The sequence below is a fragment of the Pseudomonas cedrina subsp. cedrina genome (assembly GCF_001983175.1).
Lineage (GTDB): Bacteria > Pseudomonadota > Gammaproteobacteria > Pseudomonadales > Pseudomonadaceae > Aquipseudomonas > Aquipseudomonas cedrina.
The window spans coordinates 1-56,103 of the sequence record NZ_MNPW01000015.1; the positions used below are offsets into that span (position 1 = coordinate 1).

The 56,103-nt window shown below is 61.8% G+C and carries 53 protein-coding genes and 1 pseudogene; 32 read left to right on the forward strand and 22 right to left on the reverse strand.

The annotated features are described in order from the left end of the window. Window positions 1-472 precede the first annotated feature (472 nt). Together BLL36_RS25910 and BLL36_RS25915 are read right to left on the reverse strand one after the other, a co-directional pair. Window positions 473-1,966 (reverse strand): CoA-acylating methylmalonate-semialdehyde dehydrogenase, encoded by a 1,494-nt coding sequence (locus BLL36_RS25910; protein ID WP_076954450.1) that lies wholly within the window; start codon window positions 1,964-1,966, stop codon window positions 473-475. A 39-nt stretch (window positions 1,967-2,005) separates the two neighbouring features. After that, window positions 2,006-3,355: an aspartate aminotransferase family protein gene (locus BLL36_RS25915; protein ID WP_076954451.1), complete on the reverse strand. Its 1,350-nt coding sequence runs from the start codon at window positions 3,353-3,355 to the stop codon at window positions 2,006-2,008. Window positions 3,356-3,479: 124 nt separating this feature from the next. Between BLL36_RS25915 and BLL36_RS25920 the strand changes: the two genes are divergently transcribed. The 6 genes from BLL36_RS25920 (at window position 3,480) to BLL36_RS25945 (ending at window position 9,531) form a co-directional block, all read left to right on the forward strand. Beyond that, window positions 3,480-4,400: a LysR family transcriptional regulator gene (locus BLL36_RS25920; RefSeq protein ID WP_076954452.1), complete on the forward strand. Its 921-nt coding sequence runs from the start codon at window positions 3,480-3,482 to the stop codon at window positions 4,398-4,400. A gap of 88 nt (window positions 4,401-4,488) precedes the next feature. Next, the gene (locus BLL36_RS25925; RefSeq protein ID WP_076954453.1) at window positions 4,489-5,883 is read left to right on the forward strand and encodes a uracil-xanthine permease family protein; all 1,395 of its coding nucleotides are present in this window, start codon (window positions 4,489-4,491) and stop codon (window positions 5,881-5,883) included. 87 nt (window positions 5,884-5,970) lie between these two features. Continuing rightward, complete coding sequence (locus tag BLL36_RS25930; RefSeq protein ID WP_076954454.1) at window positions 5,971-6,630, forward strand: TetR/AcrR family transcriptional regulator; 660 nt, start codon at window positions 5,971-5,973, stop codon at window positions 6,628-6,630. 12 nt (window positions 6,631-6,642) lie between these two features. Then, window positions 6,643-7,224, forward strand: a complete 582-nt coding sequence (locus tag BLL36_RS25935) for an IMPACT family protein (RefSeq protein WP_076954455.1) — start codon at window positions 6,643-6,645, stop codon at window positions 7,222-7,224. A gap of 48 nt (window positions 7,225-7,272) precedes the next feature. Then, on the forward strand, window positions 7,273-7,959 hold the full coding sequence (locus BLL36_RS25940; RefSeq protein ID WP_076954456.1) for an SDR family oxidoreductase: 687 nt from the start codon (window positions 7,273-7,275) through the stop codon (window positions 7,957-7,959). A gap of 213 nt (window positions 7,960-8,172) precedes the next feature. After that, a complete protein-coding gene (locus tag BLL36_RS25945) occupies window positions 8,173-9,531 on the forward strand; it encodes an 8-oxoguanine deaminase (RefSeq protein ID WP_076954457.1) in 1,359 nt (452 codons plus the stop codon). A gap of 152 nt (window positions 9,532-9,683) precedes the next feature. Here the strand turns inward: BLL36_RS25945 and BLL36_RS25950 are convergent, their stop codons facing one another. Next, window positions 9,684-10,775, reverse strand: a complete 1,092-nt coding sequence (locus tag BLL36_RS25950; RefSeq protein ID WP_076954458.1) for a calcium:proton antiporter — start codon at window positions 10,773-10,775, stop codon at window positions 9,684-9,686. A gap of 194 nt (window positions 10,776-10,969) precedes the next feature. Here BLL36_RS25950 and BLL36_RS25955 point away from each other — a divergent pair, with 194 nt between their 5' ends. Continuing rightward, window positions 10,970-11,923, forward strand: a complete 954-nt coding sequence (locus BLL36_RS25955) for an adenosine deaminase (RefSeq protein WP_076954459.1) — start codon at window positions 10,970-10,972, stop codon at window positions 11,921-11,923. Window positions 11,924-12,162: 239 nt separating this feature from the next. Here BLL36_RS25955 and BLL36_RS25960 read toward each other — a convergent pair whose 3' ends face one another. Then, window positions 12,163-12,852: an ArsR/SmtB family transcription factor gene (locus tag BLL36_RS25960; protein WP_076954460.1), complete on the reverse strand. Its 690-nt coding sequence runs from the start codon at window positions 12,850-12,852 to the stop codon at window positions 12,163-12,165. A 136-nt stretch (window positions 12,853-12,988) separates the two neighbouring features. After that, the gene (locus BLL36_RS25965) at window positions 12,989-13,915 is read right to left on the reverse strand and encodes a LysR family transcriptional regulator (RefSeq protein WP_076954461.1); all 927 of its coding nucleotides are present in this window, start codon (window positions 13,913-13,915) and stop codon (window positions 12,989-12,991) included. A 118-nt stretch (window positions 13,916-14,033) separates the two neighbouring features. Between BLL36_RS25965 and BLL36_RS25970 the strand changes: the two genes are divergently transcribed. The 3 genes from BLL36_RS25970 to BLL36_RS25980 all read left to right on the forward strand — a co-directional run bounded on the left by BLL36_RS25970 (window position 14,034) and on the right by BLL36_RS25980 (window position 15,812). Next, window positions 14,034-14,327 (forward strand): putative quinol monooxygenase, encoded by a 294-nt coding sequence (locus BLL36_RS25970; RefSeq protein ID WP_076954462.1) that lies wholly within the window; start codon window positions 14,034-14,036, stop codon window positions 14,325-14,327. Between the two features lie 142 nt (window positions 14,328-14,469). Continuing rightward, window positions 14,470-15,483, forward strand: coding sequence for a zinc-binding alcohol dehydrogenase family protein (locus BLL36_RS25975; protein WP_076954463.1), 1,014 nt, complete (start codon window positions 14,470-14,472; stop codon window positions 15,481-15,483). A gap of 146 nt (window positions 15,484-15,629) precedes the next feature. Beyond that, window positions 15,630-15,812 (forward strand): hypothetical protein, encoded by a 183-nt coding sequence (locus tag BLL36_RS25980; protein WP_076954464.1) that lies wholly within the window; start codon window positions 15,630-15,632, stop codon window positions 15,810-15,812. Window positions 15,813-15,820: 8 nt separating this feature from the next. Here the strand turns inward: BLL36_RS25980 and BLL36_RS25985 are convergent, their stop codons facing one another. Together BLL36_RS25985 and BLL36_RS25990 are read right to left on the reverse strand one after the other, a co-directional pair. After that, window positions 15,821-17,014 (reverse strand): Bcr/CflA family multidrug efflux MFS transporter, encoded by a 1,194-nt coding sequence (locus BLL36_RS25985; protein WP_076954465.1) that lies wholly within the window; start codon window positions 17,012-17,014, stop codon window positions 15,821-15,823. Between the two features lie 87 nt (window positions 17,015-17,101). Next, a complete protein-coding gene (locus BLL36_RS25990; protein ID WP_076954466.1) occupies window positions 17,102-17,299 on the reverse strand; it encodes a heavy-metal-associated domain-containing protein in 198 nt (65 codons plus the stop codon). Between the two features lie 340 nt (window positions 17,300-17,639). Between BLL36_RS25990 and BLL36_RS25995 the strand changes: the two genes are divergently transcribed. The 3 genes from BLL36_RS25995 to cueR all read left to right on the forward strand — a co-directional run bounded on the left by BLL36_RS25995 (window position 17,640) and on the right by cueR (window position 20,675). Further along, a complete protein-coding gene (locus BLL36_RS25995) occupies window positions 17,640-18,020 on the forward strand; it encodes a hypothetical protein (RefSeq protein WP_076954467.1) in 381 nt (126 codons plus the stop codon). Window positions 18,021-18,084: 64 nt separating this feature from the next. Next, complete coding sequence (locus BLL36_RS26000; RefSeq protein ID WP_076954468.1) at window positions 18,085-20,277, forward strand: heavy metal translocating P-type ATPase; 2,193 nt, start codon at window positions 18,085-18,087, stop codon at window positions 20,275-20,277. Next, on the forward strand, window positions 20,274-20,675 hold the full coding sequence (cueR, locus tag BLL36_RS26005) for a Cu(I)-responsive transcriptional regulator (protein WP_076954469.1): 402 nt from the start codon (window positions 20,274-20,276) through the stop codon (window positions 20,673-20,675). The genes BLL36_RS26000 and cueR overlap by 4 nt, the downstream gene beginning before the upstream one ends. 142 nt (window positions 20,676-20,817) lie before the next feature. Here the strand turns inward: cueR and BLL36_RS26010 are convergent, their stop codons facing one another. Both BLL36_RS26010 and BLL36_RS26015 read right to left on the reverse strand, forming a co-directional pair. Further along, window positions 20,818-21,717, reverse strand: coding sequence for a PA4780 family RIO1-like protein kinase (locus tag BLL36_RS26010; RefSeq protein ID WP_076954470.1), 900 nt, complete (start codon window positions 21,715-21,717; stop codon window positions 20,818-20,820). Window positions 21,718-21,851: 134 nt separating this feature from the next. Then, entirely contained in the window at window positions 21,852-23,129 is a 1,278-nt protein-coding gene (locus BLL36_RS26015) for an acetyl-CoA C-acetyltransferase (protein ID WP_076954471.1), read from the reverse strand. Between the two features lie 115 nt (window positions 23,130-23,244). On the opposite strand from BLL36_RS26015, the gene BLL36_RS26020 reads away from it, so the two are divergent. Together BLL36_RS26020 and BLL36_RS26025 are read left to right on the forward strand one after the other, a co-directional pair. Next, window positions 23,245-24,588, forward strand: a complete 1,344-nt coding sequence (locus BLL36_RS26020; protein ID WP_076954472.1) for a 3-oxoacyl-ACP reductase — start codon at window positions 23,245-23,247, stop codon at window positions 24,586-24,588. A gap of 2 nt (window positions 24,589-24,590) precedes the next feature. Next, a complete protein-coding gene (locus BLL36_RS26025; RefSeq protein ID WP_076954473.1) occupies window positions 24,591-25,442 on the forward strand; it encodes a MaoC family dehydratase in 852 nt (283 codons plus the stop codon). A 156-nt stretch (window positions 25,443-25,598) separates the two neighbouring features. On the opposite strand, the gene BLL36_RS26030 is transcribed toward BLL36_RS26025, so the two are convergent. Further along, a complete protein-coding gene (locus BLL36_RS26030) occupies window positions 25,599-26,003 on the reverse strand; it encodes a response regulator (protein ID WP_076954474.1) in 405 nt (134 codons plus the stop codon). A gap of 58 nt (window positions 26,004-26,061) precedes the next feature. Next, on the reverse strand, window positions 26,062-26,253 hold the full coding sequence (locus BLL36_RS26035) for a Flp family type IVb pilin (protein WP_076954475.1): 192 nt from the start codon (window positions 26,251-26,253) through the stop codon (window positions 26,062-26,064). 334 nt (window positions 26,254-26,587) lie between these two features. On the opposite strand from BLL36_RS26035, the gene cpaB reads away from it, so the two are divergent. Genes cpaB through BLL36_RS26075 form a run of 8 tightly spaced genes read left to right on the forward strand, consistent with a single transcriptional unit; the run spans window position 26,588 to window position 34,010 of the window. After that, window positions 26,588-27,520 carry a Flp pilus assembly protein CpaB gene (gene cpaB, locus BLL36_RS26040; RefSeq protein ID WP_076954476.1) on the forward strand — a complete coding sequence of 311 codons (933 nt, stop codon included), beginning with the start codon at window positions 26,588-26,590 and terminating at the stop codon, window positions 27,518-27,520. Window positions 27,521-27,539: 19 nt separating this feature from the next. Then, a complete protein-coding gene (locus BLL36_RS26045; protein WP_076954477.1) occupies window positions 27,540-28,757 on the forward strand; it encodes a type II and III secretion system protein family protein in 1,218 nt (405 codons plus the stop codon). Continuing rightward, on the forward strand, window positions 28,754-29,947 hold the full coding sequence (locus BLL36_RS26050; protein ID WP_076954478.1) for a pilus assembly protein: 1,194 nt from the start codon (window positions 28,754-28,756) through the stop codon (window positions 29,945-29,947). Before BLL36_RS26045 ends, BLL36_RS26050 begins: the two co-directional genes overlap by 4 nt. Then, window positions 29,944-31,212 (forward strand): CpaF family protein, encoded by a 1,269-nt coding sequence (locus tag BLL36_RS26055; RefSeq protein WP_076954479.1) that lies wholly within the window; start codon window positions 29,944-29,946, stop codon window positions 31,210-31,212. The genes BLL36_RS26050 and BLL36_RS26055 overlap by 4 nt, the downstream gene beginning before the upstream one ends. A gap of 10 nt (window positions 31,213-31,222) precedes the next feature. Beyond that, window positions 31,223-32,104, forward strand: a complete 882-nt coding sequence (locus tag BLL36_RS26060) for a type II secretion system F family protein (protein ID WP_076954480.1) — start codon at window positions 31,223-31,225, stop codon at window positions 32,102-32,104. Between the two features lies 1 nt (window position 32,105). After that, a complete protein-coding gene (locus BLL36_RS26065) occupies window positions 32,106-32,993 on the forward strand; it encodes a type II secretion system F family protein (RefSeq protein ID WP_076954481.1) in 888 nt (295 codons plus the stop codon). A gap of 22 nt (window positions 32,994-33,015) precedes the next feature. Continuing rightward, complete coding sequence (locus BLL36_RS26070) at window positions 33,016-33,738, forward strand: tetratricopeptide repeat protein (protein WP_076954482.1); 723 nt, start codon at window positions 33,016-33,018, stop codon at window positions 33,736-33,738. After that, entirely contained in the window at window positions 33,738-34,010 is a 273-nt protein-coding gene (locus BLL36_RS26075) for a DUF3613 domain-containing protein (protein WP_076954483.1), read from the forward strand. Before BLL36_RS26070 ends, BLL36_RS26075 begins: the two co-directional genes overlap by 1 nt. Here the strand turns inward: BLL36_RS26075 and BLL36_RS26080 are convergent. Both BLL36_RS26080 and BLL36_RS26085 read right to left on the reverse strand, forming a co-directional pair. After that, a complete protein-coding gene (locus tag BLL36_RS26080) occupies window positions 34,007-34,795 on the reverse strand; it encodes a response regulator transcription factor (protein ID WP_076954484.1) in 789 nt (262 codons plus the stop codon). The genes BLL36_RS26075 and BLL36_RS26080 overlap by 4 nt on opposite strands. Before the next feature lie 126 nt (window positions 34,796-34,921). Next, window positions 34,922-35,371 carry a prepilin peptidase gene (locus BLL36_RS26085; RefSeq protein ID WP_076954485.1) on the reverse strand — a complete coding sequence of 150 codons (450 nt, stop codon included), beginning with the start codon at window positions 35,369-35,371 and terminating at the stop codon, window positions 34,922-34,924. A 72-nt stretch (window positions 35,372-35,443) separates the two neighbouring features. On the opposite strand from BLL36_RS26085, the gene BLL36_RS26090 reads away from it, so the two are divergent. Together BLL36_RS26090 and BLL36_RS26095 are read left to right on the forward strand one after the other, a co-directional pair. Beyond that, the gene (locus BLL36_RS26090; protein ID WP_076954486.1) at window positions 35,444-35,887 is read left to right on the forward strand and encodes a TadE/TadG family type IV pilus assembly protein; all 444 of its coding nucleotides are present in this window, start codon (window positions 35,444-35,446) and stop codon (window positions 35,885-35,887) included. Next, complete coding sequence (locus tag BLL36_RS26095) at window positions 35,884-38,610, forward strand: PAS domain-containing sensor histidine kinase (protein WP_076954487.1); 2,727 nt, start codon at window positions 35,884-35,886, stop codon at window positions 38,608-38,610. The genes BLL36_RS26090 and BLL36_RS26095 overlap by 4 nt, the downstream gene beginning before the upstream one ends. Here BLL36_RS26095 and BLL36_RS26100 read toward each other — a convergent pair. From BLL36_RS26100 to BLL36_RS26120, 5 genes are all read right to left on the reverse strand, one after another. Continuing rightward, window positions 38,607-40,553 (reverse strand): pilus assembly protein TadG-related protein, encoded by a 1,947-nt coding sequence (locus BLL36_RS26100; protein ID WP_076954488.1) that lies wholly within the window; start codon window positions 40,551-40,553, stop codon window positions 38,607-38,609. The two genes, BLL36_RS26095 and BLL36_RS26100, sit on opposite strands and share 4 nt — an antisense overlap. A gap of 279 nt (window positions 40,554-40,832) precedes the next feature. Beyond that, complete coding sequence (locus BLL36_RS26105; RefSeq protein WP_076954489.1) at window positions 40,833-41,390, reverse strand: DUF4136 domain-containing protein; 558 nt, start codon at window positions 41,388-41,390, stop codon at window positions 40,833-40,835. Window positions 41,391-41,435: 45 nt separating this feature from the next. Next, a complete protein-coding gene (locus tag BLL36_RS26110; RefSeq protein WP_076954490.1) occupies window positions 41,436-42,038 on the reverse strand; it encodes a DUF4136 domain-containing protein in 603 nt (200 codons plus the stop codon). 24 nt (window positions 42,039-42,062) lie between these two features. Next, window positions 42,063-42,812, reverse strand: coding sequence for a methyltransferase (locus tag BLL36_RS26115; protein ID WP_076954491.1), 750 nt, complete (start codon window positions 42,810-42,812; stop codon window positions 42,063-42,065). Next, a complete protein-coding gene (locus BLL36_RS26120; protein WP_076954492.1) occupies window positions 42,805-43,113 on the reverse strand; it encodes a MazG-like family protein in 309 nt (102 codons plus the stop codon). The genes BLL36_RS26115 and BLL36_RS26120 overlap by 8 nt, the downstream gene beginning before the upstream one ends. A 204-nt stretch (window positions 43,114-43,317) precedes the next feature. On the opposite strand from BLL36_RS26120, the gene BLL36_RS26125 reads away from it, so the two are divergent. After that, window positions 43,318-43,611 carry a hypothetical protein gene (locus tag BLL36_RS26125; protein WP_076954493.1) on the forward strand — a complete coding sequence of 98 codons (294 nt, stop codon included), beginning with the start codon at window positions 43,318-43,320 and terminating at the stop codon, window positions 43,609-43,611. 70 nt (window positions 43,612-43,681) lie between these two features. Then, a complete protein-coding gene (locus BLL36_RS26130) occupies window positions 43,682-45,025 on the forward strand; it encodes an MATE family efflux transporter (protein WP_076954494.1) in 1,344 nt (447 codons plus the stop codon). Between the two features lie 125 nt (window positions 45,026-45,150). Here the strand turns inward: BLL36_RS26130 and speA are convergent, their stop codons facing one another. From speA to BLL36_RS26150, 4 genes are all read right to left on the reverse strand, one after another. Beyond that, a complete protein-coding gene (gene speA, locus BLL36_RS26135) occupies window positions 45,151-47,064 on the reverse strand; it encodes an arginine decarboxylase (RefSeq protein ID WP_076954495.1) in 1,914 nt (637 codons plus the stop codon). 143 nt (window positions 47,065-47,207) lie between these two features. Then, window positions 47,208-47,579 carry a translation initiation factor Sui1 gene (locus BLL36_RS26140; RefSeq protein WP_043049484.1) on the reverse strand — a complete coding sequence of 124 codons (372 nt, stop codon included), beginning with the start codon at window positions 47,577-47,579 and terminating at the stop codon, window positions 47,208-47,210. A gap of 89 nt (window positions 47,580-47,668) precedes the next feature. Next, window positions 47,669-48,205, reverse strand: a complete 537-nt coding sequence (locus tag BLL36_RS26145; protein WP_076954496.1) for an NUDIX hydrolase — start codon at window positions 48,203-48,205, stop codon at window positions 47,669-47,671. A gap of 2 nt (window positions 48,206-48,207) precedes the next feature. Next, window positions 48,208-49,275, reverse strand: coding sequence for a DUF2333 family protein (locus tag BLL36_RS26150; protein ID WP_076954497.1), 1,068 nt, complete (start codon window positions 49,273-49,275; stop codon window positions 48,208-48,210). Window positions 49,276-49,574: 299 nt separating this feature from the next. On the opposite strand from BLL36_RS26150, the gene BLL36_RS26155 reads away from it, so the two are divergent. From BLL36_RS26155 to accC, 5 genes and pseudogenes are all read left to right on the forward strand, one after another. Then, a complete protein-coding gene (locus BLL36_RS26155; RefSeq protein ID WP_076954498.1) occupies window positions 49,575-51,245 on the forward strand; it encodes a response regulator in 1,671 nt (556 codons plus the stop codon). Window positions 51,246-52,744: 1,499 nt separating this feature from the next. After that, window positions 52,745-53,260, forward strand: a pseudogene (locus BLL36_RS31800) (methyl-accepting chemotaxis protein); the annotation flags it as partial. A 420-nt stretch (window positions 53,261-53,680) separates the two neighbouring features. After that, window positions 53,681-54,136: a type II 3-dehydroquinate dehydratase gene (gene aroQ / locus BLL36_RS26165; RefSeq protein ID WP_076954500.1), complete on the forward strand. Its 456-nt coding sequence runs from the start codon at window positions 53,681-53,683 to the stop codon at window positions 54,134-54,136. A 24-nt stretch (window positions 54,137-54,160) separates the two neighbouring features. Continuing rightward, window positions 54,161-54,622 (forward strand): acetyl-CoA carboxylase biotin carboxyl carrier protein, encoded by a 462-nt coding sequence (gene accB, locus BLL36_RS26170; protein ID WP_076954501.1) that lies wholly within the window; start codon window positions 54,161-54,163, stop codon window positions 54,620-54,622. A gap of 17 nt (window positions 54,623-54,639) precedes the next feature. After that, complete coding sequence (gene accC, locus BLL36_RS26175; protein ID WP_076954502.1) at window positions 54,640-56,001, forward strand: acetyl-CoA carboxylase biotin carboxylase subunit; 1,362 nt, start codon at window positions 54,640-54,642, stop codon at window positions 55,999-56,001. The last annotated feature ends 102 nt before the right edge of the window (window positions 56,002-56,103 follow it).

Sequence of the window (56,103 nt, forward strand, 5' to 3'; positions counted from 1 at the left end):
TAAAGAGCGGTTGGTTAAGATCTTTCGTCTCAACCGAGGCGCGCATTCTACAGCAGCCTCATTTGCTGTCAAGTGATTATTTTCAGAAGTTTTCGAAGAATTCTTCAACAACTTCAACCACTTGCGCCTCCGATCTCTCGTTAGCGGGAGGCGAATTCTACAGCGTTACACGCTGCTGTCAACACCTCTTTTTCTCCGCTTTCGACCGAGAAGATCGAAACGTTAATAGAGCCAGACAACACCGCTCTACCAACTCCTTCTGGGCTTCGATGAACTGAAGCAGGTCGCTGTCGAATCCTGCATAACTCTTTGTTTACCAAGGAGTTTTCCGTTTCGACTGCGCCGGAAGTGGGGCGAATTATAGACTCCCAGAATCTGCCGTCAACAGCTTTTTTCACAATTCTGTCATATCGGTCAAAAAATCCCTGAAAACGCGAAAGCCGGCCCCAAGGGGCCGGCATCCTGGCAAACGTTAAAGACTGGGAAAAGCAAATTGCGACGCTTCATGACTGGCCCGTTGCGGCCAGCGCTGGGTAATCGCCTTGCGACGGGTATAGAAACGCACCCCATCCGGCCCATAGGCATGCAGGTCGCCAAACAGCGAACGTTTCCAGCCACCAAAGCTGTGATACGCCACCGGCACCGGCAGTGGAACGTTCACGCCCACCATGCCCACTTCGATCTCATCACAGAACAGACGCGCCGCTTCACCGTCACGGGTGAAGATGCAGGTACCGTTACCGTATTCATGATCATTGATCAGCTGCATCGCCGCTTCCAGGCTATCGACCCTGACCACGCACAATACCGGCCCGAAGATCTCTTCCTTATAGATGCGCATCTGCGGCGTCACACGATCAAACAGGCTGCCACCGAGGAAGAAACCCTGTTCATGCCCGGCGACACTCAAGCCGCGCCCATCGACGACCAACTCCGCGCCCGCCGCCACACCGTCTTCTATATAGCCACTGACCTTGTCACGCGCCTGGCCAGTCACCAACGGCCCCATATCCAGGCCGCAAGACGTGCCCGCGCCGATCTTCAGCGCCTTGACCTGCGGCACCAGCTTGGCAATCAACGCATCTGCCACCTGGTCGCCCACGCACACCGCAACCGAAATCGCCATGCAACGCTCACCACAGGAACCGTACGCCGCACCCATCAATGCGCTCACGGCGTTATCCAGATCCGCATCCGGCATCAGCACCGCGTGGTTCTTCGCCCCACCCAGCGCCTGCACGCGTTTGCCGCGCTTGGTCGCTTCGGAATAAATGTATTCGGCAATCGGCGTCGAGCCCACGAAACTCAGCGCTTTTACTTCCGGCGCTTCGATCAATGCATCCACCGCGCCCTTGTCACCATGGACCACGCTCAACACACCTTTGGGCAAACCCGCTTCCTGCAGCAACTGTGCAATCAGCAGCGTCGAACTTGGATCGCGCTCCGAGGGTTTCAGGATGAAACAGTTACCGCAGACAATCGCCAACGGGTACATCCACAGGGGCACCATCGCAGGGAAGTTGAACGGCGTGATACCCGCCACTACACCCAGCGGCTGGAAATCCGACCAGGCATCAATGTTCGGTCCTACGTTACGGCTGTACTCGCCCTTCAGAATCTCCGGCGCAGAGCACGCGTACTCCACGTTTTCGATGCCGCGCTTCAACTCACCGGCGGCATCTTCCAGGGTCTTGCCGTGCTCTTCGCTGATCAACTGCGAAATACGCGCTTCATTCTGCTCCAGCAATTGCTTGAAACGGAACATCACTTGGGCGCGCTTGGCCGCCGGCGTATTGCGCCAGGCAGGGAAAGCGGCCTTGGCCGAATCGATCGCTTGTTGAATGGTTTCACGACTGGCCAATGGCACCTGGTGAATCACCTGGCCGGTGGACGGGTTGTACACGTCGGCGCTGCGACCGCTGTCGTTGACCAACTCACCGTTGATCAAATGCTGGATAAGGCTCATGCAGGGCTCCTGAAAAGTTGTTCTATATAGAAGGAGAAATCAGTCGATCTTGTTCAGCACTTCGCCGACCGCATCGAACAGGCGATCCAGGTCCTGCGGCTTGCTGTTGAAGGTTGGCCCGAACTGCAGGGTGTCACCGCCAAAGCGTACGTAGAAACCGGCTTTCCACAAGGCCATGCCGGCCTCGAATGGACGCACGATCGCATCACCGTCACGCGGTGTAATCTGGATCGCGCCGGCCAGCCCGTAGTTGCGAATGTCGATCACGTTTTTGCTGCCTTTCAAACCGTGCAGCGCATTCTCAAAGTGCGGCGCGACTTCGGCCACGCTCTGCACCAGGTTTTCCTTCTGCAACAGGTCCAGTGCCGCCAGCCCAGCGGCACAAGCTACCGGGTGCGCCGAGTAGGTGTAACCGTGGGGGAATTCCACCGCGTACTCAGGCGTCGCCTGGTTCATGAAGGTTTGATAGATCTCGCTGCTGGCGATCACCGCGCCCATCGGGATCGCGCCGTTGGTGACTTGCTTGGCGATGCACATCAGGTCAGGGGTCACGCCGAAGCTGTCGGCACCGAACATCGAGCCGGTGCGGCCGAAGCCGGTGATCACTTCGTCGAACACCAGCAGGATGTTGTGCTGATCGCAGATTTCACGCAGACGCTTGAGATAACCCTGCGGCGGCACCAGCACGCCAGCGGAGCCGGCCATCGGCTCGACAAACACCGCGGCAATGTTCGATGCATCGTGCAGCTCGATCAGCTTGAGCAGTTCATCGGCCAGTGCGATACCGCCCTGCTCCGGCATCCCGCGGGAGAAGGCATTGCTCGCCAGCAGCGTGTGCGGCAGATGGTCGACGTCCATCATCGCCTGACCAAACATCTTACGGTTGCCGTTGACGCCGCCCAGACTGGTACCGGCGATATTCACACCATGGTAGCCACGGGCGCGACCGATCATCTTGGTCTTGGTGGCCTGGCCTTTCAGGCGCCAGTACGCACGCACCATTTTCACCGCGGTATCGGCGCACTCGGAGCCGGAGTCGGTGAAGAACACATGGTTCAGGCTGCCAGGGGTCAGGTCGGTGATCTTTTCCGCCAACTGGAAGGACAGCGGATGACCGTATTGGAAGCCAGGCGAGTAGTCCAACGTTCCCAGTTGCTTGGCGACCGCCTCCTGGATTTCCTTGCGCGTATGCCCGGCGCCGCATGTCCACAGGCCTGATAACGAGTCATAGACCTTGCGCCCCTTATCGTCCGTCAACCAGCTACCTTCTGCGGCCACGATAAGGCGCGGGTCACGCTGGAAGTTACGGTTGGCGGTGTACGGCATCCAGTGCGCGTCCAGCTTCAATTGGCTGGCCAGGGACGATGGGGCGTTTTCGGGCATGTTCATCAGCAAAACCTCGCAAGGCAACAGGCAGCGTCGGGATTGAAAGCGTTGTTGCAGCTAAATTGCCACGGCGATAAAGTCGGTGAAATTCAACTCTTCTAACCTTCAGTCAGGCCTTCACTAAACTATGAGCAGCCGTCGACCCGATCCCCTGGCCCAAGTCAGCGACTTCGATATCCGCTTGCTGCGCATCTTTCGCAGTGTGGTGGAATGCGGCGGCTTTTCAGCGGCAGAAACCGTCCTGGGCATAGGCCGTTCGGCCATCAGCCAGCAAATGAGTGATCTCGAACAACGCCTCGGACTAAGGCTGTGCCAACGCGGCCGCGCCGGTTTTTCCCTGACCGAGGAGGGCCGCGAGGTCTACCAGTCGGCCCTGCAACTCTTGAGTGCCCTGGAAAGTTTCCGCACCGAGGTCAACGGCCTGCACCAGCATTTGCGCGGCGAATTGATCATCGGCCTCACCGACAACCTCGTCACCCTGCCCCACATGCGCATCACCCATGCGCTTGCGCAGTTGAAGGAGCGCGGCCCGGACGTGCAGATCCAGATCCGCATGATCGCCCCCAACGAAGTCGAGCAAGGCGTACTCGACGGCCGTCTGCATGTTGGCGTGGTGCCCCAGGCCAGTGCCCTGTCGGGGTTGGAATACCAGCCGCTGTACAGCGAGCGTTCGCTGCTCTACTGCGCCGTCGGCCACCCGCTGTTCTACGCCGACGACAAGCAGCTGGATGACGCGCGCATCGATGATCAGGACGCCATCGCCCCGACGTTCCGGTTGCCCGCCGAAATCCAGGCCCATTACCAAGCACTCAATTGCACGGCCAGCGCTTCGGACCGAGAAGGCATGGCATTCCTGATCCTCACCGGCCGCTACATCGGCTACCTGCCCGACCACTACGCCAGCCTCTGGGTACAACAAGGCCGACTGCGCGCGCTGAAACCGGCTACACGTTTTTACGATTTAAGCCTCGCATCGGTCACGCGCAAGGGCCGGCGCCCCCATTTGGTGCTCGAAAGCTTCCTTGAAAGCCTGGCAGGCACGCGCTAACTCTGCCCTGGCGCGAAAAGCTGAGCAACTGGACAGCTTTTTGCAAGCGCACAGGGACCTAGAACCGTCCGACCCGAGTTTGCCCGCCATGCCACCAGAATCCTCCAGCCCCAGCGACCTGATCTACGGCCTCAATGACCGCCCAAAACCTGCCCCGGCTTTCCTGGCCGCACTGCAACATGTACTGGCGGCCTTTGTCGGGATTATCACCCCGCCCTTGATCATCGGTTCGACGCTGGGCCTCACGGCGTATTTGCCCTACCTGATCAGCATGGCGCTGATGGTTTCCGGGGTGGGCACCTTCATCCAGGCGCGTAGGCCATTTGGAATCGGCGCCGGGATGATCTGCCTGCAGGGCACCAGCTTCGCGTTTCTTGGCGCGGTGTTGTCGGCGGGCTTCCTGGTGAAACAACGCGGAGGCAGCCCGGAAGACATCATGGCGATGATCTTTGGGGTGTGCTTTTTCGGCGCCGTGGTGCAGATCGTGTTGAGCCGTTTTATCGGCCAACTGCGTCGCGTCATCACGCCGTTGGTGACCGGGATCGTCATTACCCTGATCGGTATCAGCCTGATCAAAGTGGGCATCACCGACCTTGGCGGCGGTTTCAATGCCCCCGACTTCGGCGCCCCGACCAACCTGGCACTGGGCCTGTTCGTGGTGTTGACGATCATTCTGCTCAACCGTTCCAACACACCTTGGGTGCGCCTCTCGGCAATCATCATCGGCCTGGCGCTCGGCAGCCTGGCCGCCTGGTTCAGCGGCAAACTCGTGCCTCAAGCCCTGCCGGACCTGCCTCTGATCAGTCTGCCGATTCCGTTTCGCTTCGGTTTCAGCTTCGACTGGAGCGCCTTCCTGCCAATCGCGCTGATTTATCTGATCAGCAGCATCGAAACCGTCGGCGACCTCACCGCCAATTGCATGATTGCCCGCCAACCCATCAGCGGCCCTTCTTATATAAGCCGGCTCAAAGGCGGCGTACTCGGCGATGGCGTCAGTTGCATGATCGCCGCCACGTTCAGCGCCTTCCCCAACACCACCTTCGCCCAGAACAACGGCGTGATCCAACTCACCGGCGTGGCCAGCCGCTACGTGGGCCTGTACATCGGCGTGGTGCTGTTTTGCCTCGGCTTGTTTCCGTTGATTGGTGCCGTGTTGCAACAAATTCCCAAGCCGGTGCTGGGCGGCGCGACCCTGGTGATGTTCGGCAGCGTGGCCGCCGCCGGCGTGCGCATTCTTGCCCAGGCACCGCTGGACCGGCGCAGCATGCTGATCATCGCCACCTCGTTTGGCGTCGGCCTGGGCATCGCCGCCCAGCCGAACCTGCTGCACCTGATGCCGACACTGGTGCAGAACCTGTTTGACTCGGCCATTACCAGCGGCGGGCTGACTGCCATCGTGTTGTGCCTGCTGCTGCCCGAGAGCAAGGCCCCCACCGCTGCCGCAAACAAAGCGCCGGAAAGCGACAGCCTGGAACCGCTTTGACGGTTTTATTGCATCAGGACTTGTCTGAGGCTTGAGGGTGGGTTATCTGTGCACACGTCGTCTCTATCGATCAGCACGGAAACCTCCATGAGCCTCGAAGTTCCTGCCCATAGCAACCACGCCAGTAAGCCGGCCAGCCGCATTCGGCAAAAGAACGAACAAGCGATTCTGCAGGCTGCTGAAGACGAATTCGCGCGCCATGGCTACAAAGGCACCAGCATGAATACCATTGCTGCCAGCGCCGGGCTGCCGAAGGCCAACTTGCATTATTACTTCACCAACAAGCTGGGCCTGTATGTCGCGGTGCTCAGCAATATCCTCGAACTGTGGGACAGCACCTTCAACGCGCTGACCGCCGAGGATGACCCGGCCGTGGCCCTGACTCGGTATATCCGCACCAAGATGGAGTTCTCGCGGCGCCAACCCCAGGCCTCGCGGATCTTCGCCATGGAGATCATCAGCGGCGGCGAATGCCTCACCGAATATTTCGGCCAGGACTACCGCGCCTGGTTCAGTGGCCGGGCTGCGGTGTTCCAGGCCTGGATCGACGCCGGCAAGATGGACCCCGTCGACCCGGTGCACCTGATCTTCCTGCTGTGGGGCAGTACCCAGCACTACGCCGACTTCGCCACCCAGATCTGCCGCGTCACCGGTCGCACCAAACTGACCAAGCAGGACATGGAAGACGCCGGTACCAACCTGATCCACATCATCCTCAAGGGCTGCGGCATCAAGCCGGCCCAATAAACGAAGCGACTTATGCCTTTCACCCTGACCGGCCTTTGCGAGTTTCGCGAAGAAATACGCAAAAGCCGCTTTATCACCCTCGCCGCACCGATCACCAGCCCGCAGGAAGCACAGGCGTTTTTCCAGCAGCACAGCGACCTGAACGCCACGCACAATTGCTGGGCCTGGAAGCTGGCCGACCAGTACCGCAGCAATGACGACGGCGAACCCGGCGGCACTGCCGGGCGCCCCATCCTGGCAGCCATCGAAGCGCAGGGTTTCGATCAAGTCGCGGTGCTGGTGATTCGCTGGTACGGCGGTATCCAATTGGGCACCGGCGGACTCGCCCGTGCCTACGGCGGCGGCGCGAATAAGTGCCTGCAAAATGCCGAGCGCATTGAACTGATCAGCCGCGTCGCCTTGCGTTGCGCCTGCGGGTTCGCCGAGCTGAACCTGGTGAAACTGCGCGTTGTCGAACTCGGTGGGCTGGTGCTGGAAGAAATCTTCACGGCCAACGGCGTCGAGTTGCAACTCGCCTTAGGTGAAGCGCATATCGACACCCTGCAAAACCAACTGGCCGACCTGAGCCGTGGGCGCATCCTGCTCCAACGCTGAAACTGCTAATGTGACCTCCCTGAACCGCGACGCTTAAAGGAAGCTTTCATGTCTACGCCAAAAACCGCATTGATCATCGGCGCCTCACGCGGGCTGGGCCTTGGACTGGTCAAGCAACTGATCCAGGATGGTTGGCACGTGACCGCCACCGTGCGCGACCCAGGCAAGGCTGATGCCCTCAAAGCCGTCGGCCCGGTCCAGATCGAGAAACTCGACATGGACGATCAACAAGCCGTGATCGCCCTGAACCAGCGCCTCAAGGACCGCACCTTCGACCTGCTGTTCGTCAATGCCGGCGTCAAGGGCCCCGCCAATCAGGAACCCGGCCACGCCACCCTCGCGGAAGTCGGCCAACTGTTTTTCACCAACGCCGTGGCGCCGATCAACCTGGCCCAGCGCTTTGTCGGGCAGATCCGCAAGGACAGTGGCGTGCTGGCCTTCATGAGTTCGGTCCTGGGCAGCGTGGCCATCCCGGACGGTTCGGATATGGCGCTGTACAAGGCCAGCAAGGCGGCGCTCAACTCCATGACCAACAGCTTCGTCACCCAACTGGGCGACCATAAGCTCACCGTGTTGTCGCTGCATCCGGGCTGGGTGAAGACCGACATGGGCGGCGAAAACGCGCATATCGATGTCGACACCAGCGTGCGCGGCCTGGTGGATCAGGTGAATGCCTACACTGGCAAAGGCGGCCATCACTTCATCGATTACAAAGGCGACACCATCGCCTGGTGACCCGCGCCCTACCGTAGGAGCGAGCTTGCTCGCGAAGAACCGCCAGGCACTGCGTTAAACCAGACAGCTCGCGTTATCGTTGACGATTTTCGCGAGCAAGCTCGCTCCTACAAAGGTAGACTCCCGCCTGCGCCCTTACCGGCGACCCTGGATCAGCAGACAGGGCAACACTGAGCTGGCAAACCTGAACCCATCATTCAGAGGAGCCGGCCAATGCCTGCGACCCGTATCTGGTTAAAAAACCCCCTCGCGATTTTCACTGCCAACGGCCTCGACGCCCGTGGCGGCCTGGTGCTGCAAGACGGTGTGATCACCGAAGTGCTGGGCTGGGGGCGCGAACCTGCCGTGCCTTGCGGCCAGGTGTTCGATGCTCGCGACCATGTGGTCCTTCCGGGCTTGATCAACACTCACCATCATTTCTATCAAACCCTGACCCGCGCCTGGGCACCGGTGGTCAACCAGCCGTTATTCCCCTGGTTGAAAACCCTGTACCCGGTCTGGGCGCGGCTGACGCCGGAGAAACTCGCCCTGGCGTCGAAGGTGGCACTCGCTGAATTGCTGCTGTCCGGCTGCACCACGGCGGCGGACCATCATTATCTGTTCCCCGACGGCCTGGAAAACGCCATCGATATTCAGGTCCAGAGCGTGCGCGAATTGGGCATGCGCGCCATGCTCACCCGCGGCTCCATGAGCCTGGGCGAAGCCGACGGCGGCTTGCCTCCGCAGCAGACCGTGCAACAGGGTCAAGTCATCCTCGAGGACAGCCAGCGCCTGATCCGCGAATACCACCAGCGCGGCGACGGCGCGCAGATCCAGATCGCCCTGGCGCCCTGCTCGCCGTTCTCGGTCACCCCGCAAATCATGCAAGCCAGTGCCGAACTGGCCAACCACCTGGATGTGCGCCTGCACACTCACCTGGCGGAAACCCTCGACGAGGAAGACTTCTGCCTGCAACGCTTCGGCCTGCGCACCGTGGATTACCTGGACAGCGTCGGCTGGCTCGGCCCACGCACCTGGCTGGCCCATGGCATTCACTTCAACCCGGACGAAATCGCGCGCCTGGGCGCGGCCGGCACCGGCGTCTGCCATTGCCCAAGCTCGAACATGCGCCTGGCGTCCGGCATCTGCCCCACCCTGGACCTGCTCGCGGCGGGCGCGCCTATCGGCCTGGGCGTGGACGGCTCCGCCTCCAACGATGCGTCGAACATGATCCTTGAAGCACGCCAGGCCCTTTACATCCAGCGCCTGCGTTACGGTGCGCAAAAAATCACCCCCGAAGGCGTGCTGGGCTGGGCGACCAAAGGCTCGGCGCAGTTGCTGGGGCGTACGGATATTGGGGAATTGGCTGTCGGCAAACAGGCCGACCTGGCGCTGTTCAAACTCGACGAGCTGCGTTTCTCCGGCAGCCACGATCCGATCTCGGCGCTTCTGTTGTGCGGCGCGGACCGGGCGGACCGGGTGATGATCGCCGGCAAGTGGCGCGTGATCGACGGCCAAGTGGAAGGCCTGGACCTCAAAGGCTTGATCGCTGATCACAGCCAGGCGGCACGGGACCTGATCGCCGGGACCTGATCCGAACGCCGATCACAATGGGGAATCGTCTTCTGTAGGAGCTGGCTTGCCTGCGATAGCATCAACTCGGTGCAGCGGAAAAACCGAGTTGGTTGCATCGCAGGCAAGCCAGCTCCCACACAACCCCGCTCCCACATTGAGTTCTTCGGTGCCTACACCCCCAGCAACGACAACATGATAAAGGTCGCAAACAACACAAAATGAGTCATCCCTTCGATGGCGTTGGTTTCACCATCGTTGAGGTTGATCGCGCTGACAATCAGCGTAATAAACACCATCACGGTCTGCACCGGCGTCATCGCCATCTGGAACGGTTGGCCGGTATAAAGCGCCATGGCCTCCATTACCGGCACCGTCAGGATCACCGTCGACAACGAAGCACCCAGCGCGATATTCACCACCGACTGCATGCGGTTCGCCAAGGCCGCGCGCAATGCCGTCAAGATCTCCGGCGCCGCCGAAATGGCCGCCACCACAATCGCTGTGACCACCGGCGGAGCCCCGGTGCCCTCCAGGCCTAGGTCCAAGGTCTTGGACATCACTTCGGCCAATGCGCCGATCACGATTACGCCAAACACCAGGGTGCCGATTGAAAACGCCAGGCTGACCGCCGGCGCGTGCTCTTCTTCCGGCACTTTCTTACGACGTTTTTCCGGGTAGCTGTAGCTGAAGAAGTAACTGTGCGGCCCAACCTGCATGCGTAGGAACAGGGTGTACAGCACCACCATCGCGCCAATGGTGAAGGCTGAGTAAATTTTCCAGTCGGCTTCGGGGATAAACTCCGGCACCACCATCGACACGCCCATGGCAGTGAGGATCATCACACTGTAGGTGCGTGCCGAATCATCGTTGTAGGACTGTTCGCCATGCTTGATACCGCCCATCAGCGCGGCCAGGCCCAGAATGCCGTTGATGTCGAGCATCACCGCCGAATAAATAGTGTCACGCACCAGCGTCGGCGACGGTTCATTGCTCATCATGATCGCCAGGATCACCACTTCCACCAGCACCGCTGCCAGGGTGAGGATCATGGTGCCGTAGGGATCGCCGACTTTTTCGGCAAGCTGCTCGGCGTGATGGGCCACGCGCATCGATGCCATCACGATGAAACCAATCAGCGCGAGCCCGGCAACCAGCGCCACCACTTGCCCGCTGTGCAGCATCCAGTGCTCCAGCGGGTAAGCGGCGATGGCGGCGATCAGCGCCAGCAGCATGAATTTTTCTTGCTTGAGGGATGTGAGCATGGGGGGCCTTACCAAACGGCAAATCAGTCATTGATGGGGTACAGACTGCGCCAAGCCGCTAACGTTTCGTTACATCTTAGGTCGGGCCGCTATTGCGTAGAAAAAACCAAAACTCTCCTGCTGGTCAGGTTTTACCGATTATTTCAGCCATGGCCTGTAGAATGCCGCCATTGCACCTGATGAGAATTTAGAAAATGTACGATTGGCTCAATGCCCTGCCCAAGGCTGAATTGCACCTGCACCTGGAAGGCTCCCTGGAGCCGGAGCTGCTGTTCGCCCTGGCCGAGCGCAACAAGATTGCGCTGCCGTGGAACGACGTCGAAACCCTGCGCAAGGCCTACGCCTTCAACAACCTGCAAGAATTTCTCGACCTGTATTACAAGGGCGCGGATGTGCTGCGCACCTCACAGGATTTCTACGACCTGACCTGGGCCTACCTGCTGCGCTGCAAAGCACAGAACGTGATCCACACCGAACCTTTCTTCGACCCGCAAACCCACACCGACCGTGGCGTGCCGTTCGAAGTGGTGCTCAACGGCATCGCCGCTGCACTTAAAGATGGCGAGCAGCAACTGGGCATCACCAGCGGTTTGATCCTCAGCTTCCTGCGTCACCTGAGCGAAGCCGAAGCCGAGAAAACCCTGGACCAGGCCCTGCCGTTCCGTGACGCGTTCGTGGCCGTCGGCCTGGACAGCTCCGAGATGGGCCACCCGCCGAGCAAGTTCCAGCGTGTGTTTGACCGCGCCCGCCACGAAGGCTTCCTGACCGTCGCCCACGCCGGCGAAGAAGGCCCGCCCGAGTACATCTGGGAAGCCATCGACCTGCTGAAAATCCAGCGTATCGACCATGGTGTGCGTGCCATCGAAGACGAACGCCTGATGCAACGGATCATCGACGAACAGATCCCGCTGACGGTCTGCCCACTGTCCAACACCAAGCTTTGCGTGTTCGACGACATGGCCCAGCACAACATCCTCGACATGCTCGAGCGTGGCGTGAAGGTCACGGTGAACTCGGATGACCCCGCCTACTTCGGCGGTTATGTCACCGAGAACTTCCACGCGCTGTATACCTCGCTGGGCATGACCCAGGACCAGGCCAAACGCCTGGCGCAGAACAGCCTGGATGCCAGGTTGATCAAGCCGTAACGGATAAACGCGCTCCAACCTGTGGGAACCGGCTTGCCTGCGATAGCAAAAGGTATCTACACCTCTTTTTTGAGGGCATGCGAGCATCTGTAGTGAGCGGGCTTGCCCGCGCTGGGCTGCGAAGCGGCCCCAAACCAGGCGAGCTGGATTTATCTGGAACTCGGCGGCGTCTTATTGGGGCGGCTTCGCCACCCAGCGCGGGACAAGCCCGCTCACTACGAAGATGTGTAGATACCCCGTCAGCCTGGCAAGGCCAAACGGGCAATTTCCAGCCGCCCGGCATCATGAACCTGCAACGCCTGCGACTCGTTGATCACACTGATCCAGTTCGACTGTAAAAACAGTTGCAACAACCCTGCCCCCAACGCACCGCCCAGATGCGGTTGCGCCTGGCTCCAGTCGAAACAGTTACACACCAGCGGCGACGTCAATGCCTGGGTGAAAATCCCCAGCCCTGCCAAGTGCTGCGCGCCCTTGACCGTCACATCGGTGCGCTGCTCGTAGCGCTCGATCCATCCGGCCTCCAGCAGATGTTGATATAACTGCCCGCCCAGCTCCCCGCCGAGATGGCCATTGCACAGCCGGGCATGACGCAACAACGGCGGGGCAGCCAGGGTCGGCGGCGAAGTGTCCGGCGCGCTGCGTGCGGCACAGGCCATGGTGGTCCTGGCCAAGGCGTCGATGGCGGCGCTGACATCCGGCGCGGCGACGCGAAACACGCGCTTGCCACGCCGGGTCTCCACCCGCAGCAGACCACCTGCGGTCAGTCGCGCCAGATGTGCGTTGGCGGATGTCGATGACAAGCCGGCAAGTGCCGCCAATTCTGCCGGTGACCTGGTCGAACCATCCATCAAGGCCCACAACATGGCGGTGCGTTTGGGCTCGGCGAGCAAGCTGGCGATCTGACTGATGCAAGGTACGGCGTCCATCCTTCACTCCCTGTCGATTTATTTTTTTGCTGAGGTTGGCGCCAAAGTATAGGGGCGTAAACCGCCGGTTCCATGGCGTCTGACAGCTCGGATAAGGACAGGGCTTGAGTGAAATTTCCGGCTTTGATGGAAGGTGTTACGTCGGGCTGGATCGTTCCGGCAGTTGCGCAGTCAACGTCGCACAGCGGGACACGAGCATTTCACGCAACAGGTTGATAGGTTTGCTCAGTTGCGCACGGTGGGCACACAGCAGGTTGAGCGGCGTGCGCTCGCCCCGCAGCTCAGGCAGGATCAGGCGCAAGCGCCCGGCCAGCACGTCGGCACTCACATCCAGCCAGGACTTGTAGGCAATGCCGACACCCGCCACCGCCCAGCGGCGGACCACGTCGGCATCGTCACTGAAACGATCGCCGGTGACTGTCAGGCTGACTTCGCGTTTACCGTCGTGAAAGCGCCAATGGTCGTGGACCCGGCTGCCGAGCATGTACAGCAGGCAATTGTGCTGGGCCAGTTGCTCCAGGTGCCGCGGCTCGCCGTGGCGCGCCAGATAACCGGGCGACGCGCACAGCACGCGAACATTGCCCGGCGCCACGGGCAGAGCGACAAGGCTGGAATCCTCGGGCTCTCCGTAGCGCAGCGCGATGTCCACCGGCTGTCGGAACAGATCGGCAATCCGATCACCCAGCAGCAGACGCACACTCAGTTGCGGGTACTCACGCTGGAATTCGTCCAGCCACGGCAGCAGTTGGTTGCGCCCGAAATCCGAAGGGGCCGACAGTTGCAGCACGCCACTGACATGATCCTGGCCGCTGGCCAGCAAACGTCGCCCTTCGTCCAGCGAGCCCAACGCAGCGCGCGCATAGGTCAGGAAACCCTCGCCTTCGGCGGTCAGGCGCAGACTGCGGGTGGAACGCGCCAGCAAGCGCGCACCCAGGTGCTGTTCGATACGCTTGAGCGCTGCACTGGCCACTGCTGGCGACAGGTCCATCACCCGTGCCGCCGCCGACAGACTACCCAGGTCAGCCGCACGCACAAACAACTGCAAATCATCAAAGCGCAGCATGCATTTCCACTCATTATCAAAATTTTATTGAAACAGCCCTCTGTTTTAGCCGCTTTTATCCCGTCGATAAATAGCTAATCATCCGTGCATGCCGTTCATCACGTATCTGGAGCTGAATATGTCCACAGCCTTTAACGTCATCGCCACGCTGATCGCCAAGCCGGGACAGCAGGCCACCCTGGAAACACTGCTGCGCGGCCTGCTGGAACCCACCCGCCTTGAGGCCGGTTGCGAGCAATACGACCTGCACCAGGACCTGCAACACCCCGAAACCTTCTACATGCTCGAACGCTGGAGCGACGACGCGGCACTGGCCGACCACGACCAGAGCGCGCATATCCAGAGCTTTCGCGCCCAGGCCGCCGATGTGATCGAACATTTCGAACTCAAGCGCCTGCAGTTTCTTGCCTGATCACAGCCCTTTTCTGTAGGAGCGAGCTTGCTCGCGAAAATCGTCAACGATGACGCAGCGCATCCGGTTTAACGCGGCGTCCATGAGTTTTTCGCGAGCAAGCTCGCTCCTACAGGTGATACGCCCTTTTCCCGGAGCCCTCATGAAAGCCATTGCCTACTACGCCTCACTGCCGATCACCGATCCAGATGCCCTGCAAGACATCGAACTGCCGGAGCCCGTCGCCGGCCCGCGCGACCTGCTGGTGGAAGTCAAAGCCATCTCGGTCAACCCGGTGGACACCAAGGTGCGCCAGAACGTCGCCCCGGAAAACGGCGCGGCCAAGGTGCTGGGTTGGGATGTGGCCGGCGTGGTCAAGGCGGTCGGCAGCGAAGTGACCCTGTTCAAGGCCGGTGACAAGGTGTTCTACGCCGGCTCACTGGTGCGTCCGGGTGGCAACAGCGAACTGCACACCGTGGACGAGCGCATCGTCGGGCATATGCCAAAAAGCCTGGGTTTTGCCGAAGCAGCCGCCCTGCCGCTGACCGCCATCACCGCCTGGGAGTTGCTGTTCGAACGCCTGCAAGTGCGCGAAGGCAAAGAAGATGAAGGGCAGAGCCTGCTGATCGTCGGCGCCGCCGGCGGGGTCGGGTCGATCCTGACCCAGCTCGCGCGCCAGCTTACTGCCCTGAAGGTGATCGGCAGCGCGTCGCGCCCCGAGACCCAAGCCTGGGCCAAGGCCCTCGGCGCCGACCTGGTAATCGACCATAGCCAACCGCTGAGCGAGGCGCTGAAAGCCGCCGGCCACCCGCAGGTGACCCACGTCGCCAGCCTGACCCAGACCGACCTTCACCTGGACCAACTGGTGGAAGCCCTGCAACCCCAGGGCAAGCTGGCGCTGATCGACGATCCCAAGGCGCTGGACGTCAGCAAGCTCAAGCGCAAGAGCCTGTCGCTGCACTGGGAGTTCATGTACACACGCTCGATGTTCGAGACGCCGGACATGATCGAACAGCACAACCTGCTCAATCGCGTGGCCGAGCTGATCGACGCCGGCACGCTTAAAACCACGCTCGGCGAGCACTTCGGTGTGATCAGCGCGGCCAATCTGCGGCGTGCCCATGCCCTGCTGGAAAGCGGCAAGGCCAAGGGCAAGATCGTGCTGGAAGGGTTCTGAAAAAACGGCTGTCAGCCGCGTCCGTTACCCCTGTGGGTAACGGACGACACCGCTAGTCAGAGAGTTGATCCTTGTCATACTTGTGAGCGTGTTCGGGTTTATATTGGCCGCCTTTGCCACGATTCTTTTACGTGAGGAAGTCAGCAATGAAGATCCTGATAAAAGCGTTAGCAAAATCCGCAGGCAATAAATGGCAGGTGCGTCTGGACAAGGATGCGTTCACCTTCCGCACCGAGGCTGAGGCCCGTGCCTTTGCCGACACCCTGCAAGCCCGCATCCAGGCGCCCCATCGTTTCCCGAACAGCCAGCAACGCTCCGCGGCTGGCTGAGCCGTTCCTCAGGCCTGCGCCTGCAAGGCTCTCGCCCGTTGCAGGCGCTGGGTCGCCATCGCAATCGTCACCGCCAGCACACCGCACAAGGTGATGACCATCGCCATCGGCATGGCGGTGCCATCGTGCAGCGCCCCCACCAACGACGCGGCCCCGGCCGCCACGCCAAATTGAATGCAGCCAAGCAACGCCGACGCACTGCCGGCCCTGGCGCCCTGCCCGCTCATGGCACACGCCGAGGTATTGGGCAGAATGCAGCCCAGGCTGGCGATGCAGATAAACAGCGGCACCAGCAACGGCCACAACGCATCGGTGCGCAAGGCCGCGATAGCGAGTAACGCCAACGCCGCCAACAGGTAGACCCACACACTGCGCGATAGCAGAAACGCCGGGCCACGCTTGGCCAGCAACCGCGCATTCACTTGCGCCACCAGGATAAAGCCGGCGGCGTTGGAGCCGAACAGCCAACCGTAATGCTCGGCGGGCACGCCGTAGAGTTGGATAAAGACAAAAGGCGAACCGGCGATGTAGGCGAACATCCCGGCGATCGAGATACCGCCGGTGAGGGCATACCCCAGGTAAACCCGGTCGGACAGCAGCGCAGCGTAGCGCCGCAGCGAGCCGGACAATGGCTGGCGCGGCTGATGCGCCGGGAAGGTTTCCGGCAGCCCGACCGCCACGGCGATGGCGGCCATCACGCTGAAAATCGACAGCGCCAGGAAAATCGATTGCCAACCCCACAGCCCCACCATCAAACCGCCGGCCAGCGGCGCGAGGATCGGCGCCAGGCCTGTCACCAGCATGAGTTGGGAAAACACTTTGGCCGAGCCCACCGCATCGCACTTGTCGCTGACCACCGCGCGGGAAATCACCATGCCCGCGCAGCCACCGAGGGCCTGCACGAAGCGCGCGCCGATCAGCCATTCCAGGGACGGCGCAAAGGCGCAGGCGAAGGACGCCAGGGTAAACAGGATGACGCCACTGAGCAGCGGGCCGCGTCGACCAAAGCGATCCGCCAGCGGGCCATAGATCAATTGGCCGATGGCCAGGCCGGCGAAATACACCGCCAGGGTCAGCTGGATGTGCTTTTCATCGGTCGCAAAGGCTTTGGCCATGGCCGGGAAGCCTGGCAGGTAAAAATCGATCGCCAACGGCGCAAAAGCGCTCAAGGCTCCCAGAATCAGGATTATGCGAAGGTTCATCGGGCACCCAAGTGAGACGGCAGCCCGATAGTCTAGCCGCGCTTGGGCGCATTGAACACGATAGCTCGCTAACTATTTTTGAGCGCCTCAGGCTAGCCTGGCGCTGTAGCCCTCTTGCGTGATCAGCTCGATCACTTGCTCGGCAGACAGCCGGCTCTCGACCCCAACCTCCTTTGCCGCCAAGTCGACCTTCACACTGGCCGCCGGGTCGTGGCCCTGCACCGCCTGGGTCACCGCTCGAACGCAATGGCCACAGGTCATCCCTTCAACGCTGAATATTTGCATAACGCGACTCCTTGATGAGCTAGATCATTGTAGTGAGCGGGCTTGCCCCGCGCTGGGCTGCGAAGCCGCCCCAAACCAGGCGACCGAGTTTATCTGCAATTGGGCGTTGTCCTTATTGGGGCGGCTTCGCCACCCAGCGCGGGGCAAGCCCGCTCACTACAGGGCGATTTGTCAGCCTTCGGAAGTTGTGTAAATACCGATGCTGTGATGAAGCTGGAACTCAGTCTCGACCTTGCCACAATGGCAAGGTCAAGTTCTGAAAACTTCTGCCGGGCTGGTATTCCGTGGTGTCAAAGGCCAAGCTTCACTCCTCTTTGATTCAAACCACGGAGCATTCGCCATGCGCTGTTCGTTTTTTGCCCTTGTCGGCCTGATGAGCTTGTCTGCCGCGGCGCCCCAGGCCATTGCCGCAGAAGATTATGCGGTGCTGATCATTTCCCGGGAGCGCCTGGAAGTGCCGACCACCTGTGAAATCGGACTGTATATTCAGGATCAACTGGCCGGCCGCTTGTTCCAGGAAGAGTCCACCTCGTTCAACCTGCCTGCTGGCGATGTGTCACTGCGCCTGAAACTGCTGCCAGGGCAGTCGCCGGGCTGTCTGCCTGGCCTGCTCGCTCCGCCCGCGCAGAACATCACGCTCAAGGCCGGTGACGTGCGCAAATTGCGCATCGCCCAAGGCCCGGACGGGATGTACCTCAAGGCCGCCGAACTGGGCTATTGAGCCCTTGACCTTCCCCATAGGTCAAGGTTGATCCTAGGGGCAATGTCTTCTGGAGGACTGCCCCATGAATGGATCCACCACCTTTGACCTGCCCATCAGCGGCATGACCTGCGCCAGCTGCGCCGGCCGTGTCGAACGCGCGCTGGGCAAGGTGCCGGGGGTTCAGAGCGTCAGCGTCAATCTGGCCAATGAACGCGCCCATGTTGAAGTGCTTGGCCCGATGGACCCCGGCGTGCTGATCGCCGCCGTCGATAAGGCCGGCTACACCGCCACCCTGCCCCAAAGCGAAACGGCCACCGAGGCCGGCCAGGCCCAGCGCCTGCACCGCGAGCGTTGGGCGCTGCTGCTGGCAGTCCTGCTGGCGCTGCCGTTGGTGCTGCCGATGCTGGTGGAACCCTTCGGTATGCATTGGATGTTGCCTGCCTGGGCACAGTTCGCCCTGGCCACACCGGTGCAATTCATCTTTGGCGCACGTTTCTACAGTGCCGCCTGGAAAGCCGTGCGCGCCGGCGCCGGCAATATGGACCTGCTGGTGGCCATCGGCACCAGCGCCGGTTATGGCCTGAGTGTCTACCAATGGCTCACCGCCCCGGCGCCGCACTTGTATTTCGAAGCCTCGGCGGTAGTGATTGCCTTGGTGCTGCTGGGTAAATACCTGGAAAGCCGCGCCAAACGCCAGACAGCCAGCGCCATCCGCGCCCTGCAAGCCCTGCGCCCCGAACGGGCAATTCGGCTACTCGACGGCCGTGAAGAAGACGTCGCCATCAACGCTCTGAAGCTCAACGACCTGGTGCTGGTCAAACCCGGCGAGCGCTTCCCGGTGGACGGTGACGTCGTCGAGGGCCAAAGCCATGCCGATGAAGCCTTGATCAGCGGTGAAAGCCTGCCGGTACCGAAACAGCCCGGCGACAAGGTCACCGGCGGCGCCATCAACGGTGAAGGTCGCCTGCTGGTGCGTACCCTGGCCCTTGGCGCCGAAAGCGTATTGGCGCGGATCATCCGCCTGGTGGAAGACGCCCAGGCTGCCAAGGCGCCGATCCAGAAACTGGTGGATAAAGTCAGCCAGGTGTTCGTCCCGGCCGTGCTGGTGCTGGCGTTGGTCACTTTGCTGGGGTGGTGGCTGTATGGCGCGTCCCTGGAGACTGCGATCATCAATGCCGTCGCCGTGCTGGTGATTGCCTGCCCGTGCGCCCTGGGCCTGGCCACACCGACCGCAATCATGGCCGGCACGGGCGTCGCCGCGCGCCACGGCATCCTGATCAAGGACGCCGAAGCCCTGGAGCGCGCCCATGAAGTGAGCGCCGTGGTCTTCGACAAGACCGGCACACTCACCTCCGGTACGCCGAAAATCGCCCACCTGGCGGCGGTCGATGGCAACGAGGCGTTGCTGTTGCAACAGGCCGGCGCGCTGCAACGCGGCAGTGAACACCCGCTGGCCAAGGCCGTGCTGGATGCGTGCAAGGAACAGGGGTTGACGGTGCCCGATGTGAGCGACAGCCAATCCTTGACCGGTCGTGGTATCGCCGGCACGCTTGATGGCCGGCCGTTGGCCCTCGGCAATCGTCGCCTGCTGGAAGAAAGTGGCTTGAGCATGGGCGAACTGGGTACCCGCGCCGCAGCCTGGGAAGCCGAAGGGCGCACCTTGTCCTGGCTGGTCGAGCAAGGCGCAACCCCACGAGTGCTGGGCTTGTTCGCCTTTGGTGACACCCTCAAGCCTGGTGCGCTGGCGGCCGTGCAACAACTCAAGGCCCGGCACATCAGCAGCCATTTGCTCACCGGCGATAATCGCGGCAGTGCCCGCGCGGTCGCCGAGGCCCTCGGTATTGAAGACGTGCACGCCGAAGTGCTGCCCGCCGACAAGGCAGCCACCGTCGCCGAATTGAAAAAAACCGGCGTAGTGGCCATGGTCGGTGACGGCATCAATGACGCCCCGGCCCTGGCCGCCGCCGATATCGGCATTGCCATGGGCGGTGGCACCGACGTGGCGATGCACGCGGCGGGTATCACCCTGATGCACGGCGATCCGCGCCTGGTGCCGGCCGCCCTGGAAATCAGCCGCAAGACCTACGCCAAGATCCGCCAGAACCTGTTCTGGGCCTTTGTGTATAACCTGATCGGTATTCCCCTGGCGGCCTTCGGCCTGCTCAACCCGGTATTAGCAGGCGCGGCGATGGCCTTGTCCAGCGTCAGCGTGGTGAGCAATGCCTTACTGTTGAAGACTTGGAAACCCAAGGATCTGGAGGATCAACGCCCATGAACATCGGCCAAGCCGCACGCCATAGCGGGCTGAGCGCCAAGATGATTCGCTACTACGAATCCATCGGCCTGCTCAAAGCCGCCCATCGCACCGACAGTGGCTATCGCATCTACGGCCAGGAGGATTTGCACACCCTGGCGTTCATCAAGCGTTCGCGGGACCTGGGGTTTTCCCTGGAGGAAGTCGGCAAGCTGCTGACCCTGTGGCAGGACCGGCAAAGGGCCAGCGCGGATGTGAAGGCGTTGGCGCGCCAACATATCGATGAGCTGAATCAGAAGATCCTGGAACTGGGGCAACTGCGCGATACGTTGCAGGACCTGGTGGAGCACTGCCAGGGCGACGATCGGCCGGATTGTCCGATTCTCAAGGAGTTGGCGTCGGGCACCTGCTGCGCTTGATGGAATTTATCGGAGATCGTTCCCACGCTCTGCGTGGGAATGCCTCACCGGACGCTCCGCGTCTGCTCTTGGGACGCAGAGCGTCCCTGGCTGCATTCCCCACGCAGAGCGTGGGAACGATCATCGATCATCTACCCAAAGATCATTGCATCCACGGCGGCGGCGGTGGCTCGTCCGAGACCTTGCTCTGTGGCGCGTCATCCGCCGCGCGAACCGCCTGGCGACGTTCTTCATCCAGCCGCGCCGCTTCGATCTCGCGGATCACACCGCCGACGTCCGCCAACTCTTCCGGCTCGTCGAACTCACCGGTCAAAATGCTGGCCGGGTGCAAGGTGCCGGCTTCGTAGAGCGCCCACATTTCCTTGGCGTACTTGGTCTTCTTCAATTCCGGGGCAAAACGCCCGAAATAGGAAGCCATGTTGCCCACATCCCGCTCCAGCATGCTGAACGCGTGGTTGTTGCCCGCCGCATCCACCGCCTGGGGCAGGTCGATGATCACAGGGCCCGTCGGCGTGAGCAGTACATTGAACTCGGACAGGTCACCGTGCACCAGACCGGTACACAGCATCAGCACGATCTGCGAAATCAGGAAGGCGTGGTATTCGCGCGCCTGGTCCGGCTCCAGCGTCACGTCGTTCAGACGCGGCGCCGCATCGCCGTACTCGTCGGCCACCAGCTCCATCAGCAGCACGCCTTCCAGGAAGTCGTAAGGCTTGGGCACGCGAACGCCCGCACCGGCCAGGCGGAACAACGCCGCCACTTCGGCGTTCTGCCAGGCGTCTTCGGTTTCTTTCTTGCCGAACTTGGAACCCTTGGCCATGGCCCGGGCCTGCCGGCTGTTACGGACCTTACGGCCTTCCTGGTATTCGGACGCTTGACGAAAACTTCGTTTGTTCGCCTCCTTGTAAACCTTGGCGCAACGCAATTCGTTGCCGCAGCGCACCACATAAACAGCTGCTTCTTTACCACTCATGAGTGGGCGCAGCACTTCGTCGACCAGACCGTCTTCGATCAGGGGTTCAATGCGTTTAGGAGTCTTCATCAGCTTTTATTGTGGGTCCTGTATTACCAAACACGCGTGTGGCACTCGTTATACGGCAATCGGCGCGCCGGTGGGAGAGGCTACCGACCTCTGACCACTCAAGAATGCATCCAATATGCCAATTTACGTTGCAATCAACGTTCAATAATCGCGGTAACGCCCTGGCCGCCAGCAGCGCAGATCGAAATCAGCCCCCGACCCTTGCCCGCCGCGTCCAGCAGCTTGGCCAGGTTGGCGACGATCCGCCCACCGGTGGCGGCAAACGGGTGCCCGGCGGCCAGGGAACTGCCTTTCACATTGAGCCGGCTGCGGTCGATGGCGCCCAGCGGCGCGTCAAGGCCAAGCCGGGTCGCGCAAAAGTCGGCATCTTCCCAGGCCTTGAGCGTGCACAGCACCTGGGCGCCGAACGCTTCGTGGATCTCGTAGTAGTCGAAGTCCTGCAGCGTCAGGCCATTGCGCGCCAGCAACCGTGGCACCGCGTACACCGGCGCCATCAGCAGGCCTTCGGCGCCGTTGACGAAATCTACCGCCGCCGCTTCGCCATCGCGCAGGTAGGCCAGGATGGGCAAACCGCGTTCCTTGGCCCAGGCTTCGCTGCCCAGCAGCACCAGTGATGCGCCATCGGTGAGCGGCGTGGAATTGCCGGCGGTGAGCGTGCCCTTTTCGCTGCGTTCGAAGGCCGGTTTAAGGGCCGCGAGCTTTTCCAGGGTCAGGTCGGGGCGCAAATTGTTGTCGCGGGTCAGGCCGAGGAAAGGTGTGAGCAAATCGTCGTGCCAGCCTTCGGCGTAGGCGGCGGCCATGTTCTGGTGGCTTTGCAGGGCCAGTTGGTCCTGCTCGGCACGAGGGATCTGCCAGGTCTGCGCCATCAATTCGCAGTGTTGCCCCATGGACAAGCCGGTACGCGGCTCGCCGTTGCGCGGCAGTTGTGGCTTGAGGTGCTGGGGACGAAGTTGTAACAGGACCTTTAATTTGTCCGCCATGGACTTGCTGCGGTTGGCTTGCAGCAGGATCTTGCGCAGGCCTTCGTTGACGCCGATGGGCGCATCGGACGTGGTATCCACCCCGCCGGCAATGCCGCATTCGATCTGGCCCAAGGCGATCTTGTTGGCCACCAGTAACGCCGCCTCCAGCCCGGTACCGCAGGCTTGTTGGATGTCATAGGCCGGGGTTTGCGGCGACAGGCGCGAACCGAGCACGCATTCGCGGGTGAGGTTAAAGTCGCGCGAATGCTTGAGCACCGCGCCGGCGGCCACTTCCCCCATGCGCAGACCGTGCAGGTTGTAGCGCTCGATCAGGCCTTCCAGGGCAGCGGTAAGCATCGCCTGGTTGCTCGCCGTGGCATAGGGGCCATTGGAGCGGGCGAACGGGATGCGGTTACCGCCAATGATCGCGACACGGCGCACTTGAGTCATGAAAAGCTCCCTGATGGATGTGGGGTAAGTCTCTCAGACTAGCCTAGGCTTAATCGAACGACTGTCACCCCGGGATGGTCCACCCTTTTGAACCCCAGCCTTCGGAGAGCGTTCCATGTCTGACCGTTATATCGACTTCGCCAACTCAAGCCTCGGCCATCGCCTGGTCGCCGCGATTGGCCTGCCGTCACCGGTACGCCTGGAACGCTGGCAAGCCGGGCGCCTGCGTCCGGTCGAAGGTGCGTTGCTGCTGGGGGGGGGTGCGCTGGCAACCCAGGTGCAGGCGTTCGCCAATAAACTGACCGATGCTATTTACACCTACGGCAACGGAACATCGACCTGGATTCCCGGCCATGGCCCCAAGCTCAAGGCCGTGGTATTCGATGCCAGCGACTTGCAACACACAGACCAGCTCAAGCAATTGCGCGAATTCTTCCAGCCGCTGCTGAAAAACCTGGATAACAGTGCGCACCTGGTGATTCTCGGTCGCGCCCCAGAAACCCTCGCCGACCCGTTTGCCGCCAGCGCGCAACGCGCCCTGGAAGGCTTCAGCCGCTCGCTGGCCAAAGAGTTGCGCAACGGCGGCGTGCTGCAATTGCTCTACGTCGGCGACGGTGCCGAAGACCAACTCGAAGGCGCGCTGCGCTTCTTCCTCTCACCGAAAAGCGCCTATATCTCCGGCCAGGTGATTCGCCTGCAAGCCTGCGCCACGCCGGTCGAAGATTGGACACGCCCCCTGGCCGGGCGCAAGGCGCTGGTGACCGGCGCCGCGCGTGGCATTGGCGCATCCATCGCGCAAACCCTGGCCCGCGACGGCGCCGAGGTGATTCTGCTCGACGTACCCCAGGCCAAGGCCGACCTCGAAGCCCTGGGCGCGCGTCTGGGCGCTCGCACCGTCGCGCTGGATATCTGCTCCGAAGACGCCGCCAGCCAATTGATCGAGCACCTGCCCGACGGCCTCGACATTCTGGTACACAACGCCGGCATCACCCGCGACAAAACCCTGGCCAACATGACCCCGGAATACTGGGACGCCGTGCTGGCGGTCAACCTCAATGCGCCGCAAGTACTGACCAAGGCGTTGCTCGACAGTGGGACCCTGCGCGACCACGCCCGCGTGGTGTTGCTGGCGTCGATCAGCGGCATCGCCGGTAACCGTGGGCAAACCAACTACGCCGCCAGCAAGGCCGGGTTGATCGGCCTCGCGCAGGCTTGGGCGCCGCTGCTCAAACCGCGCGGCATCAGTATCAACGCCGTGGCCCCGGGCTTTATCGAAACCCAGATGACGGCGCATATTCCGTTTGCCTTGCGTGAGGCCGGGCGACGTATGAGCTCGTTGGGCCAGGGTGGCCTGCCCCAGGACGTCGCCGAAGCGGTGGCCTGGCTCGGTCAACCGGGTTCCGGTGCGGTAAGCGGCCAGGCGCTGCGGGTGTGTGGGCAAAGTCTGCTGGGAGCTTGAACATGCAATGGAAGACCTTAGGCACTGCGCCGTTCCTGCCGCCGCTGTACTGGCGTGCGGCGCTCAAACGCAAGATCACCGGCAGCACCTTGCCCGAGCAGGGCTTGCGCTGCCCCGTGAGCATCGATCCCAGGCAGGCGGCGGCGTATCGCAAGGTCTGTGGTTTCGCCGACAGCCCCATGCTGCCGGCGACTTACCCGCACATTCTGGCGTTCGGCCTGCAGATGCAGCTGCTGACGGACCAGAGCTTCCCCTTTCCACTGCTGGGGTTGATCCACCTGAGCAACCGCATCCGCATCCATCGGCCTCTTGGTGGTGTGAGTGAATTGTCCGTCGGCGTGCATGCGCAGAACCTCAAGCCCCACCCCAAGGGCGCGACCTTTGACTTGGTTACGACCGTCGAAGATGCCCTCGGTCTTCTATGGGAAGCCGAAAGCCGCATGCTGTGCCGGGGCGTAAAACTGGAGGGTGAACCTGGGAGTGACGTCGTCCAGCCCTCCCCCAACCAGGTCAGCGAACTGACTCGCTGGAAAGCCCCCGCCGATATCGGCCGCTGTTACGCACGGGTTTCCGGCGACTACAACCCGATCCACCTCAGCGCCCTCACCGCCAAACTGTTCGGCTTCCCGCAAGCCATCGCCCACGGGCTGTGGAACAAGGCGCGCGCCCTCGCGGCCCTCGGCGACCATTTGTCCGCTGCCAATATCGAGATAGACGTGGCGTTCAAAAAGCCCGTGCGCCTGCCCGGTGAAGTGACGCTATTGAGCAGCGCCCCCGGTTCCGCCGGTGAGTTCTGGTTGAAAGGCCCGGGCGATATTGAACATATGGTCGGCAAGTGGCGGCCGATTGCGTGAAACAAGCCATTTAATTGTATCTATACACCCTAAGTGGCGCTGGACAGCTTCGACCGACGGCCGAGAAATTCGGTGAGCTTCAGTTATCCGCTCTGACCAGCTCAAGGTGAGAGGTTGCCTGCCACAGCCAATCCCCTGTGGGACCTGTGTTAGCAATTAACGGAAGGATTTATACAAGGGAAACAGGTTGTTCAACGTATCGAGCAACCGCACCAGGTAGATCGGCTTGCGGAACAGATCCAGCACTTGCAGACGGAGCAAGTCACTCACATCGTCCATGTCGGCATGGCCGGACATCACGATCACCGGCAGGTGCGAGCGTGAGGTGTGTTCGCGCAGGCGTTTGATCAAGGATATGCCGCTTTCCTCGGGCATGCGCAAGTCGGTGATGACCAGGGCGATATCGGGGTGGAGTGTCAATTCTTGCAGGGCGAAGGTAACGGAAGTGGCGGTGTAGCAGACAAATCCCTCATTTTCGAGAGATTCGGCAAGTTCAATCAGGGCATCCTCTTCGTCGTCCACCAAAAGAATTTGCTGGCGAAGGGGCGAAGAGGCGCTCATGGCAGTACCTGGGATGGATAAACTTTAATAAGAGGTTTCCACATTAATGAACGGATTATCAAGTCGTCATTTTGGTAGCAACGCTGTCGAAGATGGACTTGATCTTAGTTCCAAGCCCTGAACCGGCGCCAACGATCACCAGTGCAACCATCGCCACGATAATCGCGTATTCAATACCTGAAGCACCGTCTTTGCGTTGAAAGAACAATTGCGTCTGGACATACAGTTTCAACATCAGGTCAAGAAACATAAGACTTCTCCCAAAAACGCCACTGAAAGCCGGAAGGGCTCTACCACCAGAGAATTGCGGCGTGCCACTAGAGCATTGTCAACAAACCTCACCCTCACAACTGTAAGAACGCATTAATCACAAAGTATTAGTCGCACGTTAATGCCCCTTAAACATTCGGGATCGAAAAGATTGAAGTTGGTCACTCTGATAAATTTTCGCCTCCTTAATGGCATTTCGTCCTAGCTGAGCTACCGTCAAATAGCCAAATCGTTAGATGTTCATCACAGCCATGTTGCGAAGTAGCCCATTGGATTAACAGGGCGTGTAGTGCAACGGGATAGGGAGAGCCGTCATGAACAGTCGCATCAGCATGGTCCTGGCCGGCTTGTTGCTGATCGGAGCATTGATCGCCGGGTACTGGGGGCTGGTGTTGAGTCGCCCACCGGAGCCTGTCGCAGCACCTGTCATTTCTATTGATAACAGCCTCGCTGCCGTCGAAGACCAGACCCGCCAACCGGTGGTGGTTCTGGTGCATGACGTGCCGGCCTTGATTCCACTGACCGCCGCCGACCTGGCCGTAGAAAAACTGCGCACAGTGCCCGCCGGCAGCCTGGCACGGCTCGACCAAGCCATCGGCCGCGTGCCGTTGCGCACGCTCGGCGCCGGCACCTGGCTCAGCGAAGACAGCTTCAGTGGCGGCGGCCCGCTCGCGCGGATGATTCGCCCCGACGAACGCGCGCTGGCCGTTGCGGTGGATGAGGTAATCGGCGCAGCCGGTCAGTTGGCACCTGGCGATTACGTGGATGTGTTGCTGTTCCTGCGCCAGGACGCCAGCAACGCCGAGCAGTCGGCCCAGATCGCCCTTCCCGCGATGCGCGTGCTCAGCGTCGGTGACCAGCTGGGCCTGGCCAACGACGGCCAACCCGCGGTGCCGCCGCCGGTCACGGTTGAAGCGCGCGCCCAGGCCGCCCAACGTCTAGCCGCCGCACGCACCGTGGTGCTGGCAGTGCCGGAGCCCTTGTTAAGCCGGCTGATGCTTGCCGCCCAGGCCGGCACCTTGCGCCTGGCCGTGCGCAGCGCCGAGGAGCAACGGCTCAGCCGCTACTGGGCCGGGGAAAACGATGCGCCGCAAAAACTCGAAAGCGCCAACCGCGACCTCTACCAATTCACTCAGTTGGCCCTGACCGGCGCGCCAACACGAATCGCACCGGCCAGTGGTTCACCCGGCGTGCGACGAGGCGTTGAAGTGATTCGCGGCGCCCAGGCGGCGCCACAAACTCCGTGATCAAGCAAGGAAGCGTTGAATGAGCCATCGCCATGCCCCCCTGTTCACGCACATGGCCTGGGCCTTGATTCTGTCGAGCCTGACAGTCGGCATGGCTGTGGCGGCGCCGGGCAACTGCAGCGCCCTGGGCCAGTTGCCCGCCGTGGTCGAGGTGGGAGAAGGCCTGCAACAAGAACTGCAGTCGCCGGTGGCAATTACGCGCCTGGCCATTGGCGATCCGAAAATCGCCGACGTGCGGGTCAACGGCGAGCGTCACTTCCTGCTCACCGGTGTCTCGTCCGGCGCCACCAGCCTGATGGTGTGGACCGCCTGCGCCAGCGCGCCGCGCCAGAGCATGGTGTTCGTCAAGGGCAAGGCTACCTCGGCGCTGACCAGCCTGGCGCTGTCGCCATCGGAAGATCCGCTGCTGCCCAGCCAGGTGCAGACCGACATCCGCTTTGTCGAAGTCAGCCGCACCAAGCTCAAGGAGGCCAGCACTCGGTTCCTGGGCAGGGGCGCGAATTTTTTCCTCGGCAGCCCCAACCTGCTGTCGCCCTCGGAAGGGGTCTTCAAACTGCCGGTGAGCCCGGACAGTTTCAACATCGGTTTTGGCGGAGGCCGCGTCTCGGCCATGATCAACGCCTTGGAACGCAGCGGTTTTGCCTACACCCTGGCACGTCCGAGCCTGGTGGCCATGAGCGGCCAGAGCGCGACCTTCCTGGCCGGTGGCGAGGTGCCGATCCCGGTGCCCAGCGCCGGCAGCGACACCATTTCCATCGAATACAAGGAATTCGGCATCCGCCTGACGCTGACCCCCACAGTGATCGACCGCAACCGCATCACCCTCAAGGTGGCGCCGGAAGTCAGCGAACTGGACTACAGCAATGCGGTGCAGATCCAGGGCATCCAGGTGCCGGCGCTGACGGTGCGCCGCACCGACACCAGCGTGTCCCTGGCCGATGGCGAAAGCTTTGTGATCAGCGGCCTGATCAGCACCAACAACCGCTCCACGGTCAGCAAGTTTCCCGGCCTGGGCGATATACCGATCCTCGGGGCGTTTTTCCGCGAATCCAATATCAGCCGCGAAGAAAAAGAACTGCTGATGATCGTGACGCCGCACCTGGTGCAACCCCTGGCCGCCAACGCCCAACTGCCTTCCCTGCCCGGCGAGAAACTGCGCAGCTACGACCCGAACTGGTACCGGATGTTCTTCCTCGAAAACGGCAACTTCGACCGGCGCAGTGGGCTTTCCCAATGAGCGACAGCCTGAGCCAGACCTTCCTCGCCATCACCCGCAACAGCACTGACCTGGAGTGGCTGCAGGGCGCCCTCGCACCCCTTGGCCAGGTCGTCAGCGCCGGCACCGGCAGCCTGGACGAACTGCTCGCTTTGGTGGACGTGACCTTCGCCAGCCTGGTGTTCGTGGGCCTGGACCGGGAAAACGTGGTGGCACAGAGCGCGCTGATCGAAGGGGCCCTGGAAGCCAAGCCGATGCTCGCGGTGGTCGCCCTCGGCGATGGCATGGATAACCAGTTGGTACTCAACGCCATGCGCGCCGGCGCCCGCGACTTCGTTGCCTACGGCTCGCGCTCCAGCGAAGTGGCCGGCCTGGTGCGACGCCTGAGCAAGCGCCTGCCCGCCGTTGCCCACACGACTCATTTGGGTGGCCTGACCGTGCTGTTTGGCACCCAAAGCAACGCCGATGGGGCAATGCTGGCCACCCACTTGGCGCTGGTGGTGCAGAAACGCGGGCAGCAAACGCTGTTGCTCGACCTGGGCCTGCCACGCAGTGACAGCCTGGCCTTGCTGGGCCTGGAAAGCACCTTCAATTTCGGTGACGCCTTGCGACACTTGCGCCGTCTCGATACCACCTTGATCAACAGCGCGTTCACCACCGCGCTGGATGGGCTGCGCATCCTGGCGTACGCCACCGGGGACGAGCCGCTCAAACTCACCAGCGCCGCCGAGTTGTTCATGTTGCTCAGCGCCCTGCGCCAACACTTCCAGCACATCGTGGTGAACATCACCGGGCAACCCGACAGCGAAGCGCTGCGCACCTTTGTCAGCCACTGCGACAAGCTGCTGTGGTGCACCGACCAGAACGTCCTGGACTGTCGCCGCAACCTGGCCGTGATCAACCGCTGGCGCGAAAAGGGCATGAACCTGGAGCACGCCAGGCTGGTGGTGGACCGCTACATCAAGACCTGCGCGCCCGACACCGCCGCCCTCGAAAAAAGCTTCGGCCTCGAATGCGTCGCCGTGCTGCCCCTGAGCGCGGAACTGCGCCTGAACGTGAAAAACCAGGGCCTGACCTTGTTCGCCCTGGCGCCCCGTGAATCCTTGTCCCAAGCCGTACGCGCCTTGGGCGAGCGCCTGGCAAAACGCTCCGAGGGTCTTGCGAAACCCTCGATGCGCTGGTTTGAACGCATCCTGGGAGCAAGACGATGAACGAGAAACTGTTTGGCGGCCCGGCCCGCGGCACCGGTGGCAACACCGATCACGATGGGCTGAAACTGGTGCTGCACCGCTACATCATCGACGCCATCGAGGAATCGGGTAAGAACCTGCTCGAAGGCACGCGCCAGACCCTGGCGCAATTTGTCACCGACAAGGTGTCCGAATACATCACGCGTATGCGCCTGGCGATCTCGCGCTATGAAATGGAGCGCCTGGCCGAAGAGATCGTCGACGAACTCACCGGTTTCGGCCCACTGGAAGTGCTGCTGCGCGACGCGTCGGTGACCGAAATCCTGGTCAACGGGCCGCACCGGGTGTTTGTCGAACGCGATGGCTTGCTGCACCAGAGTGACCTGCGTTTCATCGACGACCACCACGTGGAGCGCGTGATGCAACGCATCCTCGCGCCGCTGGGTCGGCGCCTGGACGAGTCCTCGCCGATGGTGGACGCGCGCTTGCCCGACGGCAGCCGGGTCAATGCGATCATCCCGCCGATTGCCCTGGACGGGCCGTGCCTGTCGATCCGCAAATTTCGCAAGGACATGCTCAAGAGCAGCGACCTGGTCGCCATGCAGACCATCGACCAGAATATTTTCGAGTTCTTCCAGCATGCCGTGGGCAAGCGCTGCAACATCCTGATCAGCGGCGGCACCGGCACTGGCAAGACCACCTTGCTGAATATCCTGAGCCAGTTGATCAACCCCCACGAGCGCCTGGTCACCATCGAAGACGTCGCCGAACTGCAACTGGGCCACCCGCACGTGGTGCGCCTGGAAACCCGTCCGCCGAATGCCGAAGGCCACGGTGAAGTGCGCTCCAGCGACCTGATCCGCAACGCGCTGCGGATGCGCCCGGACCGCATCATCCTCGGTGAAATCCGTGGCGTGGAAGTGCTCGACGTGATGACGGCGATGAACACCGGCCACGACGGCTCTATGAGCACCGTGCACGCCAACAATGCCCAGGACGCGTTGCTGCGCCTGGAAACCCTGGTGGGCCTGACCGGTCGCGTGATCGCCGAAAAAACCCTGCGCCAGATGATCTGCGCCGCGCTGGACGTGATCATCCAACTGACGCGCATGCCCGATGGCCGCCGCTGTGTCAGCGAGGTGGTGGAAGTGGTCGGCGTGCGCGATGACGTGTATGTCACCAACACCCTGTTCCGCCTGGACCGGCGCACCGGCGTCGGTTTCCTGCGCGAGGCGCTCAACCCGGCGGGCGACAAACTGCGCCGCGAATCGGCCTTGCAGTCCTAGGGAGCACGCGATGACGGGACCGGTGTTACTGCTCATCTGCCTGCTGCTGATCGGCTTGTCGTTCTGGCAGCTTCAGCATGGCCTGCGCAAAGCTCGCACGGACCGTGTGCTGGAGCGCCTCGGCGTCGGCCAGCCAGCGAAACAGGAAACCAGCACGACATGGACAGGGCTTGAGCTTATGTTCCAACGCGCCGGGCTCGGCAAACCCACGGAGCGTCTGGGCCTGTGGTTGAGCATCTGGGTGGTTGGCGTGCTGTTCGGCTGGCTGGTTGCCGACGGGCTGGGCCTGGTCGCGATGACCGTGGGGCCGCCGCTGGTCTTGCGCCTGTATATCGCCTGGCGCTACCGGCGTCGCGTGCAGCGCATGGTCGAGCAACTGCCCCAATTGCTCGACCACAGCGTGCGCAGCCTCAAATCCGGCCGCACCTTGGCCGACGCCGTATTGGGCGGCATCGAGGGCGTGGAAAACCCGCTCAAGGACGCCATGGGCCGCGTGCAACGCAACGTGCGCATGGGGGTCAGCCTGCCGGACTCAGTCAGTGACTTCGCCGAGTTTTTCGAGCGCGACGAATTCCGTCTTTTCGCCCTGGGGCTCAAGGTCAATCATCGCTACGGCGGCAACGCCAGCGAGCTGCTGGAAAACCTGATCAAGATGATTCGCGAGCGAGAACAGGGCGCCCGTCAGCTCAAGGCCATGACCGGCGAAACACGCATGACCGCCTACGTGCTCGGCGGCCTGCCGGTGCTGATCGTGGGTTACTTCATGGTGGTCAACCCCGGTTACTTGATGACCATGTGGAACGACGACACGGGGCGCCTCATGCTGTTCGGCGCGCTGGCCATGGACCTCGGCGGCACCTTGGTCATGTGGCGCATGCTGAGGAGCGTCTGAGATGGCCCTGCTCGCCAGCGCCCTGATGCTGCTGGCCGCCGCGGTGTTGGTGGGCGGCCAGTTGCTTGCCAAGCGACGTCGCGAGCGCCGGGTGGCTGAACGCTTGCAAGGGCAGATGGCGGCGGGTGACAAGCTAGGTACGTTCATGCGCCAGCTGGGCGGCAGCTCACTGGCGCAGCGCTCGGTCAGCCTGGACAACGAAACCCAGACCCTGCTGAACCGCGTCGGTTGGCGCAAGGCCAACCAGCGTTCGCTGTTCGCTGCCTTCCAGATCGGCTTGCCGATCGTGCTGCTGGGGCTGACGCTGATCGGCCAACGACTGCTGTTTCGCCACGCGGACCCCGCATGGATTGCCCCGATGTTTGCCCTGGGCATCGGCTACCTGCTGCCCAAACGCGTGCTTGCCGCCGCCGCCAAACATCGCCAGCAGAGCATCGCCAAGGAGATCTCCACCTTCATTCCGCTGCTGCGCATCCTGTTCGAGTCGGGCATGGCCATTGAACAATCGCTGCGCGTGCTGGGCAATGAAGCCCAGGGCTTGCTCCCCGAGCTGACCCATGAACTGCGCCTGATCCTGGCGCGGGTCGATTCCGGGCTGGAGCTGAGCGAAGAGCTGGGCAAGACCGCGCGCTTGCTGGAAGTGGATGAATTCACCGACACCTGCATCATCCTGCAGCAGTTGATCCAGCAAGGCGGCGGCGCGATGAAGTCCTTGCTGGCGCTCAAACAGTTGCTCGACGACCGGCGCCTGACTCGCTTGCAGGAATACATCTCGAAGATGTCGGCAAAAATGTCAGTGGTGATGATGGTGTTTCTGTTCCCCGCCTTGCTGATCGTGCTTGGCGGCCCGGCTTTTATCGGCATCGCGCGCGCGTTGAGCAACTTTTGAGGCCACCTTTGAGGAGAGATTGATGAAAGTATTGATTGCCGGCCTGGCCCTGCTGATGCTCGGCGGCTGCGCCACTAATGGCCAATCCCCTTGGGCGGCGCTGACCTCACCCGGCAGTTGCGCCAAACCGAATTCTGAGCAGGAACTGGCGCTCAACCTGTCCGATGACCAAGCCAATGAAGGCAAACTGCACGCCAGCCTGGCCAACCTGCAAAGCCTGCCCGAAGCCCTGCCCCAGGTGCGCCAGCGCAAGGCGCGCAACTACCGCCTGCTCGGGCGCAGCGAGGCCGAACCGTTGTACCGCAGCCTGCTCGGCACCTGCATGACCGCCGAAGGCGAACATGGGCTGGGGCAATTGGCGGCGGCCAGGGGCGACAACGGCCTGGCCATGACTCATTTGCAACGGGCGGCGCGACTGGCGCCGACCGACGAGAAAATCCGCAATGACTTGGGCGTGGTGTACCTCAACCAATTGCGTGTGGAAGACGCCCGCTTTGAATTCATGACCGCAATCGAGCTCAAGCAGGGCGACACATTGGCCGCCGTCAACCTGGTGACCCTGTTGATCTATCAAGACGACTGGGGCCAAGCGGCAAAAGTGGTCAGCCAGTTGGGCCTGAGCCCCGAACAGGTCACCGAGGCCCAGGCCCGCGCGCAGAAGCTCCAGGGCACCGGCGCGGCGGCGCGCAAAGTGGCGGCGGTCAGCGCTGCGCGGTCGATCATCCATCAAGTGAGGAGTGAATGATGAAAGCACATTACCTTGTCGGCCTGGCGCTGCTGCCGCTGAGCGCGCTGGCCATCGAGCCGGGCCCGTCATCCCCGCAGCAGGCCGAAACGGAGAACTGGCTGGCGCTGCAGATTGAGGGGCGTGCGGCGTCGCCGACGCCGCAACGAACCACGCCCGCGGAACGGGAGCAGGCCTTGCAGCGTTGGCTGGACAGTAACAAGCACCCGATTCCGGAGTTTTTCGATCAGGAAGTGGGCGGGGCCTCCGCAGGCGGCGGAGGCAGCAACTAGTTCGCCGTCACCCGCTGGGCCATTGCCGCATGGTTCGGTGCCAGGGCCAGTGCCAGTTGGGTGCGGTTGTGCATGTGGGTCAGGCGCAGCACTTGGGACACATACAGCTTGACGGTGTTTTCGGTGATCCCCAGCTCACAGGCGATCTGATAGTTGGTCTGGCCCTTCCCGACCAGGCGTGCGACGTCCAGCTGGCGCGGTGAGAGCTGCGTGAAAATCGTCGGAATGTGCGCCGGCCCGGCCTCCTTTGCGACCGGCTCATCATCCTGCGCCTGGCCGGCGCTTGGGCTGCGGCGCACTCTGTCGAGGTCCTGGTACAGGTCGTTGATGGATTCGGAGAGGTATTGCAACTTCTGGTTCAAGTGCCCCAGTTGCAGCTCTTTTTGCCGCTCCTGCAATGCCGCTTCCTGGCGCTGCAGGCCTTCGAGCAGCTCATCGAGGTTGATCGGTTTCTGGTAGTAATCCGAGATCCCCGCGCGCAAAGCCTTTATCACATCCTGTTTATCGGCACGCCCGGTCAGCATGATCGCCTCAAACGCCCGCGCCCTGCCCGCCACCTTCTGCATGGCCTGCACCAGTTCGATGCCGTCCATGTCCGGCATGTGCAGGTCCAACAAGACCAGGCCAATGTCGGTGTCTTCGCCAAAACGCTGCAAGGCCTGCCGGCTGGATTCACACGGCACGCAGCGGTAACCACTGCTTTCAAGAAATTCACAGAGCTCTTCCACGATCACCGGCTGATCGTCGACCACGAGCACTTTTACCGCCGAGGTAAGCTTGTTCACACGCAACTCCATGCCTGGCAAGCCAAAAGACTGACCTATCCCTTTTGATAGAAAAAAACTGCAGATCCATTCATAAACGTAGACGTAGTTTGCGGCTCTGTACATAGCGATAGAGCCTTTACGCGACTAATGGATCCAAAGCCAATAGAACAAAAACCCTGACAATACGGCGGGCGCAAAAGGCTGTTTTTTTGACGTTTTCCAGGGCTGCTCGGCCTTACCCCTACTAAACCGTTGATGGATAAGTACCCAGCCACTTTGGACCACTGCGGCACCGATCAATGACCACAACAAAGCATCCAGGCTACTGGCCAGGGCCAGGGCGGCCAGCAGCTTCACGTCTCCCGCGCCAAAGCGGCCCAGCACATAGCCGGGCAAGGTCAGCAGCAGCGCCACGGCAAACGCCCAGCCGCCTTCGCCGGCGGGCGCGCCCAACCAGGTAGCGCCCGCCCATGACAGGTAGATCAACGCCAGCAACGCGCCACCCAAGGTCAAGCCGTTGGCAATTTGCCGTTGATGCATATCCTGCAACGCACACAGTCCCAGCCAGAGCAGTATCACCACGCCATGGATCACGTAAAAAACATCCCTTTTCGCTGATTGATTCTATGCTGATATCCAGTAGTAGCCGTCAGGGTAGACGCCGTCATGAAAACAAGCCTCCCTAGAAAACAAAAAGGTGCCGCGGCGATCGAGTTCGCCCTGGTCTTCGGGATCTTTTTTGCCGTGTTCTATGGGTTGATCAGCTACAGCCTGCCGATGCTGTTGATGCAGTCGTTCAACCAGGCGGCAGCGGAGGCCGTGCGCCAGGCCATGTCGGTGGACCCGGCGGCCGCCGGCAGCGCTTACGGCACGCAGGTGGCCAACCGCGCCAAGACAACGGCGATCCTGCAGCTGGACTGGATTCCACCGAGCTTCCAATTCACCGACGACTTGATCAGCGCCACCTACAACGGCACCACGCTGACCGTCACCATCTCCTACCCAACCAGCCGCCTGCATTCCGTATTCCCGACGTTGGTGGTGCCCGGCATAGGCCCCGTGCCGAATTTGCCGGCCAACCTGACTGCCCGCTCGAGTCTGCAGTTTTGACCTCGGGGGATAAACTCTTCGGGCGCCTGCTCGGCCGCACCAGCGCCACGCCTCTGGCCCCACCCAGTGTGCCGATGCCTGGGCTGCACCTGCAGTTGGATTCCCAAGGCCACGTGCTGACTATCGGCGGCACCCTACGCCCACAACTCGCGACGCGGGCGCTGGGTGAGAGCCGGCCGCTGCTGCGTGAACTGTTGTGCGCCGGCAGCGCCCTGAGCATCGAAGGCAGCCCCGTCGACTGGCAACGCCAGAGCCTGGACCTGGATTTCCAGGCTGTTGCCGGGCAGGTCTTGCACACCCGAGGCTGGATCGAACCCGAGGGCGCCGGCTGGTGCCTGCGCCTGCAGGACATTGGCGACCTGCTCGCCGGGCGGCAACGGGCGCAGCACCGTGAGCAGAACCATCAACTGGCGTGCCAGATGAGCGAGCAGTTACGGGTGTGCAGCCTGCCCCGCGTGCCCGATGTGTTCAACGAGCATCTGCGCAGCCTGGCGCAGCGCTGGCGAATCCCCTGCATCGCCTTGGCGTTGCTCGATGAAGAAGACCAGGGCTGGCGGATCTACAGCCACTACGCGGCCCACGATGCCCCCGACTTGTGGCAGACCGGCCAGGCCCTGGGCACCTGCCTGGACAGCGCCAACGGCAACGCGCCGCTGAGCCTGGCTCAAGCGCGTAGCGACAACCCGCGCCTGCAGGGTATTTTCGGCGATGCCGATGGGCTTCTGGTGCCCTATCGTGACAGCCGGGGCGTCGCCGCCTGGCTGCTTTGCGGCTTTTTCAGTGGTCAATCGCAGACCAGCGAACGGGACTGGCTGAACCTCACCGCCGCCCTCGCCGCCCCGCTGCTGAGCCGCTTGCGTGAACAGCGCTATCACCGCCAGCTCGAACGCATGGAAGCCCTGCAAGGCCTGCTCGGCACCGGCTGGTGGGAGCTGCTGCCGAGCACCCAGGAAATCCAGCTCGCACCGCAGTTGCTGCACAACCTCGGCGCGGACGATACGCCAAGCCGCCAGGCGCTGAGCCAGTGGCTGGAACTGATCCACCCCGCCGATCGCCAGGAACTGGGCAGTCGCCTGCACGACCTGCAAACCCTGGGCAAACCCCTGTTGGCCAGCGTGCGCCTGCAACGCAGCGACGCCGACCACAACCCGCTCTGGTATCGCGTACAGGGCCAGGTGCTGGGCGTGGGCGACAGCCGGCGCTGGATCGGCTTCATGCTCGACATCAGCGACATCAAGAATCAGCAAACGCAAGCCGCCGCCGCCCATGCACGCCTGGACAACCTCATCGCCAGCTCACCGGCGGTGATCTATGTGCAGCGCTACGTCAACGGCGCCCTGCACCCGGCCTTCTTCAGCGACAGCCTGTTGCCGCTGCTGGGCTGGACATTGGCCGACTGCAACCACGACAGCCTGGCCTCCCTGATTCATCCCGACGACCGCGACCTTTACTTCGAACGCACTCGCCAGCTGTTGCGAGAAGGCGCCGTGCGCAGCCGCTATCGCCTGCGCGACAAACAGGGCCAGTACCATTGGCTGCTGGATGAAGCAAAGTTACTGCGCGATGACCTGGGCTTGCCGCTCGAGGCGGTGGGGTTGTGGCTGGATGTCACCGAAGCGACGCTGGCCGCCGAACAGGTCAAACAAAGCGAAGAGCGCTACCGCATCCTGGTTGAAGACTCCCCGGCGATGATCTGCCGCTATCGCCCGGACCTGACACTGACCTTCGGCAACACGCCGCTGGCCAACCACCTGGAGTGCCTGCCCGCGCAACTGCCGGGGTTGAACCTGGGCCATTGGCTGTCGGACGAACAACGCCAGGCCTTCGTGCAACGCATCGGCCAATTGACCGTTGAATTCCCGGTCAGCACCGCCGAAATCAGCCTGGAACTGCCCGGCCGCGAACATGCCTGGTGGGTCTGGTCGGACCGTGGCGTGTTTGATGAGCAAGGCAGGCTGGTGGAAATACAGGCGGTGGGACGCGACAACACCGAAGTGCGGCGCTCCCAGCAGCAACTGACACAAAGCGCCAAGATGGCCACCCTGGGTGAAATGGCCACGGGCCTGGCCCATGAGATCAACCAGCCGCTGAATGTGATGCGCATGGCCATCGTCAACATGCTCAAGCGCTTGAGCAGCGGCGATGCGCAGGCCGACTACCTCACCGAAAAACTGCAGCGCATCGATGCCCAGGTCCAGCGCGCCACGCGAGTGGTGGACCATATGCGCGTGTTTGGCCGCCGCTCAGAGATCGAACAACACCCTTTCGACCCGTCGCAGGCGGTGGAAGGCATGCTGTCGCTGCTCGGCGAAGGCTTGCGCGGCAAGGGTGTGGAGCTACGCATCGCGCCGGCGGACTTTACGCTGCAGGTCAAGGGTTACGTGGATCAGCTTGAGCAGGTGCTGATCAACCTGGTGGTCAATGCCCGTGATGCGCTGTTGAGCAAACGGCACACCGATCCGGCGTTCCGCCCCTGCATCGCGATACATTGCGAGCACGACAGCCGCCATCTACGCATCTGGGTGGAGGATAACGGCCCAGGCATTGATCCACGCTTGCTGGAGCGGATCTTCGAACCGTTCTTTACCACCAAGCCGATTGGCGTGGGCACGGGGCTGGGGTTGTCGGTGAGCTACGGGATCGTGGAAAACATGGGCGGACGCTTAAGCGTTGCCAATGGGGAGCACGGGGCGAGGTTCTGTGTGGAGTTGCCGCTGATCTAGATCACCAGGTAGGCGCGGCCCATGTGGCAACTGAGGTTAGCGCCGACTTCGGCGTTGCCGAGGTTGATGCCGAGGGATTTGAAGAGGGTGTTGACGATAGGGTCCAGCAAAGGCGCAAGGAGATTCTGGATTGCGCTCACCAAGGTCGTCGTTATCGTCGCCAAGAAGCCAGCGACCCCCGCAAGCGCGCCGCTTGAAACAGATCCACTGGGTGGCGCATAGGTTACTTGAAGACCCGCCAAGGTTCCGCTGAGGCTCGCAACCATATCGCCGGTCGGTTGTAGCATCCTGTAGGTCGGTGCCTGATTCATTTCCGCGACAGCTGAATAGAACAGCGTTCCCATTTGAGAACCGATAGTGGACTGAGCTTTCAATAAAAGCCCACCCCCCACGTTGGGCGTACGCGGCCCGCAAAGAACCACCAGCCGGCAGCGCTTGGAGCCGATGTCTAAAAGGCGTATGGGCTGGGCTGCGACCGGCGCGGATGAAGAAAACGCCGACGCGGCATCAATGTTTCCAACCGCTAGCGCGGCTGGACTGGCGGTGGCGTGTACCGTCAGCGATTTGGTTGCGTTATTGACGCAACTGAAATCGGTAACGTGACTTGTCGCACCACCCGCTTCGATCAGAATATCCAGCTTGCTGGCGATCTCGACGTCGGTGGAATCACAGGCGACCGCACACAATACCGAGCTGACGACCCCGGCAAGATTCAAATGCAGCAGATTATTGACGACGCCTGCCACAGGTGTTGCCAGGCTGGTGACTGTCGAAGCCAGTCCGGAAACGAGCTTCAACACGGACATGTCGATGGTTACCAACGTCCTTACTTGTGCCGTGCGCACATAGATCTGATCCGTCTGCGGGTTCTTTGCCAACCCCTCCTTTGCCTTCGCCGGATTACCTATCGCCGACAACTGCGGTGGTTCGATCACTTTGGTCTGAATTGAGACATTGCCTATCAGCGGAATATTCATCTGAACCGCTGCACCCGCCGCACTCTTGCTGCCGGACAATTGCGCCACGGTCTCAAGCAACTGAAACAGCTGCACGTTGGTGTTCAACGCAGCAGCGGGGGTTCCGGTAGCGATCTTCAGCAAGTCCCCAACCTTCAAGACTTGGGTATTGGGGGCGATTGCCTTCACCGAAATCACGTCGGTGATGATCGCCGTCGCGACCGTCCCGTTTTGTTGCAGCACCTTTACCGTCGAGTCGATCAGTTGAGTCGCGGAGACGGCGGTATTGAGCAACGCGTCGTAGTCGCCCGCCGCCACATTCAATTGAATCGCCAGCTGGTCCAAGTAGCTGAGCAGGTTCACGTTGGTCTGGATCAAACCATTCCAGCCCGCAGCCGTCAGCGAAAGGCTGCCACCCAACAAGCCGCCGATGGTTGCGTTCAGAAAAGGCGACTTTGTGGAGTCCACCGACGCCAGGCTGCTGCGAATCGTCAACTGCGCCACCGGCGGCGCATAAGCGGCCACAGCCGTCGCGCTCAAGACGGTTTGCGCCGGCGCAGGGGTGGCACTGAACATATTCCAGATGCCGGTGGCGATACTGGTCGCTACGCTGCGTGTCGCGATCACGCGCACGGCCTCGCTTTTAGTGGCATCCGGGGTAAAGACACGGATATTGCTCGCGTTGGTCGGCAATGTGCCGCACGTCACCGTCAGGCCACGGCTGTTGTCGCCGGCGACCACGGTGAAACCGTTGCGGGCGGCGTTCTCCCGGGCGTAGTCGTTGGCTGTATTCGCGGGGCTGCACAAGCCGCCACGGCTGGCGGTCTCCAGCGCCGAGGTGTCGGCGATGGACTGCAACTTGCGTTTTTCCAGGTAGAGACGGCCGCTGTCCACCGCCAGCACCATGAACACCAGGGCCACCGCCAGGGTGCCTGCCGCCATCAAGCCAATCGCACCACGCTGCCTGCAACCAAGTCGGGGAGACATCAGGCACTCCTTAGCGCTTACTCTCCGTTATTGGCTTGGAGTGTAGACAAGCGCTAGCCAGTTGCCACATTTGACGACTGACGGAGGCCCTGTGAACGCTGGCATTATTGTAGTGAGCGGGCTTGCCCCGCGCCGGGCTGCGAAGCAGCCCCAATAAAGACACCGCTGTGTTTCAGCTAGGCCGGGGTCGCCTGGTTTGGGGCGGCTTCGCCCCCCAGCGCGGGGCAAGCCCGCTCACTACAAGTTGCTTCTCAGCTCCCAAATAGTGGGTGAGGGGGCTTAGCGGGGTGGATAGCTGGAGAGTACCCGGGTAACGGTGGCGCGGATGGCTTTGTCGCGATCCTGTGGATTAGGCGAGCTGGCCATCATTTGTTCGTCGCTGCCGCGCCAGACCAGTTTGCCGTCCTTGCCGTCGAGCAAGTCGATCTGCAGGGTAGCGACCTTGTAGGTGATGTTGCGCGTTTCGTTGTACATCGGCGCGCCCCAATAGCCATTCCAGGGTCCGCCCCAGGCGCCGCCATAGTTGGTGGTGACCTGTTGCTGGCGGTCCTCGACGATCAGGTACGCCTGAACGTTCACGTCGGCGCGGGTACCCGGCGCCGCCGGGCGCAGGCCGCGCTGGTCGAGTTGTTCGCTCACGGCCTGGCGGATGCGCTGTTCGGTGAGGTCGCTCTTGATGCGCGGATCATCCGGGCGATATTGCAGGGCCGGGTCTTTCCAGGCCCAGCTGCGGTAGGCGCCGAAATCCCGGCTGGCATCATAATCGTGGTTGACCTGGCTGGTCTGGCAACCGCCCAGCAGCACTACAACGGCAAGCGTAGCGATACGACGAAACATGGTTTTCCTCCACAACGCGACCCGCGCTCGAAATAAGAATAGCGTTTAACTGGGGGGATACGCCGTCATTGCCTTTTGCACCGCCTGGCGCAAAGCGTCTCCCCGCTCGCTGAGGCTTCCCTGGCTGCTCGTTTCCGCACTGGCACTCCACACTGGCTGGCCGGTACGGGCATCGAACAGATCGACGCGAACCACAACGACCTGGACCTCATAGGTACGCACGATCGGCATCGAGTTGTACATGCCGTAGCCATTGTTATAGCGGTTGTAGCCGCCGTAACCATAGCCATAGTCATCGCGCACTTGCCTGAGGCGCTTTTCCTGGCGCACGTCGGCGCTGACCAGCAGGTCGGCGGGGCGGTTGTCGTGCAGCGGGCGCAGGCCGCGCTGGTCGAGGGCGCCGCTGACCGCTTCGGCAATCTGCGCAGCGTCTGCCCAGGCCGTGCCCGCCGGCAACTGGCCGTTGCGCCAGGCCCAGCTGCGGTAGGCGCCGTAGTCGCGCACCGGCGCAGGGTAGGCGCTGGCATCAAAGGTGGTGGCGGCCTGGGGCGGCGCCGGCGGGATCGGCGTGGATGCCGCGACATAAGGGTTGGGGCTTGAACAGGCAGCCAACCCCAGGGATAACAGGATCAAACAGAGACGACGCATTTCGACCTCCGCAGACTGGGCCGCTCAAACCGGACGGCAGATCCAGTGCAAATAGCGCCCAAGTCCGGCAAAGCTTGGGTGACGACGGTGAGCGAGCTCCATCTCGACAAGGTCCTGTAAATCAGCGCGGGCCTGGAATTCCACCGACATGTAATCGTGAAACACCCGCACACCACTTTGGCTTTCGACCTGCCAAAGGCCGTTGAGTTGCGCCGCCAATTCACGTGGATCGAGCGGTTGTTGCGGCGTAAGGCTCTGCTTTTCGCCAGCCATGTCGTTGTTGCGCATCTTGCGGAAGTGGCCCTTGAGCAGGTTGCGATAAATCAGCGCATCGCGGTTATAGAACGCCAACGATAACCAGCCGCCGGGCACCGTGAGTTGGTGCAGCACCGGCAGGATCGCATGGGGTTCGGCCAGCCATTCCAGCACGGCGTGACACAGCACCAGGTCATAGGGTTCGGTGAGCTGGCCGAGCAGGTCTTGCCAGGGCGCGTGGATAAAGGTAGCGGTTTGCCCGGCATCGGCGAAGCGTTGCCGCGCGCCGTCAAGCATCGGTTCGGCAGGTTCGGCCAGGGTGACCTGATGGCCTTGCTCGGCCAGCCACAGCGACATGTGGCCCAGGCCCGCGCCGATATCCAATACGCGCAAGGGGCGCTTGGGCAGGGCTTCGGTGAGATCCGCCTGAAGCACCGCCAGGCGGATGGCGCCTTTGGCACCGCCGTAGATTTTCTCGGCGAAGCGCGTGGCCAACTGGTCGAAATGGCGATCACTCATGGGCAAACCGCCGCTCGCTGTCGGCCAGTTTGGCGCTGACCACCTCGTTCATGTCCAGGCCCAGCTCACTGCACAGCAACAGCAGGTAGAGCACGATATCGCCGACTTCCTGTCCGGCATGGGCAAGGGTGTCAGCCGGTAGCTGGCGCGATTGGTCTTCGCTCAGCCATTGGAAGATTTCCACCAGCTCGGCCATTTCGACGCTGGCGGCCATGGCCAGGTTTTTCGGGCTGTGGAATCGCTTCCAGTCGTTGGTATCGCGGATGCGGTGCAAGCGTTCGGTGAGGTGTTCGAGGTTCATGGGGCGCTCCTGAAGGCGTATAGCTTCGGGGGGATGGGCGTTGAAGGCAAGTGAATAGCGGTGGTGGCGCCCACAATCGACTGCGCACATCCTTGAATGATTAATCGCAAATTCACACGAGCAACCTCTATGCTTGCAGGGAACTAGCCCGTCGCAATAACAACCAAGACACAGATACGCCCACCTTCTCATCAGGACACACACATGCAGGTAGAAAGTTTTTTCGAATGGTTGGGCCAGGCGCTCGGTTCCGTCATCCGCTTTATCGTCGACGGGCTCAGCGGACTCTTCGGCGCGTTGACCCACGCCGGCAGTAACTTTGTCGACGGGCTGTCGCGGACCTTGGGCATGGATACTTCGATCATCAGCATCATCACCCTGATCATCGGCCTGCTTTTCCTGTATTCGGCCGTTCGAGCCTTCATGCGCGCCTCGGTCATCATGGGCATCATCTGGCTGTTGCTCGGCCTGTGGCTCCTTAGCTGGGTCGTCCACTAGCAGGTCCTCCCACATAGGTTCGGCCGCGTCGCTCAAGCCCGGTACAATGCCGCTCCCCCAAGGAGCCTGCATGCCCACCTTACTCAACGACTGGCGCCACCGCCCCACCCACCGCCGGGTGTGGGCGCTGGCCGCGCCGATGATCCTGTCGAATATCTCCGTGCCGCTGGTGGCCCTGGTGGACAGCATGGTCATCGGCCACTTGCCCCACGCTCACCAGCTCGGGGCCGTGGCGGTCGGGGCCAGCCTGTATACCTTCCTGGCCTGGGCCATGGGTTTCCTGCGCATGGGTTCCACGGGTTTCGCCGCCCAGGCCGCCGGGCGCAAGGATGGCGCTGCACTGCGGCAAATCCTCTTGCAGGGTCTGTTGCTGGCGCTGGGGCTGGCGATGCTACTCGGCACCATCGGCATTCCACTCAGCCATCTGGCCCTGGAGTGGATGCAGCCCTCTGCCGAACTGAATCAACTGACCCAGGAGTTTTTCCACACTCGCCTGTTCGGCCTGCCCGCCGCGTTGGCCAGCTATGCGCTGGTCGGCTGGTTCCTCGGCACGCAAAACGCCCGCGCGCCGTTGGCGATCCTTTTGACCACCAACCTGGTCAACATCGCCCTGAACCTGTGGTTTGTGCTTGGCCTGGAATGGGGCGTGGTCGGCTCCGCGCGCGCCTCGGTCATCGCCGAGTGGACCGGCGCCCTGCTCGGCCTGGCGCTTACGCAAAAAGCCTTGCGCGCCTATCCCGGCCATATCGCCTGGGCAGCCTTGAAACGCTGGCAAAGCTGGCGCCCGCTGCTGGCGGTCAACCGCGACATCTTCATCCGCAGCCTTGCGCTGCAATCGGTGTTTTTCATGATCACCGTACAAGGCGCGTGCCTGGGCGACGCGACCGTGGCGGCCAATGCCTTGCTGCTCAACGGCCTGTTGCTGACCGCCCATGCGCTGGACGGGCTGGCCCATGCGGTTGAAGCCCTGTGCGGTCACGCCATCGGCGCCCATGACCGCCACGCCTTGCGCCGCTCGCTGGTGGTAGCCGGCGGTTGGTCGTTGATCGCCAGCATCGGATTCGCGCTGTTGTTCACCCTCGCCGGTCACCTGTTTATCGCCATGCAGACCGACATCCCCAGCGTGCGCGAAACCGCTGACATCTACCTGCCGTATTTGGCGGTGTTGCCGTTGATTGCGGTGTGGAGTTACTTGCTGGACGGGTTGTTTATTGGCGCAACGCGCGCGCGGGAGATGCGCAATGGGATGTTGCTGACGGTGGTGTTGGTGCTGCCCATCGCCTGGGCGTTGCAAGGGTTGGGCAACCACGGGCTGTGGATAACCTTTCTGGTGTTTATGGCGGTGCGCAGTTTGACGCTGTGGGCGATTGCCTGGCGGTTGAACCGGCGGGGGTTGTGGCTAGGCAATAACTGAAGAAACATAGTCAAAATGTGGGAGCTGGCTTGCCTGCGATAGCGGTGTGTCAGAACAGGATTGTTATCTGATACACCGTCATCGCAGGCAAGCCAGCTCCCACATTTGATCCGGGGTTACTTCAGTTACGAGGACAGGTAGGAAGACCGTGTCAGGCCCAGACGCAAGGCATCCAGGAACTGAGTACGCTCGCTGGCACTGATCTTCGCGCTCGCACACTTGTCCCGGTAATGGGTCATCAACTCTTCCGGTGACAAGTGCACGTAGCGCAGCATGTCTTCGATCGTGTCGTGCGTCTCGATCCCTGCGCTGTACACCGAACCATCTTCGCGCTGGTAGATGTTCACCGAGTCGGTGTCACCGAACAGGTTGTGCATATCGCCGAGAATTTCCTGATAGGCGCCGACCAGGAAGATGCCCAGCAAGTAATCCTCGCCTTCATTCAAGGCATGCACCGGCAAGCTGGTTTCGATGCTCTGCTCGTCGACGTACTGCTTAATCTTGCCGTCGGAGTCGCAGGTCAAATCCTGCAACACCGCACGACGCAGCGGCTCTTCGTCAAGGCGATGCAGCGGCAGGATCGGCAGGACCTGGCCGATGGCCCAGGTGTCCGGCAGGCTCTGGAAGACCGAGAAGTTGCAGATGTATTTGTCGGCCAGCTTGTCGTTGAGTTCGTCCAGCACCTGGCGGTGCGAGCGCTGGCGGGCCTTGAGCGAGTTGTGCAGGCGGCGGCACACGGCGAAGTAGCACTGCTCGGCCAGGGCTTTCTCGGCCAGGGTCAGCTTGCCATCGGCGTACTGGGTGGCCACGTCGCTCATGTAGTGCGTGGCGCGCCAGTAGGTCTCGGTGACCATCTCGATGTCGGTCGGGCCGAGCAGGTCCACCAGCCATTGCACGGTTTCCGGCAGGCTTTCCTTGTTTTCGATGATCGGAATTTCGTCGTTGTGTTTCTCGACGTCCGTCACCTGCACCACCAGCATGGCGTGGTGGGCGGTCAGCGAGCGGCCGCTTTCGGAAAAGATGTTCGGGTGCGGCAGGTTCTGCGCGTCGCAGAATTCCTTGAGCATGCCCACGACCACGCCGGCGTAGTCGTCCATGTCGTAGTTGATCGAGCTGGCGTTACGCGAGTGCGTACCGTCGTAATCCACGCCCAGGCCGCCGCCCACGTCGATGTGGTCCACCGGCAGGCCGAGGTTGCGCAGTTCGCCGTAATAACGAATGGCTTCCTTGAACCCGTGCTGGTAGTCGGCCAGGTTGGCGATCTGCGAACCCATGTGAAAGTGCAGCAAACGGATGCCCTGGTCCAGGCCCGCCGCGCGGAAGCGCTCGACCACCGACAGCAACTGCGCCGCCGACAGACCGAACTTGGACTTCTCGCCACCGGTGTCTGCCCACTTGCTCGACGCCAGCGACGACAAACGCACGCGCAGGCCGACCTGCGGCTTGACCTTGAGGCTGGCGGCCTCTTCGATCACCAACCCGACTTCGGATTCTTTCTCGATCACGATGAACACGTTGTGGCCAAGCTTCTGGCCCATCAGCGCGAGGCGGATGAACTCACGGTCCTTGTAACCGTTGCAGACAATGGTGCCGCCCTTCGGCGCCAGGGCCAATACGGCCAGCAGCTCAGGCTTGGAGCCGGCTTCCAGGCCGATGGAGACGTTCTGGGTGGCGATGATGTTCTCGATCACCGCTTCCTGCTGGTTCACCTTGATCGGGTACAGCGCGGTGTATTTGCTCTGGTATTCCAGGCGCGCGATGTTGGCATCGAACGCACCGGTCAACTGGCGTACACGGTCTTGCAGAATGTCGGGGAAGCGCACCAGCAGCGGCAGCGACAGGCCGCTTTTACGCAACTGGTCAACTTGCTCGTACAGGTCGACGGGCGTGCTGTTCGGGCCGTTCGGACGGACTTCAACGCGACCGGCATCATTGATCGCGAAATACCCGGCCCCCCAATGGCGAATCCCGTAAACACTGCGGCTGTCCGCAACTGTCCATTGGCTGCCATCGTCTTTGCGTGTGCGTCGTACGGACATCGAAGTCCCCTATAAATGAAGTCGAAAACACCGCCCCTCTCTGAGGCTGGCGCAGTCTAAAGAATGAAAATGACGATTTGCCTGCGTGCAAGGTAGGACCCCACGCGCGGGACAGAGTTTAGACACTGGCTGGGAAGAGGCTTTCAGCCGCCGGACTTCTTGGCCTTGTAACCGAGCTTGATCAGCTCGGCCAACAGCAACTCGACGTGATCGCCCTGGATCTCGATGACCCCGTCCTTCAACGCACCACCGGTGCCGCAACGCTTTTTCAGCGTGGTGGCGAGTTCCTTCAGCGCGTCTTCTGCAAGCGGCACTCCGGTGATGGTGGTCACCGTCTTGCCGCCACGGCCTTTGCTCTCGCGTCGCACGCGGGCAATGCCGTCGCCTTCGGGGATCAGGGTTTGTTTACAGATGCAGGCGTCCACGGGCTGGCGACAGTCCGGGCAGTGTCGACCTGCGTCGGTGGAAAATACCAGGCCACCCAGGGCGGCGAAGGATGCGGCTTTCTTGGCCACCGGCAATCCTCTAGGGGGATGAAAAGTGGCGCAGTGTAACGGCAAAAAGCCAAGTTGCTAAGGGCCAAATGGCGCCATTTCATGCAACTTTAGCGACGCAACGCCAGATAACGCCGCAGGCCCTCTTGAGCGTCCGGGCAGTAAGGCTTTTGCTTGGCCTCGCGCAGCACCGCTTCAATCGGTAAAAAGCGCGCCTCCATGACTTCTTCGGGCTGCGGGCGCAGTGGCCCGTCCCACACTGCGGAGTAAGACCGGCACCAAAGCCTGCTGTCGCCGTCTTCGAAGTAGAAATGGTCGTGCTCGGTCAGCTCCACCCCGCTGACGCCAAGCTCTTCCGCAAGTTCACGGGCCGCTGACTCGGCATAGCTTTCCCCTGCTGCAACCATCCCGCCCGCCGCCGTGTCCCAGTAACCGGGATACAGGGCTTTGCTCAGGGTGCGCCGATGCACACACAGCTCGCCCCTGGAATTGAACAGGAAGATAAAGGTGCAGCGGCCGATCAGCCCGCGCTCGCGCAGGTCGGACCGGACGAGGGTGCCAAGCAGGTTGTCGTGCTCGTCGACCCATTGGATCAGTTCAGCGTCGGAAGCCGCGCGGTGCGCGGCCTCCTTTTGAGTAGCGTCCATCATCAACCCTGGTTGAGGAGCTGACGCAAGTCGATCACTGCAGCGTTTGCCCGTGAAATGTAATTGGCCATCACCAGCGAGTGGTTCGCCAGTACGCCGAAGCCACTGCCATTGAGAATCATAGGACTCCAAACCGGTTCCTGCGAGGCTTCCAGCTCACGAATGATCTGGCGCACGCTGACGGTGGCGTTTTTCTTGGCCAGGACGTCGGCAAAATCGACTTCGATGGCACGCAGCAGGTGGGACAACGCCCACGCCTGGCCACGGGCTTCGTAGAACACGTTATCGATCTGCATCCATGGGGTTTCCACCACTTCTTCGTCGACCTGGGGCACTTCACCCGGCGCCAGTGCTTCGGTTTTCAGTGCGGTGTTCAGTTTTACCCGGCCAACGCTGGCCGACAGGCGTTGCGACAGCGAGCCCAGGCGGGTGGCGACATCGCCCAGCCAGTTGTTGAGGTTATCGGCACGGGCATAAAACAGTGCGCCACGCTGGTTCGGGTCGGACAGGCGCGCTTCGTAGCGGCTCAGGGAGTTGATGCCTTCCTGGTATTCCGACTCGCTGGACGGCAGCACCCAGCTCTTGTTGTCGAAGTTGAAGCGCGGCTCGGCCTTGGCCAGGTCGGCGTCTTCGGCCGATTGCGACTGGGAGCGGGCGAAGTCTTTACGCAGGGCACGGGTCAGGTCGCGCACCTGCACCAGCACGCCATATTCCCAGCTCGGCATGTTGTCCATCCACAAGCCTGGCGGGAAGCGGTCGTTGGCAATGTAGCCACCGGGCTTATGCAGCAAGGTGCCCATCACGGTCTTGAGGGTTTCCACGGTGGTGAACCCCACCACCATCTGCTTGCCGTCTTTTTCGGCGGCGATCTGCGCATTTTGCTGGACCGGAAACAGTGCCGGCTCTTCGCTCCAGTACCAGCCCAGGGCGCCGGTCACCAACAGGTACAGGCCGATGACGCTCAGCAACGCCCGGCTCATCAGCAGGTTGCGCAAATAGCTGCGGTTGGCCGACTTGGGCTCAGGCGCGGGGCCTTTGGCACTGCCTGCACGGTTTTTCCAGTCCAGCATGGCGATATCCTTTCAATCACTTGAGTTCATGCACTTGAATTGACGGCGTGCGTTCAAACACTCCGACCACAACCCTACCCCATCGTGCCCGCCCATGCGGGGCTTTTCGGCAAACTGGCACACACGGGGTCTTGGACTATAAAGGATGCACGCTTTTTACGCCGCGCGACCATCCAGTCAGCAACTGAATGCTTCGGAATACATAGTTTATTGACGCATGACACTCATCCAGGGGAAAAGAGGTGCTAGCATAGAGCCATCAGTCGACCTCAGCATGCACCCTAACTAGTAGTCAGGATATGACCGAGCCAGAAGACCCGAGCCGTGAGCGTCTCAAGCAGCATTTTGCCCAGCGGGTAATTCATCAGGCACGTCAAATTCTTGAGATCTGGCAGCGCCTGCAACGCAGCGAATGGTCCGCCGCCGACCTCTGCGAACTCAGCGAGGCCAATGTGCGCCTGCTGCGTTTTGCCGAGCGTTTCGAACAGCCGGAACACGGCCAGTTAGCGCAGCACATCGGCGAGACCCTCAAGGCGGTGGACGAGAACCGTGGGCGCCTGAGCAGCCAGTTGATCACTGAACTCAACCGCTTGATGCAGCGCCTGTCACGCACCGGCCTGCGCCAGGGCGATCAGCTGGAGCACACCTCGCTGCCACCGATGCGCAAGCCGATCTACGTGATGCTGGCCGATCACGACCGTGCCGAGCGCCTGGCCAAACAATTGGAATTCTTTGGCATGAGCGCCCAGTCCCTGGACAGCGTGGCGGCGTTCCATGCATCGATGGCCGAGCGTTTGCCTTCGGCCATTGTGATGGATGTGGATTTCTGCGGCCCGGGCCTGGGCCTCAAACTCGCCACCCAGGCCCAGGAAGGCCTGGAGCAAAAGCTGCCGCTGCTGTTCTTCAGCCTGCATGAAACCGACACGCCCACCCGCTTGGCGGCCGTGCGCGCCGGGGGCCAGGAATTCCTCACTGGCACCCTGGAAGCTTCCAGCCTGCTGGAAAAAATCGAAGTACTGACCTGCGTCGCCCAGTACGAGCCGTATAAAGTGCTGATCATCGACGACTCGCGGGCCCAGGCGCTGCACACCGAGCGGCTGCTCAACAGCGCCGGCATCGTCACCCGCACGCTGATCGAGCCGATCCAGGCCATGGCGGAACTGGCGGACTTCCAGCCCGACCTGATCATCCTCGACATGTACATGCCCGCCTGTACCGGTACCGAACTGGCCAAGGTGATCCGGCATAACGACCGTTACGTCAGCGTGCCGATCATCTACCTGTCGGCCGAGGACGATCTGGACAAACAACTGGACGCCATGAGCGAAGGCGGCGACGACTTCCTCACCAAGCCGATCAAGCCGCGCCACCTGATCACCACCGTGCGCAACCGCGCCGCGCGTGCGCGCAACCTCAAGGCCCGCATGGTGCGCGACAGCCTGACCGGCCTGTACAACCACACCCACATCCTGCAATTGCTCGAAGACTGCAGCTTTCGCGCACGCCGCGAAAACAAGCCGTTGAGCTTTGCCATGCTCGACATAGACCACTTCAAGCGGGTCAATGACAGCCACGGCCACCCCATGGGCGATCGCGTGATCAAGAGCCTGGCGCTGTTTCTCAAGCAACGCCTGCGCAAGACCGACTATATCGGACGCTACGGCGGCGAAGAGTTCGCCATCGTGATGCCCGATACCGACCTGGAATCGGCGTGTCAGGTGCTGGACGAAATCCGTGGCCGCTTTGCCGAAATCCACTACCCGGCACAACCCCACGACTTATGGTGCACCTTCAGCGCCGGGCTGGTGGAGCTGTGCGACGGTTCCGACAGCCTGATGATGGCGGCCCAAGCCGACGAAGCGCTGTACCGCGCCAAGCACGCCGGACGCAATCGCGTACAGGCGTCGCGCGCATCAAAGCAAAGTGCCATCTTTTCATCGGATTCCACTGATTCGGTCATAACGCTGTAATGGAAACGCAATAACTTCAGGCACTTATCTTTTGCTGTCGGTTGAAACCACGCATGCGCCTGAAGCTGCTGACCAATCTCAATACCCTTCTTCTGGTGGCCGTGTGCCTGGCGCTGGGGGCGACGCTGTGGTGGTCGCAACGGGCGCTGGAGCGGCCTTATCTGCTGATGGAACGCTACCTGGGGCTGTCGCAGACGTTCCAGAACCAGGCCGCGCGCAATATCGACGACTACCTGGCCAGCGGCGATGCGCTGCGCCTGAGCAGCGCCAGCCAGAGCCTGGAAGGCCTGTTGCACGCGCTGGATGAACTGCCGGCAAATCTTGCGCAAGACCTGCGCCCCAGCCTGGTTGACCTGGACGGGTTCAGCAAGACCGACTTGCTGGCCGCCGGCAAGCTCGCAGGCGACCCGCAAGCCTTGCTGCTGCAGGCCGAGCGCGAATTGGGCGCGAACCTGGAACAACTGAGCCAGTACGCCATTGGCGTCAATTCCGCCGACGCCGCACGCTACCTGCCGCCGCTGCTCGCCGCCGCCCAGCACTTGGGCAAACTGTCACTGGCGCGCGACAAACTGGTGAGCAGCGGGCGCGCGGAACTCGCCACTGATGTGGAGCGTGAAGTCGGCAATATCCGCAGCCAGGCGGACCTGCTGGAACAACTGCCGTTGCTCGGGGTAAAGGCCAGCGCAGACTCCAATACGGATGATTTTTCGGCGCTGATGGGCCTGGAAAATACCGAAAAAACCGAAGCCCAAGACAGCGGCGTCGACCTCAAGCGCGAGCTCAACAGCCTGCTGACCCGCTACCCCGCCGAACTCAAGCGCACCCGCGAGCAGATCCAGAAACGCGCCGACCTGGCCGCCGCTACCCACCTGAAAATCAATGCCGTACAACAGGCCATCGCCGGCCTTGAGCCGGTGGTGCGTGCCCAGCACGGCATTATCCAGGGCGAAGTGCGCCTGATGCAGGGCGTGATGATCGGCTTGATCCTGCTGATTGCGCTGCTGATCGACACGCTGCAACGGCGCCTGGCACGGGTGCTGACCAACCTGGCACCGGCGCTGTCGACTTGGGCCGAAGGCGACTTCAGCCGGCCGATTGCCTTGGGCAAGACCAACCGTGAGCTGCGCGATATCGAAGCCTCCCTGAACCGCCTGCGTGCTTATCTGGTGGACTTGGTGGGCACCATTCGCGGCAACGCGCAGGAAGTCGCCGGCAGCAGCCGCGCCCTTGCCGAACTGAGCAGCGGCCTGCATGACGGCGCCGAACGCCAGGCCGGGGATACCGCGCAGATCCGTGACTCGCTGGGTGAACTGGAAGCGACCATCCAGCAAGTGGCCGGCGACGCCAGCCACGCCGCCGGCGCCAGCCGCAGCGCCGGCCAGGCGGTGGAGCAAGGCCAGCGGGTGATCGGCCTGAGCCTGACCGGACTGCATGCCTTGGTCGGGGAAGTGCAGCAGAACGCGCAGATGATCGAAAAACTCGCCGAAGAATCCGCCACCATCGGCGGCGTGCTCACGGTGATTCGATCCATTGCCGACCAGACCAACCTGCTGGCCCTCAACGCCGCCATCGAAGCCGCCCGCGCCGGGGAAGCCGGGCGTGGCTTTGCGGTGGTCGCCGATGAAGTCCGCTCCCTGGCCCAACGCACCGCCGGCGCCACGGCCGAGATCCAAGGCCTGATCGCCGGCCTGCAAACCGCCGCGCACCAATCCGTTCAGGGCATGCGTGCCCAGGTCGAACACGCAGAAGCCACCGCCCAGCAGGCCCAGGCGGCGGACGGTGCGCTGGATGAAATCGTCGGGGCGATCCGGACCATTTCCGACACGGCGGTGCGCATCGCCGATGTGACGGCGCAGCAAAGTGGTGCCGTCAGTGAAATACGCGACAACAGCGAGCGAATTCATCAGTTGGGTGAAGATAATCTGCTGCGCATCGGCCAGGGCCGGCGCCAGGGCGAACACCTGCTGGTGCTGGGCGGGCAGCTCAATACGGCGGTGCAGGCCTTCCGTGTCTGACTCGATCTCCTCGCTCATGAATATCCAGACCCATGTGGAGATCAAAATGTGGGAGCGGGCTTGCTCGCGAATGCGGCCTGTAGTGAGCGGGCTTGCCCCGCGCTGGGCTGCGAAGCGGCCCCAATAAAGACACCTTCGACCTCCAGGTAGAACCGAGTCGCCTGGTTTGGGGCGGCTTCGCCACCCAGCGCGGGGCAAGCCCGCTCACTACATACTGCCTTCGCGAGCAAGCCCGCTCCCACATTGGATCTTCATGGATTTCAAAACAGTGTTCCAATGACCAGAACCTGGCCCACAGTCACAAATTTTGCGCAATCCTCGCTAATCGTGCCGCCTACTGCATAGAACTGGACAGTCACAAAGGCTTTGCGGCATAGTCGCCGGGTTCTGCCGTACCCACATCAATAACAAGGAACAGCGATGGCGACCTTACTGGTTCTTCACGGACCCAACCTGAACCTGCTCGGCACCCGTGAACCGGGCGTCTACGGGGCAGTCACCCTGGATCAGATCAACCTTGATCTCGAGCGCAGGGCCCGTGTTGCCGGGCACCATCTGCTCTACCTGCAAAGCAATGCCGAGTACGAATTGATTGATCGCATCCATGCCGCGCGCGGCGAAGGCGTGGACTTTATCCTGATCAATCCCGCCGCTTTTACGCACACAAGCGTTGCATTACGTGACGCGTTGCTGGCGGTGAGCATCCCATTCATCGAAGTGCATTTGTCGAACGTGCACAAACGTGAACCTTTCCGCCATCACTCCTACTTCTCCGACGTAGCGGTAGGAGTGATCTGCGGCCTTGGCGCCAGCGGTTACCGACTGGCCCTGGAGGCCGCCCTGGAACAGCTTGAACAACCGGCCAAGCGCCCCTGACCGACCCTTGGGAGTTGATGATTCATGGATATCCGTAAAGTTAAGAAACTGATCGAACTGCTGGAAGAATCCGGTATCGACGAGCTGGAAATCAAGGAAGGCGAAGAGTCCGTACGGATCAGCCGCCACAGCAAGACGCCGGCCCAGCAGTTCTATGCGCCACAGATGCAAGCACCGGCCCCGGCTGCTGCACCTGCCGCCGCACCTGCCGCTGCCGCGCCTGCTGCAGCCCCGGCCGCACCTGCGCTGAACGGCTTCGTGGTCAAGTCGCCAATGGTCGGTACGTTCTACCGCACCCCGGCACCGACCTCGCCAGCCTTCGTTGAAGTCGGCAAGACGGTGAAAGTGGGCGACACCATCTGCATCGTTGAAGCGATGAAGATGATGAACCACATCACTGCCGAAAAAGCCGGCGTCATCGAATCCATCCTGGTAGAAAACGGTCAGCCGGTTGAGTACGACCAGCCGCTGTTCACCATCGTTTGAACCGCGGAGCGCCTTCGATGTTGAAACCTGCGAAGAAACTGCAAAAAGTCCTGATCGCCAACCGCGGCGAGATCGCGCTGCGTATCCTGCGCGCCTGTAAGGAAGAGGGCATCAAGACCGTCGCTGTTTACTCGACGGCCGATACCGAATTGATGCACGTGAAACTGGCGGACGAGAGCATCTGCATCGGCCCGCCACTGGCCGCGAACTCGTACCTGAAAGTCTCGAACATCATCGCCGCGGCAGAAGTGACTGGCGCCGATGGCATCCACCCGGGCTACGGCTTCCTCGCGGAAAACGCCGATTTCGCCGAACAGGTGGAAAAATCCGGGTTCGCCTTCATCGGCCCGAAAGCCGAAACCATTCGCCTGATGGGCGACAAGGTCTCGGCCAAGGACGCCATGATCGCCGCCGGCGTGCCGACCGTTCCAGGTTCCGACGGCCCACTGCCTGAAGACGAGGAAACCGCGTTGCGCATTGGTCGCGAAGTCGGCTACCCGGTGATCATCAAGGCCGCCGGTGGCGGTGGTGGTCGCGGCATGCGCGTGGTGCACAAGGAAGAAGACCTGATCGAAGCCGCCAAGCAGACCCGCTCCGAAGCGGGTGCCTGGTTCGGCAACCCGATGGTCTACCTGGAGAAATACCTGACCAACCCGCGTCACGTGGAAGTGCAGGTACTGTCCGACGGCCAGGGCCACGCCATCCACCTGGGCGACCGCGATTGCTCGCTGCAACGCCGTCACCAGAAAGTATTGGAAGAAGCCCCGGCACCGGGCCTGGACGAGAAGGCCCGCGAGGAAGTCCTCGCGCGCTGCGTCAAGGCGTGCATCGACATCAATTACCGTGGCGCCGGGACCTTCGAGTTCCTCTACGAGAACGGTCGTTTCTACTTCATCGAGATGAACACTCGCGTGCAGGTAGAGCACCCGGTATCGGAGATGGTCACCGGTATCGACATCGTCAAGGAGATGCTCAGCATTGCCGCCGGCAACAAGCTGTCCTTCACCCAGGACGACGTGAAGATCCACGGCCACTCGCTGGAATGCCGGATCAACGCCGAAGACCCGCAAACCTTTATGCCGAGCCCAGGCCTGGTCAAGCATTTCCACGCGCCCGGCGGCAACGGCGTACGTGTGGATTCGCACCTGTACAGCGGCTACAAGGTTCCGTCCAACTACGACTCGCTGATCGGCAAGCTGATCACCTGGGGCGCCACCCGCGACGAGGCCATGGCCCGCATGCGCAACGCCCTGGACGAAATCGTGGTCGACGGCATCAAGACCAACATCCCGCTGCACCGGGACCTGGTCCGTGATGAAGGCTTCTGCGAAGGCGGTGTGAACATTCACTACCTGGAACACAAGCTGGCCAACCAGTAAGTTCTTGCTCCACCCACAAAACCGCCTTCGGGCGGTTTTGTTGTTTATGCAACAGCAAGAACACCACCAACCCCCTGTGGGAGCTGGCTTGCCTGCGATAGC

What these genes read in the sequence shown, in the direction of transcription:
- accB (WP_076954501.1), top strand. Translation starts at nt 54,161, where the DNA reads ATGGATATCCGTAAAGTTAAGAAACTGATCGAACTGCTGGAAGAATCC.
- BLL36_RS26145 (WP_076954496.1), bottom strand. Translation starts at nt 48,205, where the DNA reads ATGGACGCTACTCAAAAGGAGGCCGCGCACCGCGCGGCTTCCGACGCT.
- BLL36_RS26010 (WP_076954470.1), bottom strand. Translation starts at nt 21,717, where the DNA reads ATGAAGACTCCTAAACGCATTGAACCCCTGATCGAAGACGGTCTGGTC.
- BLL36_RS26130 (WP_076954494.1), top strand. Translation starts at nt 43,682, where the DNA reads ATGCCCACCTTACTCAACGACTGGCGCCACCGCCCCACCCACCGCCGG.
- BLL36_RS26030 (WP_076954474.1), bottom strand. Translation starts at nt 26,003, where the DNA reads ATGAGCGCCTCTTCGCCCCTTCGCCAGCAAATTCTTTTGGTGGACGAC.
- BLL36_RS25990 (WP_076954466.1), bottom strand. Translation starts at nt 17,299, where the DNA reads ATGCAAATATTCAGCGTTGAAGGGATGACCTGTGGCCATTGCGTTCGA.
- BLL36_RS26015 (WP_076954471.1), bottom strand. Translation starts at nt 23,129, where the DNA reads ATGACTCAAGTGCGCCGTGTCGCGATCATTGGCGGTAACCGCATCCCG.
- BLL36_RS26055 (WP_076954479.1), top strand. Translation starts at nt 29,944, where the DNA reads ATGAACGAGAAACTGTTTGGCGGCCCGGCCCGCGGCACCGGTGGCAAC.
- BLL36_RS26000 (WP_076954468.1), top strand. Translation starts at nt 18,085, where the DNA reads ATGAATGGATCCACCACCTTTGACCTGCCCATCAGCGGCATGACCTGC.
- accC (WP_076954502.1), top strand. Translation starts at nt 54,640, where the DNA reads ATGTTGAAACCTGCGAAGAAACTGCAAAAAGTCCTGATCGCCAACCGC.
- cueR (WP_076954469.1), top strand. Translation starts at nt 20,274, where the DNA reads ATGAACATCGGCCAAGCCGCACGCCATAGCGGGCTGAGCGCCAAGATG.
- BLL36_RS25950 (WP_076954458.1), bottom strand. Translation starts at nt 10,775, where the DNA reads ATGCTCACATCCCTCAAGCAAGAAAAATTCATGCTGCTGGCGCTGATC.
- BLL36_RS26035 (WP_076954475.1), bottom strand. Translation starts at nt 26,253, where the DNA reads ATGTTTCTTGACCTGATGTTGAAACTGTATGTCCAGACGCAATTGTTC.
- BLL36_RS26120 (WP_076954492.1), bottom strand. Translation starts at nt 43,113, where the DNA reads ATGAACCTCGAACACCTCACCGAACGCTTGCACCGCATCCGCGATACC.
- BLL36_RS25985 (WP_076954465.1), bottom strand. Translation starts at nt 17,014, where the DNA reads ATGAACCTTCGCATAATCCTGATTCTGGGAGCCTTGAGCGCTTTTGCG.
- BLL36_RS25965 (WP_076954461.1), bottom strand. Translation starts at nt 13,915, where the DNA reads ATGCTGCGCTTTGATGATTTGCAGTTGTTTGTGCGTGCGGCTGACCTG.
- BLL36_RS25935 (WP_076954455.1), top strand. Translation starts at nt 6,643, where the DNA reads ATGCCTTTCACCCTGACCGGCCTTTGCGAGTTTCGCGAAGAAATACGC.
- BLL36_RS26065 (WP_076954481.1), top strand. Translation starts at nt 32,106, where the DNA reads ATGGCCCTGCTCGCCAGCGCCCTGATGCTGCTGGCCGCCGCGGTGTTG.
- BLL36_RS25960 (WP_076954460.1), bottom strand. Translation starts at nt 12,852, where the DNA reads ATGGACGCCGTACCTTGCATCAGTCAGATCGCCAGCTTGCTCGCCGAG.
- BLL36_RS25980 (WP_076954464.1), top strand. Translation starts at nt 15,630, where the DNA reads ATGAAGATCCTGATAAAAGCGTTAGCAAAATCCGCAGGCAATAAATGG.
- BLL36_RS25955 (WP_076954459.1), top strand. Translation starts at nt 10,970, where the DNA reads ATGTACGATTGGCTCAATGCCCTGCCCAAGGCTGAATTGCACCTGCAC.
- BLL36_RS25925 (WP_076954453.1), top strand. Translation starts at nt 4,489, where the DNA reads ATGCCACCAGAATCCTCCAGCCCCAGCGACCTGATCTACGGCCTCAAT.
- BLL36_RS26105 (WP_076954489.1), bottom strand. Translation starts at nt 41,390, where the DNA reads ATGTTTCGTCGTATCGCTACGCTTGCCGTTGTAGTGCTGCTGGGCGGT.
- cpaB (WP_076954476.1), top strand. Translation starts at nt 26,588, where the DNA reads ATGAACAGTCGCATCAGCATGGTCCTGGCCGGCTTGTTGCTGATCGGA.
- BLL36_RS26155 (WP_076954498.1), top strand. Translation starts at nt 49,575, where the DNA reads ATGACCGAGCCAGAAGACCCGAGCCGTGAGCGTCTCAAGCAGCATTTT.
- BLL36_RS26150 (WP_076954497.1), bottom strand. Translation starts at nt 49,275, where the DNA reads ATGCTGGACTGGAAAAACCGTGCAGGCAGTGCCAAAGGCCCCGCGCCT.
- BLL36_RS26050 (WP_076954478.1), top strand. Translation starts at nt 28,754, where the DNA reads ATGAGCGACAGCCTGAGCCAGACCTTCCTCGCCATCACCCGCAACAGC.
- BLL36_RS26110 (WP_076954490.1), bottom strand. Translation starts at nt 42,038, where the DNA reads ATGCGTCGTCTCTGTTTGATCCTGTTATCCCTGGGGTTGGCTGCCTGT.
- BLL36_RS25930 (WP_076954454.1), top strand. Translation starts at nt 5,971, where the DNA reads ATGAGCCTCGAAGTTCCTGCCCATAGCAACCACGCCAGTAAGCCGGCC.
- aroQ (WP_076954500.1), top strand. Translation starts at nt 53,681, where the DNA reads ATGGCGACCTTACTGGTTCTTCACGGACCCAACCTGAACCTGCTCGGC.
- BLL36_RS26060 (WP_076954480.1), top strand. Translation starts at nt 31,223, where the DNA reads ATGACGGGACCGGTGTTACTGCTCATCTGCCTGCTGCTGATCGGCTTG.
- BLL36_RS26070 (WP_076954482.1), top strand. Translation starts at nt 33,016, where the DNA reads ATGAAAGTATTGATTGCCGGCCTGGCCCTGCTGATGCTCGGCGGCTGC.
- BLL36_RS26020 (WP_076954472.1), top strand. Translation starts at nt 23,245, where the DNA reads ATGTCTGACCGTTATATCGACTTCGCCAACTCAAGCCTCGGCCATCGC.
- BLL36_RS26075 (WP_076954483.1), top strand. Translation starts at nt 33,738, where the DNA reads ATGAAAGCACATTACCTTGTCGGCCTGGCGCTGCTGCCGCTGAGCGCG.
- BLL36_RS25910 (WP_076954450.1), bottom strand. Translation starts at nt 1,966, where the DNA reads ATGAGCCTTATCCAGCATTTGATCAACGGTGAGTTGGTCAACGACAGC.
- BLL36_RS25970 (WP_076954462.1), top strand. Translation starts at nt 14,034, where the DNA reads ATGTCCACAGCCTTTAACGTCATCGCCACGCTGATCGCCAAGCCGGGA.
- BLL36_RS25920 (WP_076954452.1), top strand. Translation starts at nt 3,480, where the DNA reads ATGAGCAGCCGTCGACCCGATCCCCTGGCCCAAGTCAGCGACTTCGAT.
- BLL36_RS26100 (WP_076954488.1), bottom strand. Translation starts at nt 40,553, where the DNA reads ATGTCTCCCCGACTTGGTTGCAGGCAGCGTGGTGCGATTGGCTTGATG.
- BLL36_RS26125 (WP_076954493.1), top strand. Translation starts at nt 43,318, where the DNA reads ATGCAGGTAGAAAGTTTTTTCGAATGGTTGGGCCAGGCGCTCGGTTCC.
- BLL36_RS25995 (WP_076954467.1), top strand. Translation starts at nt 17,640, where the DNA reads ATGCGCTGTTCGTTTTTTGCCCTTGTCGGCCTGATGAGCTTGTCTGCC.
- BLL36_RS26115 (WP_076954491.1), bottom strand. Translation starts at nt 42,812, where the DNA reads ATGAGTGATCGCCATTTCGACCAGTTGGCCACGCGCTTCGCCGAGAAA.
- BLL36_RS26090 (WP_076954486.1), top strand. Translation starts at nt 35,444, where the DNA reads ATGAAAACAAGCCTCCCTAGAAAACAAAAAGGTGCCGCGGCGATCGAG.
- BLL36_RS25975 (WP_076954463.1), top strand. Translation starts at nt 14,470, where the DNA reads ATGAAAGCCATTGCCTACTACGCCTCACTGCCGATCACCGATCCAGAT.
- BLL36_RS26045 (WP_076954477.1), top strand. Translation starts at nt 27,540, where the DNA reads ATGAGCCATCGCCATGCCCCCCTGTTCACGCACATGGCCTGGGCCTTG.
- BLL36_RS25940 (WP_076954456.1), top strand. Translation starts at nt 7,273, where the DNA reads ATGTCTACGCCAAAAACCGCATTGATCATCGGCGCCTCACGCGGGCTG.
- BLL36_RS25945 (WP_076954457.1), top strand. Translation starts at nt 8,173, where the DNA reads ATGCCTGCGACCCGTATCTGGTTAAAAAACCCCCTCGCGATTTTCACT.
- speA (WP_076954495.1), bottom strand. Translation starts at nt 47,064, where the DNA reads ATGTCCGTACGACGCACACGCAAAGACGATGGCAGCCAATGGACAGTT.
- BLL36_RS26025 (WP_076954473.1), top strand. Translation starts at nt 24,591, where the DNA reads ATGCAATGGAAGACCTTAGGCACTGCGCCGTTCCTGCCGCCGCTGTAC.
- BLL36_RS25915 (WP_076954451.1), bottom strand. Translation starts at nt 3,355, where the DNA reads ATGAACATGCCCGAAAACGCCCCATCGTCCCTGGCCAGCCAATTGAAG.